Origin of the sequence: Photobacterium sp. 2_MG-2023 (genome assembly GCF_030547675.1) — a bacterium.
GTDB lineage: Bacteria > Pseudomonadota > Gammaproteobacteria > Enterobacterales > Vibrionaceae > Photobacterium > Photobacterium arenosum.
In genome coordinates this window covers 1-55314 of sequence record NZ_JAUOQQ010000026.1, presented here as the reverse complement: position 1 = coordinate 55314, position 55314 = coordinate 1, and the positions used below count along the sequence as shown (strand labels likewise).

The 55314-nt window shown below is 51.9% G+C and carries 64 protein-coding genes and 2 tRNA genes (1 of these 66 only partly in view); 14 read left to right on the top strand and 52 right to left on the bottom strand.

Features of this window, described 5'->3' with window-relative positions:
* The 5 genes from Q4491_RS17960 to dusA form a co-directional block, all read right to left on the bottom strand.
* Positions 1-844 carry the 5' end (the start) of an assimilatory sulfite reductase (NADPH) flavoprotein subunit gene (locus Q4491_RS17960; RefSeq protein ID WP_237796213.1) on the bottom strand. It extends 977 nt beyond the left edge of the window, so 844 of the gene's 1821 nt are visible here — the first part of the coding sequence; its start codon is at positions 842-844; the stop codon falls past the left edge of the window.
* A gap of 166 nt (positions 845-1010) precedes the next feature.
* The gene (locus Q4491_RS17955; RefSeq protein ID WP_192017785.1) at positions 1011-1244 is read right to left on the bottom strand and encodes a thymidylate kinase; all 234 of its coding nucleotides are present in this window, start codon (positions 1242-1244) and stop codon (positions 1011-1013) included.
* A 111-nt stretch (positions 1245-1355) separates the two neighbouring features.
* Complete coding sequence (locus tag Q4491_RS17950; protein ID WP_192017784.1) at positions 1356-2012, bottom strand: TIGR04219 family outer membrane beta-barrel protein; 657 nt, start codon at positions 2010-2012, stop codon at positions 1356-1358.
* Between the two features lie 129 nt (positions 2013-2141).
* On the bottom strand, positions 2142-2393 hold the full coding sequence (gene pspG / locus Q4491_RS17945) for an envelope stress response protein PspG (protein ID WP_192017783.1): 252 nt from the start codon (positions 2391-2393) through the stop codon (positions 2142-2144).
* A 221-nt stretch (positions 2394-2614) separates the two neighbouring features.
* On the bottom strand, positions 2615-3619 hold the full coding sequence (dusA, locus tag Q4491_RS17940) for a tRNA dihydrouridine(20/20a) synthase DusA (protein WP_303459570.1): 1005 nt from the start codon (positions 3617-3619) through the stop codon (positions 2615-2617).
* A 106-nt stretch (positions 3620-3725) separates the two neighbouring features.
* On the opposite strand from dusA, the gene Q4491_RS17935 reads away from it, so the two are divergent.
* The gene (locus Q4491_RS17935; protein WP_303459567.1) at positions 3726-4790 is read left to right on the top strand and encodes a site-specific integrase; all 1065 of its coding nucleotides are present in this window, start codon (positions 3726-3728) and stop codon (positions 4788-4790) included.
* Between the two features lie 96 nt (positions 4791-4886).
* Here the strand turns inward: Q4491_RS17935 and Q4491_RS17930 are convergent, their stop codons facing one another.
* Positions 4887-5165, bottom strand: coding sequence for a damage-inducible protein J (locus tag Q4491_RS17930; RefSeq protein ID WP_303459564.1), 279 nt, complete (start codon positions 5163-5165; stop codon positions 4887-4889).
* Positions 5166-5447: 282 nt separating this feature from the next.
* Here Q4491_RS17930 and Q4491_RS17925 point away from each other — a divergent pair, with 282 nt between their 5' ends.
* Both Q4491_RS17925 and Q4491_RS17920 read left to right on the top strand, forming a co-directional pair.
* Positions 5448-5861, top strand: coding sequence for a hypothetical protein (locus Q4491_RS17925; protein WP_303459561.1), 414 nt, complete (start codon positions 5448-5450; stop codon positions 5859-5861).
* Positions 5862-5864: 3 nt separating this feature from the next.
* Positions 5865-6161 carry a type II toxin-antitoxin system RelE/ParE family toxin gene (locus Q4491_RS17920; RefSeq protein ID WP_303459559.1) on the top strand — a complete coding sequence of 99 codons (297 nt, stop codon included), beginning with the start codon at positions 5865-5867 and terminating at the stop codon, positions 6159-6161.
* Between the two features lie 317 nt (positions 6162-6478).
* Here the strand turns inward: Q4491_RS17920 and Q4491_RS17915 are convergent, their stop codons facing one another.
* From Q4491_RS17915 to Q4491_RS17830, 18 genes are all read right to left on the bottom strand, one after another.
* Positions 6479-6895 (bottom strand): hypothetical protein, encoded by a 417-nt coding sequence (locus Q4491_RS17915; protein ID WP_303459556.1) that lies wholly within the window; start codon positions 6893-6895, stop codon positions 6479-6481.
* A 9-nt stretch (positions 6896-6904) separates the two neighbouring features.
* Positions 6905-7300 carry a structural protein gene (locus tag Q4491_RS17910; protein WP_303459554.1) on the bottom strand — a complete coding sequence of 132 codons (396 nt, stop codon included), beginning with the start codon at positions 7298-7300 and terminating at the stop codon, positions 6905-6907.
* A complete protein-coding gene (locus tag Q4491_RS17905) occupies positions 7287-7634 on the bottom strand; it encodes a hypothetical protein (RefSeq protein ID WP_303459551.1) in 348 nt (115 codons plus the stop codon). Before Q4491_RS17905 ends, Q4491_RS17910 begins: the two co-directional genes overlap by 14 nt.
* Positions 7631-8128: a hypothetical protein gene (locus Q4491_RS17900; RefSeq protein WP_303459549.1), complete on the bottom strand. Its 498-nt coding sequence runs from the start codon at positions 8126-8128 to the stop codon at positions 7631-7633. Before Q4491_RS17900 ends, Q4491_RS17905 begins: the two co-directional genes overlap by 4 nt.
* On the bottom strand, positions 8121-8942 hold the full coding sequence (locus Q4491_RS17895) for a hypothetical protein (RefSeq protein WP_303459546.1): 822 nt from the start codon (positions 8940-8942) through the stop codon (positions 8121-8123). Before Q4491_RS17895 ends, Q4491_RS17900 begins: the two co-directional genes overlap by 8 nt.
* A 4-nt stretch (positions 8943-8946) precedes the next feature.
* The gene (locus tag Q4491_RS17890) at positions 8947-9405 is read right to left on the bottom strand and encodes a hypothetical protein (protein ID WP_161442356.1); all 459 of its coding nucleotides are present in this window, start codon (positions 9403-9405) and stop codon (positions 8947-8949) included.
* A gap of 1 nt (position 9406) precedes the next feature.
* A complete protein-coding gene (locus tag Q4491_RS17885) occupies positions 9407-9676 on the bottom strand; it encodes a hypothetical protein (RefSeq protein ID WP_120513245.1) in 270 nt (89 codons plus the stop codon).
* Entirely contained in the window at positions 9673-9855 is a 183-nt protein-coding gene (locus Q4491_RS17880; protein WP_027253759.1) for a hypothetical protein, read from the bottom strand. Before Q4491_RS17880 ends, Q4491_RS17885 begins: the two co-directional genes overlap by 4 nt.
* 3 nt (positions 9856-9858) lie before the next feature.
* The gene (locus Q4491_RS17875) at positions 9859-10125 is read right to left on the bottom strand and encodes a hypothetical protein (RefSeq protein ID WP_161442358.1); all 267 of its coding nucleotides are present in this window, start codon (positions 10123-10125) and stop codon (positions 9859-9861) included.
* A 9-nt stretch (positions 10126-10134) separates the two neighbouring features.
* Entirely contained in the window at positions 10135-11034 is a 900-nt protein-coding gene (locus Q4491_RS17870) for a major capsid protein P2 (RefSeq protein WP_303459539.1), read from the bottom strand.
* A 2-nt stretch (positions 11035-11036) separates the two neighbouring features.
* Positions 11037-11162 (bottom strand): hypothetical protein, encoded by a 126-nt coding sequence (locus tag Q4491_RS17865; protein ID WP_255558100.1) that lies wholly within the window; start codon positions 11160-11162, stop codon positions 11037-11039.
* Positions 11163-11288: 126 nt separating this feature from the next.
* A complete protein-coding gene (locus Q4491_RS17860) occupies positions 11289-12071 on the bottom strand; it encodes a hypothetical protein (RefSeq protein ID WP_303459536.1) in 783 nt (260 codons plus the stop codon).
* Positions 12034-12546 carry a hypothetical protein gene (locus Q4491_RS17855; RefSeq protein WP_192015891.1) on the bottom strand — a complete coding sequence of 171 codons (513 nt, stop codon included), beginning with the start codon at positions 12544-12546 and terminating at the stop codon, positions 12034-12036. Before Q4491_RS17855 ends, Q4491_RS17860 begins: the two co-directional genes overlap by 38 nt.
* Positions 12512-13030 carry a hypothetical protein gene (locus tag Q4491_RS17850; protein ID WP_303459531.1) on the bottom strand — a complete coding sequence of 173 codons (519 nt, stop codon included), beginning with the start codon at positions 13028-13030 and terminating at the stop codon, positions 12512-12514. The genes Q4491_RS17855 and Q4491_RS17850 overlap by 35 nt, the downstream gene beginning before the upstream one ends.
* Positions 13023-13331, bottom strand: a complete 309-nt coding sequence (locus tag Q4491_RS17845) for a hypothetical protein (protein ID WP_303459529.1) — start codon at positions 13329-13331, stop codon at positions 13023-13025. The genes Q4491_RS17850 and Q4491_RS17845 overlap by 8 nt, the downstream gene beginning before the upstream one ends.
* 4 nt (positions 13332-13335) lie before the next feature.
* A complete protein-coding gene (locus Q4491_RS17840) occupies positions 13336-15111 on the bottom strand; it encodes a replication endonuclease (RefSeq protein ID WP_303459526.1) in 1776 nt (591 codons plus the stop codon).
* The gene (locus Q4491_RS17835) at positions 15111-15299 is read right to left on the bottom strand and encodes a hypothetical protein (protein WP_303459524.1); all 189 of its coding nucleotides are present in this window, start codon (positions 15297-15299) and stop codon (positions 15111-15113) included. The genes Q4491_RS17840 and Q4491_RS17835 overlap by 1 nt, the downstream gene beginning before the upstream one ends.
* A 206-nt stretch (positions 15300-15505) precedes the next feature.
* The gene (locus tag Q4491_RS17830; protein ID WP_218386882.1) at positions 15506-15760 is read right to left on the bottom strand and encodes a pyocin activator PrtN family protein; all 255 of its coding nucleotides are present in this window, start codon (positions 15758-15760) and stop codon (positions 15506-15508) included.
* 134 nt (positions 15761-15894) lie between these two features.
* Between Q4491_RS17830 and Q4491_RS17825 the strand changes: the two genes are divergently transcribed.
* The 3 genes from Q4491_RS17825 (at position 15895) to Q4491_RS17815 (ending at position 17937) form a co-directional block, all read left to right on the top strand.
* A complete protein-coding gene (locus Q4491_RS17825) occupies positions 15895-16503 on the top strand; it encodes a S24 family peptidase (protein ID WP_303459517.1) in 609 nt (202 codons plus the stop codon).
* A gap of 2 nt (positions 16504-16505) precedes the next feature.
* A complete protein-coding gene (locus tag Q4491_RS17820; RefSeq protein ID WP_303459514.1) occupies positions 16506-16886 on the top strand; it encodes a hypothetical protein in 381 nt (126 codons plus the stop codon).
* Between the two features lie 673 nt (positions 16887-17559).
* Positions 17560-17937 carry a hypothetical protein gene (locus Q4491_RS17815; RefSeq protein ID WP_237796217.1) on the top strand — a complete coding sequence of 126 codons (378 nt, stop codon included), beginning with the start codon at positions 17560-17562 and terminating at the stop codon, positions 17935-17937.
* An 88-nt stretch (positions 17938-18025) separates the two neighbouring features.
* Here Q4491_RS17815 and Q4491_RS17810 read toward each other — a convergent pair whose 3' ends face one another.
* A complete protein-coding gene (locus tag Q4491_RS17810; RefSeq protein ID WP_237796218.1) occupies positions 18026-18430 on the bottom strand; it encodes a DUF3597 domain-containing protein in 405 nt (134 codons plus the stop codon).
* Between the two features lie 204 nt (positions 18431-18634).
* Positions 18635-20206: a S8 family peptidase gene (locus Q4491_RS17805; protein WP_192017369.1), complete on the bottom strand. Its 1572-nt coding sequence runs from the start codon at positions 20204-20206 to the stop codon at positions 18635-18637.
* A 522-nt stretch (positions 20207-20728) separates the two neighbouring features.
* Here Q4491_RS17805 and Q4491_RS17800 point away from each other — a divergent pair.
* From Q4491_RS17800 to Q4491_RS17785, 4 genes are all read left to right on the top strand, one after another.
* Positions 20729-21622, top strand: a complete 894-nt coding sequence (locus Q4491_RS17800; RefSeq protein ID WP_192017368.1) for a neutral zinc metallopeptidase — start codon at positions 20729-20731, stop codon at positions 21620-21622.
* A 348-nt stretch (positions 21623-21970) separates the two neighbouring features.
* On the top strand, positions 21971-22417 hold the full coding sequence (zur, locus tag Q4491_RS17795; RefSeq protein ID WP_192017367.1) for a zinc uptake transcriptional repressor Zur: 447 nt from the start codon (positions 21971-21973) through the stop codon (positions 22415-22417).
* A 36-nt stretch (positions 22418-22453) separates the two neighbouring features.
* Positions 22454-22918 (top strand): chemotaxis protein CheX, encoded by a 465-nt coding sequence (locus tag Q4491_RS17790; protein WP_027254037.1) that lies wholly within the window; start codon positions 22454-22456, stop codon positions 22916-22918.
* A gap of 249 nt (positions 22919-23167) precedes the next feature.
* Entirely contained in the window at positions 23168-23377 is a 210-nt protein-coding gene (locus Q4491_RS17785) for a cold-shock protein (protein ID WP_027254038.1), read from the top strand.
* A gap of 71 nt (positions 23378-23448) precedes the next feature.
* Here the strand turns inward: Q4491_RS17785 and pgi are convergent, their stop codons facing one another.
* Positions 23449-25101: a glucose-6-phosphate isomerase gene (gene pgi / locus Q4491_RS17780; RefSeq protein ID WP_303459507.1), complete on the bottom strand. Its 1653-nt coding sequence runs from the start codon at positions 25099-25101 to the stop codon at positions 23449-23451.
* A gap of 376 nt (positions 25102-25477) precedes the next feature.
* Complete coding sequence (locus Q4491_RS17775; protein WP_303459504.1) at positions 25478-25963, bottom strand: MarR family winged helix-turn-helix transcriptional regulator; 486 nt, start codon at positions 25961-25963, stop codon at positions 25478-25480.
* 159 nt (positions 25964-26122) lie between these two features.
* On the opposite strand from Q4491_RS17775, the gene Q4491_RS17770 reads away from it, so the two are divergent.
* A complete protein-coding gene (locus Q4491_RS17770) occupies positions 26123-26719 on the top strand; it encodes an NADPH-dependent FMN reductase (RefSeq protein WP_192017364.1) in 597 nt (198 codons plus the stop codon).
* Positions 26720-26767: 48 nt separating this feature from the next.
* Here the strand turns inward: Q4491_RS17770 and Q4491_RS17765 are convergent, their stop codons facing one another.
* Positions 26768-27853, bottom strand: a complete 1086-nt coding sequence (locus Q4491_RS17765) for a GNAT family N-acetyltransferase/peptidase C39 family protein (RefSeq protein WP_192017363.1) — start codon at positions 27851-27853, stop codon at positions 26768-26770.
* A gap of 75 nt (positions 27854-27928) precedes the next feature.
* Here Q4491_RS17765 and Q4491_RS17760 point away from each other — a divergent pair, with 75 nt between their 5' ends.
* The gene (locus Q4491_RS17760) at positions 27929-29395 is read left to right on the top strand and encodes a RimK family protein (protein WP_192017362.1); all 1467 of its coding nucleotides are present in this window, start codon (positions 27929-27931) and stop codon (positions 29393-29395) included.
* A gap of 123 nt (positions 29396-29518) precedes the next feature.
* Here the strand turns inward: Q4491_RS17760 and Q4491_RS17755 are convergent, their stop codons facing one another.
* The 3 genes from Q4491_RS17755 to Q4491_RS17745 are packed head-to-tail and all read right to left on the bottom strand — an operon-like array spanning position 29519 to position 33390.
* A complete protein-coding gene (locus tag Q4491_RS17755; RefSeq protein WP_303459499.1) occupies positions 29519-30868 on the bottom strand; it encodes a BamA/TamA family outer membrane protein in 1350 nt (449 codons plus the stop codon).
* Between the two features lie 16 nt (positions 30869-30884).
* The gene (gene alr / locus Q4491_RS17750; protein ID WP_237796226.1) at positions 30885-31964 is read right to left on the bottom strand and encodes an alanine racemase; all 1080 of its coding nucleotides are present in this window, start codon (positions 31962-31964) and stop codon (positions 30885-30887) included.
* 25 nt (positions 31965-31989) lie between these two features.
* Positions 31990-33390 (bottom strand): replicative DNA helicase, encoded by a 1401-nt coding sequence (locus Q4491_RS17745; RefSeq protein WP_120513586.1) that lies wholly within the window; start codon positions 33388-33390, stop codon positions 31990-31992.
* Between the two features lie 255 nt (positions 33391-33645).
* On the opposite strand from Q4491_RS17745, the gene Q4491_RS17740 reads away from it, so the two are divergent.
* Positions 33646-34413, top strand: coding sequence for a YdiY family protein (locus tag Q4491_RS17740; RefSeq protein WP_303459495.1), 768 nt, complete (start codon positions 33646-33648; stop codon positions 34411-34413).
* Positions 34414-34531: 118 nt separating this feature from the next.
* Here Q4491_RS17740 and rplI read toward each other — a convergent pair whose 3' ends face one another.
* The 18 genes from rplI to Q4491_RS17650 form a co-directional block, all read right to left on the bottom strand.
* Positions 34532-34984 (bottom strand): 50S ribosomal protein L9, encoded by a 453-nt coding sequence (gene rplI / locus Q4491_RS17735; RefSeq protein WP_192017359.1) that lies wholly within the window; start codon positions 34982-34984, stop codon positions 34532-34534.
* A 36-nt stretch (positions 34985-35020) separates the two neighbouring features.
* Positions 35021-35248, bottom strand: coding sequence for a 30S ribosomal protein S18 (gene rpsR, locus Q4491_RS17730; protein ID WP_002539422.1), 228 nt, complete (start codon positions 35246-35248; stop codon positions 35021-35023).
* Positions 35249-35264: 16 nt separating this feature from the next.
* Positions 35265-35567 (bottom strand): primosomal replication protein N, encoded by a 303-nt coding sequence (gene priB / locus Q4491_RS17725; RefSeq protein WP_027254047.1) that lies wholly within the window; start codon positions 35565-35567, stop codon positions 35265-35267.
* Between the two features lie 7 nt (positions 35568-35574).
* On the bottom strand, positions 35575-35964 hold the full coding sequence (rpsF, locus tag Q4491_RS17720; protein WP_192017358.1) for a 30S ribosomal protein S6: 390 nt from the start codon (positions 35962-35964) through the stop codon (positions 35575-35577).
* 230 nt (positions 35965-36194) lie between these two features.
* Positions 36195-36932: a 23S rRNA (guanosine(2251)-2'-O)-methyltransferase RlmB gene (gene rlmB, locus Q4491_RS17715; RefSeq protein WP_192017357.1), complete on the bottom strand. Its 738-nt coding sequence runs from the start codon at positions 36930-36932 to the stop codon at positions 36195-36197.
* Positions 36932-39475 carry a ribonuclease R gene (gene rnr / locus Q4491_RS17710; protein ID WP_192017356.1) on the bottom strand — a complete coding sequence of 848 codons (2544 nt, stop codon included), beginning with the start codon at positions 39473-39475 and terminating at the stop codon, positions 36932-36934. Before rnr ends, rlmB begins: the two co-directional genes overlap by 1 nt.
* A gap of 259 nt (positions 39476-39734) precedes the next feature.
* Complete coding sequence (locus tag Q4491_RS17705; protein WP_303459487.1) at positions 39735-40361, bottom strand: tetratricopeptide repeat protein; 627 nt, start codon at positions 40359-40361, stop codon at positions 39735-39737.
* A gap of 192 nt (positions 40362-40553) precedes the next feature.
* The gene (locus Q4491_RS17700) at positions 40554-41852 is read right to left on the bottom strand and encodes an adenylosuccinate synthase (protein ID WP_192017354.1); all 1299 of its coding nucleotides are present in this window, start codon (positions 41850-41852) and stop codon (positions 40554-40556) included.
* Between the two features lie 122 nt (positions 41853-41974).
* Positions 41975-42169 carry a DUF2065 domain-containing protein gene (locus Q4491_RS17695; protein ID WP_192017353.1) on the bottom strand — a complete coding sequence of 65 codons (195 nt, stop codon included), beginning with the start codon at positions 42167-42169 and terminating at the stop codon, positions 41975-41977.
* Positions 42170-42261: 92 nt separating this feature from the next.
* Positions 42262-43260, bottom strand: coding sequence for a protease modulator HflC (gene hflC, locus Q4491_RS17690; protein ID WP_192017352.1), 999 nt, complete (start codon positions 43258-43260; stop codon positions 42262-42264).
* 2 nt (positions 43261-43262) lie between these two features.
* A complete protein-coding gene (gene hflK, locus Q4491_RS17685; protein WP_192017351.1) occupies positions 43263-44417 on the bottom strand; it encodes an FtsH protease activity modulator HflK in 1155 nt (384 codons plus the stop codon).
* 54 nt (positions 44418-44471) lie between these two features.
* Positions 44472-45761, bottom strand: a complete 1290-nt coding sequence (gene hflX / locus Q4491_RS17680; RefSeq protein WP_192017350.1) for a ribosome rescue GTPase HflX — start codon at positions 45759-45761, stop codon at positions 44472-44474.
* A gap of 25 nt (positions 45762-45786) precedes the next feature.
* Entirely contained in the window at positions 45787-46053 is a 267-nt protein-coding gene (gene hfq, locus Q4491_RS17675) for an RNA chaperone Hfq (protein ID WP_027254057.1), read from the bottom strand.
* A gap of 85 nt (positions 46054-46138) precedes the next feature.
* The gene (gene miaA / locus Q4491_RS17670; protein ID WP_303459477.1) at positions 46139-47074 is read right to left on the bottom strand and encodes a tRNA (adenosine(37)-N6)-dimethylallyltransferase MiaA; all 936 of its coding nucleotides are present in this window, start codon (positions 47072-47074) and stop codon (positions 46139-46141) included.
* Entirely contained in the window at positions 47067-49166 is a 2100-nt protein-coding gene (mutL, locus tag Q4491_RS17665; protein ID WP_303459474.1) for a DNA mismatch repair endonuclease MutL, read from the bottom strand. The genes miaA and mutL overlap by 8 nt, the downstream gene beginning before the upstream one ends.
* A gap of 14 nt (positions 49167-49180) precedes the next feature.
* Positions 49181-50869 (bottom strand): N-acetylmuramoyl-L-alanine amidase, encoded by a 1689-nt coding sequence (locus Q4491_RS17660; RefSeq protein WP_303459471.1) that lies wholly within the window; start codon positions 50867-50869, stop codon positions 49181-49183.
* 28 nt (positions 50870-50897) lie between these two features.
* Positions 50898-51362, bottom strand: coding sequence for a tRNA (adenosine(37)-N6)-threonylcarbamoyltransferase complex ATPase subunit type 1 TsaE (gene tsaE / locus Q4491_RS17655; RefSeq protein WP_192017346.1), 465 nt, complete (start codon positions 51360-51362; stop codon positions 50898-50900).
* Positions 51363-51376: 14 nt separating this feature from the next.
* Positions 51377-52882, bottom strand: coding sequence for an NAD(P)H-hydrate dehydratase (locus Q4491_RS17650; protein ID WP_192017345.1), 1506 nt, complete (start codon positions 52880-52882; stop codon positions 51377-51379).
* 195 nt (positions 52883-53077) lie between these two features.
* Between Q4491_RS17650 and queG the strand changes: the two genes are divergently transcribed.
* Complete coding sequence (queG, locus tag Q4491_RS17645) at positions 53078-54208, top strand: tRNA epoxyqueuosine(34) reductase QueG (RefSeq protein WP_192017344.1); 1131 nt, start codon at positions 53078-53080, stop codon at positions 54206-54208.
* 786 nt (positions 54209-54994) lie between these two features.
* Here queG and Q4491_RS17640 read toward each other — a convergent pair.
* Together Q4491_RS17640 and Q4491_RS17635 are read right to left on the bottom strand one after the other, a co-directional pair.
* Positions 54995-55085, bottom strand: a tRNA-Cys gene (locus Q4491_RS17640).
* Positions 55086-55137: 52 nt separating this feature from the next.
* A tRNA-Gly gene (locus Q4491_RS17635) sits at positions 55138-55228 on the bottom strand.
* Between the last annotated feature and the right edge of the window lie 86 nt (positions 55229-55314).

Here is a 55314-nt window from a genome sequence, read left to right as displayed (position 1 = left end):
CATCGCCCGGCTGATAAGTCAGGCCGGATTCACCGAGATCGATTTCCACATGGCGGACATCTTTACCGGAATCACGACCGGTAATTTTCTGGCTGACCAGCAGCTCTGCCGCATACGGATTTTGCTTATTGTACTGAGACACAGCCGCCGTCGCGTTTTGCGCCACGTGCAGCTGAACCACTTCGGCATCATTGCCGCCCAGCAGTTCTTCCTTGATGGTCTCTAGCGCTTTAGCGCGCCACTCGGCGGCCGGGGCATCATAATCAACATCACAGTCGATACGATCCACAAAAGGTTTGGCACCCAGCTTACTGAGGTAGCTGTCAAAATCTTTGGCAGTCTGGCAGAAGAATTCATAACTGGAATCCCCCAGGCCCAGCACGGCATAGCTCAGATTCGGCAGCTTAGGCGCACGCTTGGACTGCAGGAATTCATGCAGCTCCATGGCGTCATCCGGCGCTTCACCCTCACCGTGGGTTGAAGCCACTATGATCACATGGGTTTCCTTGGCCAGGTTCTTGCCTTTGTAATCGCCAGAGGCAAACACGTCAGCCTGGATACCAGCCGCAACCGCTTCTTCCTTCAGCGCCTGAGCAACGCCTTTGGCGTTACCCGTCTGCGAAGCATAAATAATGGTAAGTTTGCCAGCCGGTTTCGCTGCCACAGCGGCGATGGGCTGACCGGCAGGCTGATGGCCCGCCGTTTGGGTTTGACTTAATCCCCAGAAATAACCGCTAATCCACGCCAGTTGCTGTGGTGACAGCTCTGCGACTGTCTGTTGCAGCTGACCGATCTGCTGATCATTGAGAGGGCTGGCTAAAGCCGAGAGTTCCTTAAGTAACATGACACGACGATCCCTTTACATTGCGTAAGGGTAGATTAGCTACTCGACGAAATAACAAGAAAGAATAGATAAGAATGTTTTATAACTTTTTGGAAGAGAAAAGCAGGAGGTAAGAAAATTAAGCGGCACAAAGACGCCCAATCCGGGGGATCAGGCGCCACGGCATTCAGAAATGATCGGCAATACGTACCTGATGAAAACCCACTTCAAAAGCACGCTCAGTGGCAGTGTCTATGTCCCGGTAGCACTTTTCACTGCCTGAGCCGTCAGTCAGGGTGACAAAGCCACCACGGCGATGACGAAATTCGACCACCCAGCCGTTGGCCTGTAGTGAAGGTTCAATCACAGCTTCCACTATTTCGCTTTCCGCATACAAACGCTGTAACTCGGTAATTGTCATCTGCCTGATTCCTGCATCAATGCCCACTTTAAAAATGGCCTATAACTCAGCAAACAGGCAACAAAAAAGCCATGCGTTTAGCATGGCTTTAGTTCAGCAGTGATAGGCCAATCAGAAATCGACTTCAACACCGGCAAAAAATCCGTCCAGCTTCACTTTGCTGCCGGCAGGATTATTGATCGCATCAAAATCGTAGTCCATCACACGGTATCCGCCACGCAGATTCAGGTTGGCCGCCACCAAAGGAATGGTGAACTTCATACCTGCTTTAGCATCAAGCGTGCTGGTATCATCGAAGCTGCCAACGTTACCTTCTACAAATACCGCCAGCGGTGTCATAGGAATACCGACTTCAACATTACCGTAAATCGCCGGCTGCCACTCATCATCAAACGTCTGCATGTGACCTTGCGCGTTATACTCGCCGTCGCCGAATTTAATCAGAGACACACCCACATCCACGGCTACCAGATCGTTATCCAGAATCTCGTAATACAGAGTAAAGTCTGTTTGTTTAAATGCCACCGCATCCGCTTCTACATTGGCATAAGCAATACGTGCGTTTGGAATCAGTGGAATAAAATGTTCAAACGAGGCATAAAAAGATGGAATGGTTTTATCGCCACCGTCTACTGCATCGTTAATTTCAGCGCTGCTCATCCAGGCATCCGCGCCTACTGTGCCGCCCAGCAACATATCAGCCTGAGCAGGTACCGCTGCTGCAATTGCCACTGCTACGGCCACTGCTGAAAGCATGTTTTTTTTCATTTCTGAGTCTCCGCTCTTTATCATTGTGCTTTGATTTTTCTGCGCCAGACTATACCAGATGCAATGTAAGAAAACTGCATTTCATCGCCGGGAATCAGGGATTTGGCTCAAGCTCACTTTTTGAACACGCTAATATTTGCGTCTATGCATATCACGTGGCCGCGACGAGCGAATCGACGACTCGCGACGGGCTCCGCGGTACAGCCAGACAGCAACCGCAATCAAAATAATCCATGGCAGCAGTTTAATCACCACACCTAATAAACCCGCCAGCGCCATTACTGCAAAACCGGCCGCTATCGCGATAACCATACCCATCAGGCTGATCCCTGTCATAACCAGCACACCGGCAAACACCAGTAAAAATAAAAACTCTACCATTCCAATCTCTCCCGTCACATCATAGGTAACAGAACCCGTTCTGCCCCTTCCTGCTTCACTGCAGCTTAACTGCAGGTTTCGGGCCAACATTCAGCTACCAAACAAATACTTATTTTTCAGAAAGATACAAAAACGCCGCGTTATCAGCTCGCGGCGTTACAGGCTAAGTTAGCAAATTTGACGATAACGAGTGGTTAAACTCACTATATCTTGCAGGCTAATCACACATCCAGATGGGCGGGAATCTTATCCAGCGCTTGCTGAACCACTTCTATGCCCGAACCCGGCTTGTGGGCATTTTCGCTGATGTGCCGGCGCCACTGGCGTGCGCCCGGCATATTCTGGAACAACCCCAGCATATGCCGGGTAATGTGACCCAGATACGAACCGTTCGCCAGCTGACGCTCAATATATGGATACATAGCTTCAACCACCTCGCGGCGTTTTTTGACAGGACGCGCACTGCCGAATAACTGCTGATCCAGCTCCGCCAGCATATACGGATTCTGATACGCTTCGCGCCCGACCATCACCCCATCAAGGTGGGTCAGGTGTGCTTCGATCTCGGCCAGCGTTTTCACCCCGCCGTTAATCGCCATGGTCAGGTGCGGAAAATCTTTCTTCAGCTGGTAGACACGCGGGTAATCCAGCGGCGGAATTTCACGGTTTTCTTTCGGGCTCAGGCCGCTCAGCCAGGCTTTACGGGCATGAATGGTGAAATTATCGCAGCCGCCTTTTTCAGACACAGTACCAACGAAATCTGCCAGGAACTGATAGGAATCCTGCTCATCGATACCAATCCGGGTTTTCACCGTTACGGGAATATCCACCACTTCACGCATGGCCGACACGCACAAAGCTACCAGATCCGCCTCGCCCATCAGGCACGCACCAAAACGGCCGTTCTGCACACGATCCGACGGACATCCGACATTCAGGTTCACTTCATCGTACCCGCGCTCCTGCGCCAGCTTGGCACAATGCGCCAGATCCGCCGGATTCGAACCGCCCAGCTGCAACGCCACCGGATGCTCTTCCTCGTTAAAGCTCAGAAAATCACCCTTACCATGAATGATTGCCCCGGTCGTCACCATCTCGGTGTACAGCAAGGCGTGCTGCGACAACAGACGATGGAAATAACGGCAGTGACGATCCGTCCAATCCAACATGGGTGCGACGGAGAAACGGCAAGTCGGGTACTGAGTAGGGTTTTCAGGTTTAATCATGGCTCACTTAGGATCTGAATACTGTATATATATACATGAGTTTGCTAACCTCTCGCCCCGAATCTTCAATTCGTACGTATATGGTACGTATAAAAAGAGTAGGACAATGGCATCATTCAGCATTAGAAAACGTACGCTGAAAAGCGGTGAAAGCCGCTATACAGTTGAACTCATCGTCAAAAAGGATTCGCAGATTATACACAGAGAGTCCAAAACATTCAGGAAAAAAGAACTCGCCCGAACCTACGCCCGCAAGCGTTTGAACGAACTGGAAAACCCCATGTTCTCCGGTTTGAAGACCGTTTTGTTGTCGGCTCTGCTGGATATGTACATAGGTGATAGGGACTTATGGGACAGAACGGGCCGGACGAAACAATACGTACTTCGGATGCTCCGGGACTGTGATATCTCATTAGTAGAGAGTAACAAACTAAAAACCAGTGATCTGATTCAACACTGCCGACACAGGAAAGCCGCCGGAGCACAGCCCGCAACGATTTATCACGATATAGCTTATCTGCGCTCAGTGATGAAGAAAGCAGGCCCGGTATTCAATGTTGAAGCCAACCATGCCATTTTTGAGGAAGCTGTACCCGTACTTATTGATATGGGTTTAGTGGGTAAAAGTCAGAAACGTACCCGACGGCCAACCGGAGAAGAACTGGAGCTTTTGAAAGAGGGGCTGCTTGCCCGCCAGTCCTACCGCAGCAACGGAAAAACCCGGATACCATTTGTCGATATTCTGGATTTCAGCATTCTGACCTGTATGCGCATCGGGGAAGTTTGCCGTCTGCGCTGGGAAGACCTCAACGAACCACACAAAACGATTCTTGTCCGGGATCGCAAAGACCCACGTAAGAAAGAAGGTAATCACATGATTGTGCCACTGCTGGGCGAGTCCTTTGAGATCGCCATGCGGCAAGAAAGAAGTAATGAGCTGATATTCCCTTACAACCCGCGAAGCGTCACAGCAGGTTTTCAGCGCGTCAGAAACAGCTTAGGGATTGAGGACTTGCGTTATCACGACTTACGCCGGGAAGGTGCAAGCCGCTTGTTTGAGCGGGGTTACAGCATTGAAGATGTGGCACAGGTGACGGGACACCGAAACCTGAACATTCTTTGGCAGGTGTATACGCAGTTGCATCCGCATAAATTGCATGAATCCTACTAGTTTCAGCTGCATCTGCTTAAAAGAATTAATAAAAGCTCCCATTAAGGGAGCCTTTATACTAAAAAAAACCTAAGATAACTTATATATTTCAACGCTTTAGCGACCTGATTTTATTTTTGCTTTCATTTCGGCCATAATTCGTTCAGCTTCTTTACTGGAAACAAATTCAGCCTCTCCGGACTCAAAACGCTTATAAGCTTTATCAATTTCAGAATTAAGCCAATCTTCATGGGCTTCTTTAGCTCTTTGTTCATTGGCCAGAGCTTCTGTCAACTTGCGGCATTCATCACTTAAAGTCGTTTTTCGGCTTTCTGCAGCCTCTTGAGCTAACTTTTTAGTTTGCTCATCAACTCTAAACTGAATTCGAGCTTCCATCACTTACTCCTATCCTCGTTGTTCACACCCTCATGTTAGCACAGCTGTGATAACAAAATAAAATAATACGTCACACAAGTGTGACAACAGACATCTTGTCACATTAAAATAACTTATATTTCATCAACTTATGTAATCACGCTTTGTTCATGGAAATCCAATCGTCATGACAAACAAGAAAAACAAGAAAAACGAATAAGAAACAAATCATAAAAAACAGTTTCCCGATCTTGAAGATCAGGTGTTAGACTAATATCTAACGTGAAAAAAGAGGACAAAGATATGGCATTTGAAAGCCAACTAAAAGAAAGCAAAGCCTCAACCAGACGAGGTTCTAAGGCGTCAGTCACCATGACACATTCATATAAGCAATCAACAAAAAGTGAAGAAATGTCCATAAGAGTCTCAACACCTCTGATGGACAAAGCGAATATCAAACATGGTGACAAAGTCGACATCCTGCATGATCCGAACAGCAGACGATGGATGATCAGAGTAAACGAAGGGGATGGATTCAATGTTGGAGGGAAACCCGAATCTCCTACTGGCCTTATTCGATACACTCTAAAAGGTGGCCATGCAAAACTCTCAACGGATATTGCAAAAATGCCAATAAAAAGGGAGTGCATTGAGGAATCTCTAGAGATCAGCGATAAACAAATCATCTTCTCTTTGGATAATAATAGTGAGGAATAAACTATGCAGGATTATGAAGTTGAATGGGAAATGGATGCGCTACAAGATCGAGCTAACCATTACAAATATTTGCACGAGAACGCTTCAGAAAATGTAGCTGACAGTGTTGACAACAAAATACAAGAAGCTGCGAATAATCTAGCGATTTTACCATATAGTGGTAAAGCTGTGAGTGATGGGATGGAAGGGCGCACTCTCTATGTCACTGGGACTAGATACCTTATCTATTATGTAGTAAGCCAAAGCAGCAAAGCAATCAAGATCTTACGTATTTTCCATTCGAGACAGCGTCACCCCTGATTTGCTACCTCAATCGCTTAACGCCCCAAGGGTTTTCAGTCAGAAATCATTGGGACGTTAAGTTTTTTTGCTACTTAGCGAGAACATTTCCTCTTCACCGTCGCATTCTTCGCTTTCACCACTCGCCCACCTTTCGCGAAGCGGTAGCCTTTCTTCAGTGTGCCGTTACGTTTCAGTCCTGTCTTAGCCATGCTTTTTCCCCAGTTGTACGTTCGTTTCCAATATTGTTAGGCGCTTATCCTGCTTATACAGCACGATGAGCAGCGCGATCATGGTGGGTGGTAAACCCATTGCGGTCAGTTGTTGCAGTATCTCTATCAAGTTGGTTTCCCTCTGAATTTGTGTGAGAAGAATTCCAGCAGGTAGCGCACCATAGAGCGCATCCCCAGCACATCCACGACAATGGCCCCGACCACGTACCAGTAAGGCTCAGGAATGCTGCTGAGCGCCTGAAAACCTGCATCCACATACACCGCATAGTCAGGCCAGAAGCACAGCATCAGGGGCGTGAAGACAACCAGTAAGATAAATTCATCTTTCCAGCCCCGGCCCTTGATGCTCAGTTCGTCCAGAGTGGCGGCTTTCTCGTCCCCGTATTCCAGCCGTTTTAACCTGGCTGTGTGTTTGGCCTGCTCCAGTTCGTCTTTGCGTTTCAGGGCTTCAGCCTTGTTGCGGCTATGCTGCTGCCATGCCGTCACCCCGCCCGTGATCAGATTCAATAATGCACCGAGCATCCTTCCCCCTTATGCCGCCTGAATGCCCGCATTGAGCATCTTGGCGCTGTAAGGCTGCATACCGTTCTCATGGCGGATAATCAGGGGCACGATGTCCATGGTTTCCGCTTCTGACAGCGAGGTGTCCGGCGACACGCCCAGCGCCCCGGCGACGTGGTTCACATAGGCGCTGGTGTCATTCTCTACGGGCGGTGCCCAGCGGTTGATGATGCCGCGCACTGTGGTCAGGCCGTGCAGGTTGCGATAGGTCTTCAGCGTCCGCGCCAGCGCACGGATGCCGTTTTCCGGTCTGTCGAAAATGACAAAGCGGCCATCGTTACCGACGCGGCCACGCCATGCGGTGCCGTTGTCTTCGATATTGCCCGGATTGTTGTTGCGGATGCCCCGCGGCTTATACATCGTCATTGCTGCTAACCCCATTACCATCAGACTCAGTATCAATAAGATTTTGTTGCTGCTCATTGCGTGCCGCTTCCTCTGCTGCGTGTTGTTCGGCCATGGCCGTGACATAGCGTGTGTGCTCGTCAATCAGCCACCCATAGGCGGCGTTAAACACTGTGCTGTCGATAACCTGATTCGGGCGGTTATCCGTGTATTCGATATGGCCCAGCCCGGTCAGGGTGTTGAAATCAACCGCCCATTCACCCTGTCGCATGGCATAGCCGCCGATGTGTCCCAAGAAGGCCGGCACACCATCAATGACGATGAGCTGATCTTGTGTGACTGCTGTAATTCTCATAACTTCATAATCCAAATAACGGCCACCGACTTTTGACGCACATCGACGTGACCATGGTTGTGTGATTGCCCGCTGCCCGGCGTGCTGACATAGGTGCTGGCGTTATGCAGCCGTAAGCCCAGTGTCCGCGGTGAAGAGCGCCCCGTCTCGGCGTACGCACTCCAGCCATTGTTAGGCACAGAGCGATTCGCCACCCCCGCGTTACTAATGCTGGAGATTTGAAAGTTACTGGTGCGCTGATAGGTCATGGACGAGCTGGGAAGCTGATTAGATGACAGGGTGTGATTCCCTGTCGCCCGGCTGTCTGTCCCGAATGCCTGATTCGGGCTGTACGCCCGGCCCGCACCGACCATCGCCCGGTCGCACAAGTCCGGTGTGCCGTTCTGGCCGTCACAGAGCACCCAACCCAGCGGGATAGATTCAAGGGTGCCGTTATGGATCTTGATATCACCGCTTTTCCAGCTTCCGCCGCCGCCACCGTGTAATCTAGCCATGGCGCACCTCTGCCAGTGTCCGAACCGTGGCCCCTTCCAGCGCATAGCCATACACCGCCGCCCCGGTATCCAGCGTCATGGATTCCCCAGCGGCAATGTAAATGCCCGTCAGGTTATCCACGCCCTCACCCCCGACGAACAGGGCTTTGTCTGTCTGTACCAGTACCGACTGGCGCTGACTGTCGGCGGCGAGAAGTTGCGTGGTGGTTGCCTGCTCTAATGGGATCACCGCACTGGCGAGCGCATCACTACGCGCCACCGCAACCAGACCACTGACCTCCTGCACCTGCGGTTGATTGGTGATCTCAACTTGACCTTGGATACTCTGCACCGCGGGCAGGTTGGTGATCGCCATTTCCCCGCTCACTGCCTGCACCTCGGGCAAATTGCCTACGGTGATCTTTCCGCTCACAGGCTGCACCGCGGGCCAGTTGGCAATCGACACAGGCGTATCAAACGCAACGGGCACTGTCTGCTGAATGGCATCAATGGTCACGGGTTCACGGATGCTGTGCACCTCCACCGCGCCACTGATAGCCACCGCGTCAGACTGGGTGTTGACCGGAATATCGGTGAGCTGATATTTCAGCGTGACCGCTGTGCTGTGATGGTTGTACAGCTCGATGGTCTCAAAGCCGCCCAGCGGCACCACGTCATTTTTCTTCAGCTCCGTGCCAAGCTCCCGGTTCTGGGTTTTTGCCAGCAAGGTGACGGTATGGGAGCAGTCACGGATTAACAGGTACTGACTGACAGCCGAGATAATTTTCTCTCCGGCCTGTAGCTGTACTTCGATGATTTTCTGTGTCTGATACATCCCGCTACCTCTTAAGAACCACAACCAGCAGCACCAAGCCGATGACCGCCGCAAAGGCCATCATGACCTGAGTGTTCTGTCGTCCTATGTCACTGGCCCCGCCTGTGTTGGCGCTGGCATTGATGCTGTTCGCCAACTGCATGGACTGCGAGGCCAGATTGCTCTGGTTGGAGGCCATGCCACCAAGGGAACTCAGCGCCCCGTTGAAGGTTTCCAGTCCAAAACTAAACGCATCCGTCAAGGCGCTGTTATTCGACGCTAACGCATTCGAGCCAAGGGTCATGGCATCACTGGCCATTTCCCCCGCGGCCTCCATGGCACCGTGGTCAGTCATGGTGACGCTGCCATCAATGCCACTGAACATCATGCCGTTGTTCGCACCGCTGACGCCCATGCTGTTGGAGGTGTTAACGCTGTTGTTGATGTTGCTGTTCGCACTCTTTTTCGTACTGAATAAGCCCATATCAGCGCCCCCTCAGGTAGAAAAACAGCAGCACCATGGCCGCGATTGCCACCACGATTAGGGTGTAATTCGGGGTTTTCGCCCCGAAGGTCACGCCCCCCGCCTCGAAGTTCATTTCGACCGGGCCGTTGGTGGTGGTCATTGGCCCGCTGTCACTCACTGACTCCAGCGCACCAAGTGCCCCGGACATATCCATGCCGGGAAAGCCCATACTGGCCCCGGCGGCGGTTCCGGCCAGACTGGCTAAACCGCCAGAAGATGATCCGCTCACAACGCCCCCTTCTTACGAAAATAGAGAAAGGCCAGCACCAGCACGATGACGCCTACGGCTATCACACCCGCACTCAGGTACTTAGTGCCATCTGCAGCGGTATAGCCGAGGGAGCCGCCCACAAGGGCGCCGCTGCCCCACAACACACCACCGCCGATTAATAGAGGTACTAAAGGCATTGATTACCTCCGCATTAACAAAACGATGACCAACAGCAGGACAACCGCCCCGCCGATGATCCAGCCATAATGGAAAGACTGGGGGTGCTGCTGGGTGACTGTCGCCGTGTTGCCCGTTTCGTTGGCGCTCGGGTCTTGGGTGCTGTTCGGTGTCGGCTTGCTGTCGAGGTAATCATTCCACCAACCGCCCGCAAACTCCGTCGTGTCTTCCCACGCCCCGCCCAGCATCTCACTACCTTTGTCCACCGCATCATTGAGCCAATCCAGCATGTTGCCCCCTTAGCCCTTGACCTGTGCCGCCGTGCGCTCAACGTCCAGGTATTCAGTAATCACGGTGACGCTGCCCGCGGGCTTTTTCGTCTTGAAGGTAAACAGCAGCTCTTTGGCACGGGCCGTCGGGAACATTTCATTGCGGATAAAGCCGCGCATCAGAAAATCCAGATGGAACATACCGTCCTGCCACATCAGATCGTTGCGGTTTGCCATGTAACGCTCACGCCAGGCGGTGGTCTCATAGGCCACGTTGTCATCGCGCTTGATTTCCAGCTCTTCAATCGCATCCGTCATGAAGTGCATGCGGCGAATGCTGCGCTTCATGTCGTTCGGCAGGGTGTTAAAGGTGTTGGTGCCCTGCGCGGGCATATCAATCTGCAAACGCTCCAGACGCGGCAGATACATACGCAATGCCTGCGGCTTGTTGGTCTCGGCAATGACTTCAAGAGTCGGGCTGTCCGGGTCGCCGTCCTGCTTGGCCGCAATATCAACCTGAATCTGTAGTGACTCACCCAGCATGGTAACCAGTGAGGTCAGTTGCTGGCCGTCTTTGAGCTTCAGAGACAGATCGGCAAAGGACACGATAAAGACCTGCTCACCCTGCGGGGCGAGCGACGCGGGCACATCCAGTTGTTTGTACTGCTCCAGCGTACGGAAGAAGGTTGCCGGAATACCGCTGATAAACGCGTTACTGTTCAGGCGGAACGTGATTTCCAGCCGTTCAAGCGGCAGGTTGGTGTTAAACATGAACGAGTCAAACGTCTGGCCTGTCGGGATCGTCAGCGTTGAACGACCGTTATAGGTCACACCGCTAAAGCTCGACAGTTTGAGCTGTTTCACCCCTTCGTATTTGTAATTCGCTAGGGCTTGCGCCTGCGCTTCTGGCGTTACTGCTACTACATTCATGATTAAAACCACCCATCGCCGTAAATTGTTTCTTTCAGCGTCTTCAGCGAAGACACGTTATTGATCACCGCAATGATCAGCAAAGTGACCACCACAGTGATCAGCATGACTTTGTGCTCTTTTTTCATAGCGTTCCTTTGTGTTGTTGGTTGAACCGTTTCGGTGCCGCTATGAAAACGACTTTTTGGCAGGTTGGAAATGAGGAGAAACCTATAGGTTAGGCGGGTAACCTATAGGTTTAAACGTGACGGGCATCACGCTGCTTTTTTGCTGTTTTTCCGGTAGCTCAGGGCCACTTTGCGGCCCGTCTGGCAGTTCAGTGCCCCTTTCTGATAGTTCCCCACGCCGTCCTCGACGTGGATGAAATCCGCGATCGGCTTGTTGATTTCCAGCTTGTTCACTTTGGCCGAGCGCAAGGCCGCAATGTCTGCCACCGGCACAGATTTCGCATCAGACAGGTACTTGGCATCGTTCATCGAATTGACCGCACACAGATACCATGTCGGTGACTGAGTGGTGATGGTTTTCGGCACTTCCTGCCCGCGCTGAAACACGGTCGTCACAATGCCGCCATACTGGCGGGCACCGCGCAGCAGCTCTCCGGTTTTCCCTTTCAGGGTGCCGGACGTGAGCGAGCAGGACGCCAGTTCTTCAATGCAGATTTCCAGCGGGGCTTTGCAGCCATCGAGCACCGACCACGCCGCGGCCGAGAAAAATTCCAGCTCCTCAAACACCAAGTCAGCCGGGATATAAGCAATTTTAAAGGCGCTGTTTCCCTGCCGGGCTTTGACCAGCGCTTTGAGGAAATCCACCTTCGAGTGGAAGCCTCTGACCTGCTGGCCCTGAAAGGGTTTCCCGGCGTAGTTTTCGTAAGGGTCAAAGAACACCGCCTGTGCCTTGGCGGTGATGAATTTTGCATGCTTGACCAGTGAGGTTTTACCGCTGCCGGTGCCGCCGATAATCACCCGGTGCAACGGGTCTAAGTGGGTATTGGAATTCTTAGGCCGCGGCAGGTTCAGGGTTGGCTTTTTCGCCATTGTCCACCTCCTGCTGTGCTTTCTCTTCTGCCAGTTGGGCGCGCTTCTCGGCCCGAAGCCCTTTCACCTGACGGGCCGTGACGCCACCCAGTCCAATGACCGCCACCAAGAACAGGATCTCTTCCTTGTATTGGCCGAGCCAGTTCAACCACGTCGCGCCGTGCTTTTGCATCAATGGCCCGGCCGCTTTTAATACCTTGGCCTTGGCTTTCTCGTCATATTCAAAGTCCAGACCGATAGCGAAGGTGATCGCCTGCTCTGACAGGACAAAACCCAAGTCCAGCAAATCAACCGCGGCTTCTGCCGCGTCTTCATCGTTGGCGGCGTCCTGCGCCACTTCATCCGGCTCTGGTACTTCCTGAGATTCAAGTTGCTGAATCGCTGCCCCCCAGTCCGCCCAGTCATCCGCCTGGGGCTGTTCTTCTACGAGGTCAAACGCCTCAATTTGCTGCAAGTTTTCCGCTGTTGCTGTCATCTTTTTTACCTTTACACAGACCAATTAAAATCATTACCAGTACAAATAACCCGACTAACCACGGATACAGGGTTTTCCACGCTATTTTCGGGACATCTTGCGCGGGGGCTTTCTCCGGTTCCGTTAACGCGGGTAACCCGTCCTCACTGGTTTGGGAAACGCTCAGGCTAACGCTTTGAACCGAATCCGGAACGGTTTCCTGAACGGGTTCACTAACAGGTTCCTGAACAGGTGTAACAGGCGCGTCACCCAGCGCCTGAACCGTATCTACCTTGTGCTTTTCAATGTGCTCATGCATTGACGTACTGTTTGTGCTGTTCCCGCAACGCGGGCAACGGTAATAGAGCTTGCCGATATTGCGCGGGTTCTTCGGTGGCTCGCCGGATTCCATCAGGCGGTGCTCCCCGGTCATGTGTACCGTGCAGACCTCGCCACACTCGGGCACCGTGCAGCGGATATAGCCGCGGGTCGGGTTCTTACTCATCCTCGCCCCCTTCCAGTTGTGCCAAGCGGGCTTGTACTTCAGCCCGATAACCGGCACGGGCTTTCGCGCTGATCCCGTCGAGCATTTCCAGCTTGTCAAAAAAGTCTGCAGGCAGGCCGATAGCCTCCAGACTCAGGGAGCCGCCGCTGAACATCACGGCAGAGACCTTTTTCACCAGCACTTTCATATCCAGCGCTTTGAGCTTTTCAATCTCGCCTTTCACCTCCACGGATAAGGCTTCTGCCGTATCAATGGCTTTCTCGGCATGGCGTAGCTGCTGGGCGGTCATGGTTTCAATCATCAAATTATCCTCGGGTCACAATTAAGCGGTTATTTGCCAGTTTGAGCTGACAATCTTTGTCTATTGGCACTTTGGCCCCGGCCAATATGGGTTTAATCAGGCACTGCACCCCGGCATGGCTCCATCCGGTCACCTGTTTTAAGTGCTCTCCGAGCATGGGGTTACAGTTATTTTCAGTGCTCCAAGGGGAGCCGCTCCGCGACTCTAACAGCGCCCCTAACTCCGACTTTTTCACTAATCGGTAGGTCTCGTTGCATGTCGAAATGAAAGTACTCACCCCTTCAGAAACCCAGTGAAAGCCGATAGCCTTTTTCACGCTCTCGCCGTACTGGTTCTGTTTTTCTTCATAAGCCAACTGCGCATCAGCGGCGAGCTGGCAAAACAGCGCCCACTTAGAGGAATCTGCCGCCTGTCGCAGCGCTTCGAGTTTGGGATCAATGCGGGTTTGTTCTTCGGTGGCCCGGCGCAGATGGCGCCACAGGGAAACAGGCTCACCGCCGAACTGCTGAAACTGGCGGATACGGTGAACCGAGGCCCACGCACGAACGCGAAAGGCGCTTTCTTCGGCTTCGGTGTCCGGCATGTGCTTGCCGTTGATGTTTTTCGAAACGTATTTCGCGATATAGGCCGTAGCGCCGCCCTTAGCCGGGTCGGCTTCCTTGACGTCAAAGCGCGGGGAAATGTCGTCTCCCAGCTCGGCTCTGTCTTCACTGGTCGCCACGCCGGAAATGATGTTAATCAGGGTGTCTTTATCTTTCGGATCGCAGAACAGAAAATAGTGGCCATGGCTGGTGCCGTCTTTGTGCGGCTCCGCCACGCGAAAACCGAAGTAGTGAATATCTTCTTTGGCAATCAGGGCACGGGCCTGCGCCCACTGCTGCATCAGATTGCTATGGCCTTCTTTCACCGTGGCACCGTTCCACTTGCTGGAATTGCGGTGGTACTTACTCGGCAATGTCCACGTCAGGAATAACGCGGTGTAACCTAAATCCTGCGCCAGCTCTTCAAAGCCGCGTGAACGTACCATCATTTCAATGCGGCGGTTTTCCGGGTTGGCCGTGGTGCGTTTGATCACTTCGGCAAGGTCGAAATGCTCCCCGGTGGCTTCGTTGTAAACCACTGTGCCCTGAATGAAGCGTTCCGCTTCACGCTGCTTGTTCTTCCAGTTCTGGAAAGACGGATAGGAAATATATTTGGACTGGTGCCCCTTGTCGCCGACGCGCTCAAGGGCAATCTGGGCGTACTCGATGTACTGCGCCCGAAGGTGTAACAGGCGGCGCTCAATCCACTCTTCAGACTGCATTTTCAGCACTGAAGCCGTGAGTTCTTGCTCGGCCCGTTCTTCTTCCATTTTGTCGCCCGGCATGACTGGCGGGTTAATGGAAATGGCGCGGATATTCTCAGCCAGCACAGAATAGATGTGCTTCATGGCTTCCAGAAAGCTGTCAAAAACCTGCGGGTCAATGTCTTTCATTGCCTGCATATTCTCATCAGCAACCAGACGGGCCAGCTTACGCACAGCCTCGTCTCGCATCAGAATGTTGTGGCTCAGACGCTCGGCGTTGACCTTGTTGCGACTGTCCACAAAAGAAAACTTGTTTTCAATGAAGGGGGCGACTTTCAAACCGAACTTCACCACCTCATCACTGAAGCGGTCAAGGTTGTCACGGGTAGCCCCGCCGCGCTGTTGGCGGCTGGCTATCTTGGTGCGGATATCCTGACGGACGACTTGCGGGAGACGTTTTAAGAAATGACGAGTAAAAACCGTACCGTGTTGCATTACTCATTGACCTCATAGCAGCCTGTTGGCGTGCATTTGTAGTTCATCGGGCGGGGTGTGTAGGTGCGCTTTCTTATCCCGTGCTTTTCCCGCAACTTACCCAGCAGGAACACAGCACGCTGGCGTTTCTCGGGATCAGGGCTGACCATGCCAGCCATGTCCGGGCAAGGGGCGTGAATCGGATGCATTCAAAGTTTTCCTCTACCAAGCTTCACAACCATTTCAGACTCGGCCCTCAGACACTCAATCACCAATTCATTAACTGGCATTCTGGTTACAAGGGCCAAAGGAAGAAACACAGATAATATTTGAACGTTGAAATCGTGCCGGTTTAGCCAAACAGTCAGCCAACGTTGCAAATTCACTTCAGATAGCTTTCTCATGCTCTGTCTTGTTAGCCGTGTACCGAACGCCATTCCGCTTGCGCTTCTGCGTATTTCTTGTCGATGTGGGCAGCCAAATCCTCAATTTTGATCATGGTCGGACAACGTTCTGAGTCACGCAACTTGAAGGTCGGTACAGGGAAGTCACAAGCCTTCGCTCTTTGTTCTGCTGTCTTCGGTGTGACACCAAAGAACTCTTGTGAGACCTGCTTCAGTTCGACAATTGGGCTTTCAAAACGGGCAAATAAAGCAAAACTAGTGTTCATAAATTCTCCATGTAGTAAACTTGGAGACATTTAGGGCAATCCAAACAACCTTAAACATCCCTCAATGACGACAAAGGGAATTATTGAGGATCAAAGAGAGCAAATCAACCCCATAAATACACCAGGAGACTGAAATGGGAACTTTTGAGGAACAACTTAAGGAACTGAAGAAGCTCACCAACACTGCCAAGAACGTAGATCTGGCAAGGGTTTTAGGTAAATCCCCAAAGACCATTTCTAACTGGAAGTACCGCGATCACATCCCTGAAGATATTTTCATAAAAGCGAGACAGGTATCACAAAATGGGGTAATTGCTCCGCCTAGAGGTTATGTACATTTGGATTTATATGAAGTTGAAGTTAGCGCCGGGCACGGTGCTTTGGTGGTGAGTGAAGAGAAGTCCAGTGACATCGTATTCAGTGAGTCATTCATCAACAACGAGATAGGCGTAAACGCGAACAACATTTTTTTGATGCCAGTCAAGGGCGACAGTATGTACCCTACGCTCAAAAATGGTTCTTTGGTGATGGTAAACCGTGTGGATCAGTATACAGGGGATGGGATCTACGTTTTCCGCTTTGATGGTCAGTTGATGGTTAAGCGTCTGCAATTTTCAAAGCACGGCCTGTCCGTCACTAGTGACAATGACAGTTACCAACCCTGGGAACTGAGCAAAGAAGAAGTCATGAGTAATGATTTTGAAGTGGTTGGTGAGGTAGTTTGGTCTGGACAAAGGATGTAACAATGGATAATGAAAAGAAAAACACTGATTTAGATTTAGTAGGTAACTCAAGTGATATATTTAAACTCGCAAATGAAATCGCTCAAGATCCAGAAAAGCTTGATGAATTAAAGCAATCATTAGAAAAGCAGAATCAACTTTTACCTGCTTTTGCTCTGGTACTTCATTTCATGCAAACCGATCACTTCCAAAAGTTTTCTAACAGATGGATGGAGGCACGGTTTAAAAAGCACTTACTTGATACTTGGCCCCGATACATTTTGGCTGGCGGTGCATTAGTCGCTGCAACTTGGCTGACTTACGAAGGTAAGATGGATTCAACTATGGGGGTTTTGTTTGGCTCTATTCTTGGCTATATGTTTGGCAAGAAAGACGGTCAGTAATTCAAGTACGCATTCGGTACGTATATTGCGCACGAGCCCAGAAATGACGCTAATTGTGCGCATTATCCAACATAGGCGCCACCGAAAAGCGGCATGAGGGGTGATCGCCAGCGAGGCCGCGATTTTCCTGAGTATTTTCAGTGTGTAGCGTCATTCTGAATTTCCTGTCACTTCAATTGAAATTGCCCGAATTCCGTTCACTGTACCCTCGCAGTCCCCTTCCAGAGCAGGACAATCTCGCCTCATTCATCGTCGAAAACGACATCGAAAGCGACAACAGGCGGTACAAAGCAACTATCTTCGTTAAAAAGCAGGGGCGTATTATACATGCAGAATACAAAATGATCAGGAAAAAGACTGTAGACATGCCCGCACTGACCATCGATAAGTACGTGGGTTACGCCATGCAGCAAAAAGAAGAAACGAGCTGAGATTTCAACATAACCCGCGTATCAGATCAGCTTAGGGATTGAAATCTTGCGTTACCGCGGCCAATGCTGGAGAGAGGCCAGCCGTCGGCTGTTGCAGCATTTCTATTTCGTCGGTTTCGTTTGTTTATAAACTTACGTGTGATTTCACACAATCGGTAGTGCCTTTTTCAAAATCCTTTCTATTGTTGTTATTGCATATGATGTGCACATAAACACAAACAACAACATCAAGGAAATTCAACATGGCTGGACAAATTACATTTTGGGAAGGAAATGGCGGCACTCAGGATCAAGTGGGTAATACGCTAAACGGCGGTCAAAACTATAATATCGACTGTAAAAGTGGTGATCATGGTTTTTCAAATGACGAAGCACGTTCCCTGAAACTTCAAAATATTCCAAGCGGCATTACCGTCATCAAGGTCTACGATAGCCCATCGGCGTCTGAAAGCGATGACTGGGCTCGTGTTACTGTAATGGGTCCGGTTGATGAGGCAATTGTTGGCACTTTCAACTCCGATGGAAGCTATGCTGACGGAAAGGTGAAATGCGACAGCACTTACATCAATGGCCTGGATGGTAAAATTTCGAAAATCATGATTGATTACATTGATATGTAATAACGGTTCAGCTTTTGTGCGTTTTATTTCGTTTCACCACAAGCCCCTACTCTCAGGGGCTTTTTGTCCACAGCAGTAACAGCAAATGTCACAGCAGTTCATCCGGCACTTTACCGCCGTTGTCGGCCAGTTTCTGCAGCACGGTTTTATGCAGCCACATATTCATTTGGGCGGAGTCGGCCATTTTGTCTGCGGGGCAGCCCAGTTCAGTCGCCAGTTCTTTGCGGGCCGACAGGCTGCTGTCGAGGCCCAGCAGTTTCAGCAAATCGACAATAGAGGTTTTCCAGTTCAGTGCTTCCGGATGGTCAGCCGCCATAGCTTCCAGTTTGGCAACCACATCCACAGTTTCCATGGCCGGAGCGGCTGGCTCAGCCGGAGACGCGGGTGCAGGCGTTTCATCGGGGGCAAATGTGACGTTGGAAGATGGCGTTGGTGTCTGGGGTGATTTTTTTCCAAAGCCAAGCTTGTTGAGAATATCGTTGAACAAACCCATTACGGCTCCTTAACCGGTGTTGGCCGGATTGCGAATGACAGGCAAAACAGAGCGGCAGAAGTGCTCGCTCAGCTTCATTAAAGCTAGTCGGGTTATCCGGTGCAGAGCGTCGCATTTCAACGACTGAATAAAGGTTAACAAAAAAACGCCCTGAACTGTCCTTGTCCGGGGCGCGGCAGTCATCAATTTATCGGCGATAACGATTCAGAAGCTAGCCTGCAGCGACAGGCTGCCATAGGCGTTATAGCCATTCAGCATGATGTGGTAGCGACCAGACTGAGTGGGGGTGATAGAGCAGGTTTCGCTGTTACCCGCACGGTAAGGCCGGCAATCCCAGCTGGATTTGGTGGCTTTCTGCCCGAGGCGAACATACAGATCGGCATCCCCCGTTCCGCCATAGGTACGGACAGTTAAGGTACGCCCTGCCGGCACATCAATGTAGTAATGCTGCTCACTACCGGACGTCCCGTTCAGGCCACTTTGCACTTTACCGTTTTCCAGTTTGCCGTCTGACGGTGTACCCGGATCGCCGCCGCCATTATCTGTACCGCTGTAAGCCAGCAGATTAAGGCTATTGCGTGAATCACTCACTTTACCTGTAGTGCCGCGCTGGGTCAGTAACTGACTGACCTGAGAAGGGGTCAGGTTCGGATACTCATCGAGATACAGCGCAGCGACCCCGGCAACGTGCGGTGTGGCCATCGAGGTTCCGCTGATGGTTTTGTAGCTGCCGTCATACCAGGCGGAGGTAATGGAGGATCCCGGCGCAAAAATGTCGACACAGCTGCCCCAGTTAGAAAAGCTGGAACGCTGATCAGAACTGGTTGTCGAGCCGACAGTGATACCATTTGCCACCCTGGCGGGTGAGACATTGCAAGCATCCTGATTCTCATTTCCCGCTGCCAGCATAAAGCTGACGCCTGAATTCACCGCGCTGTTGATGGCGCTGTCCAGTGCGGTCGAAATACCGCCGCCCAGGCTCATATTCGCCACAGAAGGACCAGTGGCATTCTGCTTCACCCAGTCAACACCGGCAATCACCCCTGATGTGGTGCCCGAGCCATTACAGCTCAGTACCCGCACCCCGACCAGGCTGACGTTCTTCGCCACACCGTAGCGCGTACCGCCAATGGTGCCGGCAACATGCGTACCGTGACCATTACAGTCGGTGGCATTGCTGTCGTTATCGACGAAATCGTAGCCGGAACGGGCACGACCGCCGAACTCGGCATGGGTGGTGGTGACACCGGTATCAATGACGTACGCCGTCACGCCTGCGCCGTTATATTGAGTGACAAAATTACCGTCCAGCGGCAGGTTGCGCTGATCCACACGATCCAAGCCCCAGGTGGCATTGGTCTGCTGGGCATCAAAAGCTTCAGGGAAAACCGGATCAAGTGAAATCCGCTGATCCTGCTCTATGTAGTCAACCTGATTGTCCTGACGAAGTGTATTGAGTTGCTCTGCCGTCAGCTCAGCGACAAAGCCGCTCAGGGCAGAATCAAACACCCTTTCAGCAGTCACAGCATGAAGTGTACTGATAGACTCGACAGTACGGGCCACAAACTCGACACGCGCGGCGATATCATTGGCGATATACGCCGGTTCTTTTAACACCACAATATACTGATTGGCGACGGCCTTCTCAGGTGCCGCGGTGATCAGCCTGGCCTGTGACTCCGAACTTACTGCAAACTGCGAGTCTTCAGCCTGAATGGCAGCACTGGCTAATACCAGCGCAGACGTGATACAGCAACCTAGCATTGTCTTAAACATTGTTAGTCCTTTTTTATGTTTGTCCGTTACTTGGAATTGCCTACCCCTCACATCAGGCACAGTTAAAACCTATACGCAACTACGCCCTTATACATAAGATGAAAACACCAAATTTTATTAATGAAACAGAGAGATGCGTGGTTACATACAAGTTGAGACTCATAGCAAGGCATAAGTAACCTGCTGTTTTTATATCGCTATCTGGCCACTATGATGGACTTAACCTGATAACTGAAGGATGTAAACAAATCCGAACAGGTAAAAAACCTGCTGATCACTTCTTATATTTCATCAAGTTAAAATCATCACAATAAAAATCAGTCATAAGATTGCAGAGACCAGGCTTTACAGCAGACCAAAATGCTGATTTTTCACGGATTTGCAAAGCAGAAGATCTCGGCTAACTGAAAAGCGTGTTGTGCTGCTGAATGAAAATGCCTCCCGTCTCAGGGTGTAACAGGAAAAAAGGGCACTTTTCGTTCAGACTTGTTGAGAACCTCTTCACGACTCAGGGGAAAACCTATGCGCTGGCGCAAGACCAAACAAAGTACCAACATTGATGACAGACGCGGTCAGGGGCCAGCTCACTCCGGGATGGCGGTCGCTGGATTACTGCGTTTTCTCCCTTTCCTGCTCAAAACCAAAGTAGGTAAACTTATTCTGGTTGTCGGCGGGATATACTTGGCTTATCAGTATTTTACCGGTGGATCCGGAATGATGGACGTTCAGCCCGGTTCCGGGGCGATGCAGCAACAGGAAGGCGCACAAACCGGTGGCTTACCGGCCAGTGACGAAGAGGCTCAGTTTGTCGCGGCGATTCTGGGCACCACAGAAACCGTGTGGAGCAAGCTGTTCGACGGCCAGTATCCCGAACCGCAGCTGGTGTTGTACAACAATATCACCCAGACAGGCTGTGGCATGGGTCAGGCACAGTCCGGGCCATTTTATTGTCCTGCCGACAGCAAGGTGTATCTGGATCTCAGCTTTATGGATGAGCTGAAAAAACTGGGGGCGCCCGGTGATTTTGCTTTTGCCTATGTGATAGCACACGAGGTGGGTCATCATGTGCAAAACGTGCTGGGCACCAACAAGCAGGTCGCTCAAATGCAGCAGCAGGCCAGCGAAACCGATGCCAATCGCTTAAGCGTGATGCTTGAGCTACAGGCCGACTGCTATGCCGGTGTCTGGGGCTACTATGTTCACAATGACATGCAGTTGCTGGAGCCCGGCGACATTGAAGAAGGGCTGAAAGCCGCCAGTTCCGTGGGTGACGACAGGCTGCAGGAAATGGCAGGTCAGGCCGTACAGCCAGATGCCTTTACTCACGGTACCTCTGAGCAGCGGGCAAGTTGGTTTCGCAAAGGGTTCGAATCCGGCAATCCCAAAGATTGTGACACTTTCCAGAATCTGCAATAGCTCTTATCCGGGGCCAGAGCGACGTTGGCCCTGAAAAGATCACCCGGCCCTTTAAGTCCTGCTTGCCATTTAGTGGTTTCTGCATACACTTTGCCTCGCATTGTTCAGGACAACAGCAATGGCAGATGACTGCCGGCGCTGAAAGCACCATGTCCTGAATAGGCGGCATTTTTTGACTTACAAACCAGTCAATGAATCAATCGTTCATACCGTCAGCGACTTAACCGCTGATGCGAATGTGATCAGTTACACGAAAATTTTGTCCATCCGTAATGGATTATGTCTCTCAGAGCTAGGTTTTTGAAATGCTATGATAGACTATGACGCTAGTCGCTTTTTTGAGGAAGTATGGCAAATCATATGCAACTGCTGAATCAGGCCCAAACACTCTGTGATCAACGTGGAGTCCGGCTGACCCCGCAACGCCAGAAAGTACTGGAGCTGATTGTTGAACGCCAAAGTTCAATCAGCGCCTACGAGCTGCTTGATTTGCTTCGGGAAACTGAACCTCAGGCCAAGCCTCCCACTGTGTACCGCGCACTCGACTTTCTGCTGGCCCAGGGCTTTGTCCATAAAGTCGAGTCGACAAACAGTTATATCGCCTGCAATCTGTTGGACCATGCCTCTCATTGTTCACAGCTATTAATTTGCGATGAATGCAGTCATGTGGAGGAATGTCACGACGATGAATTGGCTAAAATGCTAAAACTAAAGGCACAACAACAGGGCTTTCAGATTTCTCACCATGTGGTTGAAAGCCACGGTGTGTGCCAAGCATGCCAACATAAGAAGTAGTCCGTTTCTGAACAACAACAAGGCAATCCAGATCCTATGCGAGCAGAATTTGTAAACCCGTTTCTGGCCTCTCTGCTGAATGTGCTCAAGACCATGGCGTCAATGGAGCTGGCCCCGCAAAAACCTCTGCTGAAAAAAGATGAAGTCGCCCGAGGTGATGTATCTGGCCTGATTGGTATGATTGGTCCGCAGACCAGAGGCTCGATGTCCATTACCTTTGATGAAGGCCTCGCGCTGGAAATTATGCAGCGCATGCTGGGCGAGCGGCCAAATGGCATCAATGATGAAGTCACCGATATGGTTGGCGAGATCACCAATATGGTCACAGGTGGTGCTAAACGTATTCTGTCTGAAAAAGGCTATGACTTTGAAATGGCCACCCCCGCAGTTGTGTCAGGCCGCGGCCACACCATCACGCACAAGAGTGAAGGGGCGATCATCATCATGCCGTTTGAATCTGAATACGGCAAAGCCTTCATCGAAATCAGCTTCGACCGCTAACGCTTTCAAACACCACTTCTTTTTCTGCAGGCCAGTGCAAACTGGCCTGACCTATTGCCGTGACTATGCTTAACCCTTTCACTCTTTTTGCATAAATAACGCATAAATCATTGCCCCGCATTCCGGTTACGATCTAGACTGGAAATGCTATTTAGGTATCTACTCACCTATAAAGATACCTGTTAATAGCATTCGTGTTGCCTGCCTTCGGGTAACGCAAGGAATAGATTACAAAGGAAAGATCGTCAAATGAGCAAACTGACAGGAACCGTTAAATGGTTCAACGATGATAAAGGTTTTGGTTTTATCTCTGCTGCTGATGGCAAAGATGTATTTGTTCACTTCAGCGCCATTCAGGCTCAGGGACGTCGTACCCTGAGAGAAGGCCAAAACGTTGAGTTTATCGTTACTGACGGCCAGAAAGGCCCACAAGCCAGCGAAGTGGTCGCCCTGTCTTAACCGTAAGGCATACCGCAACTAAGAAAAACGCCGCAAAAGCGGCGTTTTATCATTTCAGGCTTTCGTCAAGATTACTGACGCCATTGCTTAAAGGTATTGATCAGGCCATTGGTCGAGCTGTCATGGCTGCTCACCGCTGCGTTGTCCGCCAGCTCCGGCAGGATCTGATTGGCCAGCTGTTTACCCAGCTCAACGCCCCACTGATCGAAGCTGTAGATATTCCAAATCACGCCCTGGGTGAAGATCTTATGCTCATACATCGCGATCAGCGCACCCAAGGTATACGGGGTCACTTGCTTAACCAGAATGGAGTTGGTCGGACGGTTACCTTCGAACACTTTAAAAGGCGCCAGCTCTGCGGCTTCCTCCGGCGTTTTACCTGCCGCGGTGAATTCCGCTTCCACCTGCTCGCGGGTTTTACCAAATGCCAGCGCTTCGGTCTGTGCAAAGAAATTTGCCATCAGTTTAGGGTGGTGATCACCCAACTGATTGTGGCTGATTGCCGGGGCAATAAAATCACACGGGATCAGCTTAGTGCCCTGATGGATCAACTGATAAAACGCATGCTGACCATTAGTGCCCGGTTCGCCCCAGATAATTGGTCCGGTCTGATAATCCACAGGATTACCGCCGCGGTCGACATACTTACCGTTCGATTCCATGTTGCCTTGCTGGAAGTAAGCCGCAAAACGGTGCATATACTGATCGTACGGTAAAATGGCTTCGGATTCGGCACCGAAGAAGTTGTTATACCACAGGCCAATCAGCGCCAGAATGACCGGCACATTCTCGGTCAGCGGCGCTTGTGCAAAATGCTTATCCATCGCATGCGCACCGGCCAGCAGTTCTTCGAAACGCTCGTAACCCACAGCCAGGCAGATCGACAAACCAATCGCTGACCACAGTGAATAACGGCCGCCGACCCAGTCCCAGAATTCGAACATATTGTCGGTATCAATACCAAAGGCAGACACCGCACCGGCATTGGTCGACAGGGCGGCAAAGTGCTTCGCTACATGCGCTGGATCTTTGGCCTCAGCCAGGAACCAGTCACGCGCCGAGTGGGCGTTGGTCATGGTTTCCTGAGTGGTGAAGGTTTTTGACGCCACCAGGAACAGAGTCGTTTCCGGGTTCAGCCCCTTCAGGGTTTCAGCAATATGGGTGCCGTCTACATTAGAGACAAAATGCAGGTTGAGACGGGTTTTGTACGGCGCCAGTGCTTCTGACACCATGTAAGGACCCAGATCAGAGCCACCGATGCCGATATTGACCACATCTGTGATGGCTTTGCCTGTATACCCTTTCCAGTCACCGCCAATAATACGGTCGGAGAACTGCTGCATTTTCGCCAGCACGGCATTCACATGCGGCATTACATCTTCGCCGTCCACCAGCACTGGCGTATTGCTGCGGTTACGCAGCGCGACATGCAGTACGGCGCGGTCTTCGGTGCGGTTAATTTTTTCACCGTTGAACATAGACGCAATGGCGGTTTTCAGCTCGGTCTGTTCAGCCAGATCAAACAGCTTGGCCAGCGTTTCTTCAGTGATAAGGTTCTTTGAATAATCCAGCAGGATATCGTTGCCGAACGCCGCGGAAAACGTCTCGAAACGTGATGAGTCTTTAGCAAACAGCTCGCTGAGCTGAAGATCCTGTGCCTGTTCAAAATGGGCAGTCAGTGCCTGCCAGGCAGTTGTTTGCGTGGGGTTAATGTTTTTCAACATAATGACGTTCCTGATGTGTTATTTTTTCACTACAGCACAACCGGTGGTGCGGCAGTGAATGTCCAATTCAACGGCGTTTGCACAGCCAAACTGGCCATAAGCATGGCGATATTTTGGTAATTTTACAACTTATTGTTAATTATGCCGTCGCTACCGCCCTACCTGCCTTGCTCCAGGTCACGCTTTCGGTGAATCATGCATAGCCGCTAAACTATAGGAAATTATCCTGCAGTTCGAAAGAAACCAAGAGATAAAATCGACAGAAAGCATGTAACTCAGTAGTACCAATCTGAACTTTGGTCTGATTCCTCTCACATTACTGATGAAATTGAACAACAGATTGTTGAATAAATCATAGCCCTATCTGGCTGAAGGATCAGGACTCATTGCTCAGTAGCCAGGCTCTCAGCAGCGCAGCCAGTTGCTGTCGCTGTTCTTGTGTCAGCGGATCAAGAATGGCTTTCTCATTAACGACATGCGCTTCAACAGCCTGGTCAATTAAAACCCGGCCTTTCTCTGTCAGCGCCACACTGCAGCTTCGTCTGTCTTCGGGGCTGGCTATGCGTTCAATCAACCCGCGCTTGGCCAACTGCTCAATGCGGGTACTCATGGCACCGGATGACAGCATCAGGGTCTGGTAAAGTTCGGTCGGGGTCAGAGGGGTATTACAACGCCTCAATGTTGCCAGGATATCAAACTCAATCGCACTTAAATCATAGTTTTTAAACGTCTTATTTATTTTCTTGTCGATCAGTCTGCTCATGCGGCTTATGCGGCCAATCACGGCCATTGGCGAACAATCCAGATCAGGGCGTTGCTGTTGCCATTGTGTCAGTAACCTGTCTACATGATCGTGATGCATATAATTCTCTCAAACTATTTTTTCAAAAAGATACTTGAAAAAAAGATTTCTCAGGCGTACCTTTCATTACATATCTTTCATAAAAGATACTTACATAAAAGTTTTAATTATTATAGCACTGAATCAGTCGGCAACCTCTCAGCGATAAGGAAAAGCATTATGAAACTCAGCATTATTTCAGGCAGTCATCGTGAACAATCACACAGCGTGAAGGCGGCAGCCTATTTACAGGCACTGGCTCATGGCCAAGGGTTCGAGGAAGCAGAGATCATGGATTTAAGTACCCTTAATCTGCCGCTCTGGAACGAAGGGGTCTGGAGTGGCAGTGAGGAATGGAGTGGCTGGCGAGCACTCGCAGAAGAACTGAAAACATCGGACGCTGTGGTACTGATCACACCGGAATGGCATGGCATGGCAACCCCGGCCCTCAAAAACTTCCTGTTGCTGTGCACGTCGGCAGAACTGGGTCACAAACCCGTACTGCTGGCCAGTGTTTCCGCAAGCGTGAACGGTGTCTACCCTATCAGTGAGCTGCGCATGACAGGCAGTAAGAACAACCATGCGTGCTTCATTCCGGATCATTTGATCTTCCGCGACTGTGAGACTCTGCTGACAGCGGACAAGGCCGTCAGCGATGAGCGATTCGACGGCCGGGCGAGATATACCATCAAATCTCTGGCAGCCTACGCCAGAGCCTTAGCCCCGGTGCGAGAAGAACTGCAACAAGGGATGAAAGATTTCCCGTTCGGCATGTAGCAATCAGCATCATGCCCCTGGCTGTGATGCCCCAGAGGACACGGCCCGCTAGGACTTGATCACCACACAGGCCGTCTGTTTCTGGCGGCCAAAGCCGAGGATCTGGCTCAGCCCGGCTTTATTGAGCGGAATATGGGCGCGATGGCTGCTGTCCGCCTTGTCTTCGGCGAAAGGGTCATGAAAGAAAAAGAACTGTTCGCTGACGCCGCTCAGCACAATCCAGTGTGGCTCTTTGCAGCCGTTGAAACGATAGGTGCTGATCAGCATCAGCAAACAGTACCCTTGCTTCAGCCAGTCTTCAATCTGACTAACCGCCGGCATGGCATCCACCACAGGCACACCGGCCTCATCCATCTGCTGACAAAAATCCTGATGGACCAGCTCGATAATGTCCTTTTTCCTGGGATCGCGAACACTGTCTATAAAAGGCGTTGACAGCGACTGAGCCCACAATTCCACTTTGCACCCGCGCCGGTTTGCCGCCAGTGCCAACCCGTGTCCGCTGCACCCACCGTGCCCCGAGGCCATGAAGATAGTGGTAGCCTCCCGCCACAGCTGCATCTCGGTCTGCCGGCTGGGCTGAAAAGCTGGGTCCAGATAAGACAGACTCATCATTAAGCAGGCCGGACCACAAGTGAACGGCGTGGTCTGCACATACAAAGGGAGTGGCAGCAGATGCTTAGCTTCCATAGGGCTCAGGCGTTTTTGCATCCTGACGCCATCGGCCAGATCATCGTAATAATGGATTAAAATTTTTAATGGTTTATAACCGCATTTTTCATAAAGATTTCGCGCCGCGAGATTGTCATTGCGCACTTCCAGCCTTAATGTATTGAAACCGTTTTCCAGTGCCGCCGCTTCACAGGCAGACAGTAACTGCTGAGCAATGTGCCTGCCTCGATAAACGGGATCGACGGCAAGGGAATACAACCGCGCCAGCTGGGTACCCCGGTGAAATAACACCAGCCCATAGCCAGCTATCCGGCCTTCATCTTCCGCGACAAACAGCACGCTCTGGGGTGATTTAATAAACCGCCGCATCTGACGGGGTGAAATTCGATCCCCATCAAAAAGCTGAGCCTCCAGAGCATTTAAACTATCTAGATCATAAAGCTGTGCAATACGGACTATCATGGACTTATTCACGCTTGAGTGGACTAGTTCGATTTAATCCCAAAATTAGCCGTAAGGCTATAGGTGAAGAAAAAGATGACAAAAGTCCTCATTATTACCGACAACGACAGTGACTGGCGGCAGTATTTTCCCTCTGACAGGGTTGTCACTGTCGACACATATTTGCAGCAGGGCGCGTTTTGTGAAAACAAAGCCACTCAGGTCATAAACCTGTGTCGCGACTACGGTTACATGAGCAGCGGTTATTACTGCTCGCTGATGGCTGAAGCCCGCGGGCACAGGGTCATTCCCCGTGTGATGACGATTAATGACTTATCTCAGCCCTTCCTGTTGTCGGTACCGTCAGACCAGCTGGAAAAAGCCTTTGCGCACCAGTTGCAGTCGTCTGGGGATCAGCTCGAAGAAAAAATTTATTTTGGTCAGTCCAAAGTGCCCGGCTTTGAAAAAATGGCGCGCCGCCTGTTCGAGCACTTTATGGTGCCTGTGATTAAGGTCATTATCCGCCGCTCCGATTCGCACTGGCAGGTAGAGCAGATCACGCCGTTCCCGTTTCAGGATTTGACGGATCCTGAACAGGATTTGTTTGCCGATGCACTGGAACGTTTTTCTAACAAGGTATGGCGCTCACCCAAGCCCAGCAAGAATGCACGCTACGATCTGGCGCTGCTGGTCGATCCATACGAAAAGATGCCGCCGTCAGACAGTGCGGCACTGCACAATTTCAAGAAAGCCGCCAAGCGTCTGGGCATGCGGCTGCAGGCCATTACGCCGGATGACCTGTCGCGGCTGGGCGAATTTGATGGCCTGTTCATTCGTGCCACCACCAATATCGGTAACTTCACTTACCGTTTTGCCAAAACGGCGGAGAAGCTGGGCCTGATCGTGATGGACGATCCGGAGTCGATCATGAAATGCACCAACAAGGTGTTTCTCACCGAATTGTTGCGGTTGCATAAAGTCCCGACCCCGAAAAGTGTGGTGCTGAAAAGCTTCGATCCTAACTGGCTCGAACAGGCCGAAAACGACATAGGTTTTCCTATGGTGCTCAAAGTGCCGGACGGTGCTTTTTCCGTCGGCGTGGTGAAAGTCAAAAGCCGGGAAGAGCTGCTGACCCAAATGGATACCCTGTTTGCGCGCAGTACGCTGATTCTGGCTCAAGAGTTCCTGCCGACAGATTTTGACTGGCGGATTGGTATCCTCAACCGTCAGCCGCTGTTTGCTTGTAAATACTATATGAGCCGCGGCCACTGGCAGATTTACCAGCACCATAACAGCGGCCGGGTGACCTCGGGCGGCTTTGAAACGCTGGATTTGAAGCAGGTGCCGAAGAACGTTATCGAGGTTGCGCTCAAAGCGGCCAACCAGATTGGCTCTGGTCTGTACGGCGTTGATCTGAAGGAAGTGAATGGCCAGGTGGTGGTGATAGAAGTGAACGACAACCCGAGTATCGATCATAAAGTCGAGGATGCTTTCCTTGGCGATCTGCTCTACGACCGGGTGATGACAGAGTTTCTGCGCCGTATTCAGCTGCGCGGCTTTTGAGTCTGCGCCCCAGTCACCTTCTCCTAGCCTCCCCCTTGAAAAGGGGGGGACTGATTGAGTTTGCTGCGAGTCTTGCGTTTTCCCTCCCCTTGGCAAGGAGGACGAACAGCTAAAGCACCGCTCTCAGAATGGCTGATTCACCATGACGTTGAAACTACTTTCCTCTTCACCCCATGCCATTTCAGCCCGTACCACCACCCCTTCTACCTGAAAGCGCACTGCGCCTCCGGCACTCCAGCGCATGTCCTGGTTCAGTTCAGCAAGATCAAACTCGTCAGCCACCCGCCCCAAATCGGTAAACAGCACCCATTGCCACCAGGGAACATCATACCAGTCAAACACCGGCCAGCCGCTCAGCGGTTGCCACTCGGGCATGACCCGGTATTCCATGCTGTAACTGAGCGCACTGCGATCAGAAAAACGCCCGCCGGGATAACTGCGCAGGCGAAACAGACCACCAAGGCTGGCACGGGCAAACTCTGGCGGCCTGTGATAACGGGTTTGCCCCTGCACCTGCTCACTCTGATCCCAGCTCGGCACATCCGACAAATAGGCATTAAAGGCAATCACCTGCTGCTCAAACCAATCACCGGCCGGCCCTATGTCCCAAAACCAGCTCTGACTGAGCTCCCACTGCCACCAGCTTTCACGATCGCTGCTGCCGGGATCTGTGGTCACCGTCAGCAGGCTGTGCGATCCCTGGCTGGGGTTATGTTCGCTGTTGAGATTATCCCACTCCAGACGGGTTTCCAGCGCCCAGACCTCGTCAGTATCGGCAAATTCCGTGTCCGGCAAAGGCGGGGAGTCGTGAAAGCGGCGGTTCTGGTAATAAGGGCGAAATTCAATGGACGTGATCCCGCTTTGCCACGGCGTACTGCCGGTCAGCGGGCGTTCCAGCGCCAGAGCAGCCAGAGGGTTGGCCGTTGCAGAGCCCAATGGAAAGATATAACGGGCAAACATCCGGTATCTGGCATCATAGGCATTGGCATTGAAGGCATCCAGGGCGCTTGAATCATTGCTGGCCGCCTCTCCGAGATAAAAATCGGTATGCTGAAAATCGGCGTTGTAGATCTCGGCACCTAACAGCCAGCGGCTGTCGTTGCTGAAGCGGAAGTTATCGCCGCGTATATAGGTCAGCCAGGTTCCCTTGTTCCCTTTCAGGCCGGCCCCGAACAGTGAGGCCTGTGGCTGAAAAGCGCCTTTGACCACTCCGGCCATGCCTAAAGCAAAACCGATGTTGTCGGTATAAAAAGCAAAGGGCACCACGGCATAATCTTTTGCCCAATTCAGTTCGCCCTCGTCATCATAACCGCCGGTATTGATCTTAATACCGTCATCAGAGGCACAGGCAACCGCAGGATAGCCCGCCCAGAGCAAGGCTGAAAACAACCAAGCCGTGGCATTGACCACGGCTTGTCTGGGATGGCAGATACTTGTACGGGATAATGCCCGGCGATATAAGGGTGTCAGCATAACAGTTTCTTCATTGTCAGCGGTACGCCATAGCCACACGCGATGTCAGCTTGGTGACCAGTTCGTACGCTATGGTACCAACATGATCGGCCACCACCTCGGCAGGTAATCCCTGTCCCCATAATACTGCTTCATCGCCCACCCGATCAGTGGCATCCGGCCCCAGATCGACCGTCAGCATATCCATAGAGACCCGGCCTGCAATCGGCACCCAGCGGCCGTTAATCAGTACAGGCGTACCGTTCGGCGCGGTGCGCGGATAGCCGTCGCCATAACCTATGGCCACCACGCCGACTTTGGTATCCCGCTCGCTGACCCAGGTGCCGCCATAACCGACCGCTTCCCCTTGCCTGAGTGTCCGCACCGCAATCACACTGGAGGTCAGTGTCATCACAGGTTGCATACCAAAGGCCTCGGCAGAGTGCGTCTTATCAGCGAACGGCGAAATGCCGTACATAATAATGCCGGGACGAATCCACTCCAGGTGGCTGTCCGGCCAGGCCAGAATACCCGCAGAATTGGCCAGAGAGCGCTCGCCACGGCAACCTTGCGTCAGGGACATAAAAGTTTGGATCTGACTGTCTGTCACCGGGCTGTTCAGCTCATCGGCACAGGCAAAGTGGCTCATATACCGCAGCGGCTGTGCCACATTCTGGCTGGCATGCAGGCGCTCGACAAAAGCCTGGAACTCTTCCGGACGCACGCCGAGACGATGCATGCCGCTGTCAATTTTGAGCCAGACTTTCACCGGCGTCTCCAGCACTGCCTGCTCCAGGGCTTCCAACTGCTCTATGGTGTGGACCACGGTCTGAATATTATTGGTCACCAGCACAGGTAAATCTGATGGCGAATAAAAGCCTTCCATCAGAAGAATAGGCTTTACCACGCCACAGGCGCGCAACGAGAGGGCTTCCTCTATCCTCGCGACGCCAAAACCGTCTGCATCCGGCAGCCCGGTAGCAACCTGCTCCAGACCGTGCCCGTAACCATTGGCCTTGACCATGGCGAGCAACTTGCAGCCGGGCGCCTGTTGTCTGATCAGACTCATGTTCTGGCGCAAAGCCCGGGTATCAATATAGGCGGTAGCTGCTTTCATTTATTGTCCTGCTGCTGGGTTAACGCTAATACTCATCATCAAAAGCCGGGCCGGCATAGTTATCAAAGCGGGAAAACTGACCCTGGAAAGTCAGGCGCACGCTACCGATGGGACCATTACGCTGCTTACCTATGATGATTTCTGCAATGCCTTTCAGTGCACTGTCTTCGTGATATACCTCATCACGGTAGATGAACATGATCAAGTCCGCATCCTGCTCGATGGCACCGGATTCACGCAAGTCTGAGTTTACCGGACGCTTGTCGGCACGCTGTTCCAGCGAGCGGTTAAGCTGAGACAGCGCCACCACAGGCACATTCAGCTCTTTCGCCAGGGCTTTCAGCGAGCGGGAGATCTCGGCAATTTCCAGCGTACGGTTATCCTGCAAGCCAGGCACCCGCATCAGCTGAAGGTAATCGACCATGATCATGCTAAGACCGCCATGTTCACGGGCAATACGGCGGGCACGAGAGCGGACATCTGTCGGGGTCAGGCCAGAACTGTCATCAATGTACATGTTCTTCTTTTCCATCAGTATACCCATGGTCGACGAAATACGCGCCCAGTCTTCATCATCCAGCTGTCCGGTACGGATCTTGGTCTGGTCTACCCGCGACAGCGACGCCAGCATACGCATCATGATTTGTTCGGCGGGCATCTCCAGCGAGAAAATCAGCACAGGTTTTTCCTGCTCCATGGCTGCGTTTTCACACAGGTTCATCGCAAACGTCGTTTTACCCATAGACGGACGGGCTGCCACTATGATCAGATCCGATCCCTGCAGGCCAGCAGTTTTCTTATTCAGATCAGTAAAGCCGGTCGAGACCCCGGTGACACCATCCTGAGGCGACTGATACAGCAGTTCGATACGTTCCAGGGTTTTTTCCAGTATGGTATCGACATTTTGCGGGCCTTCATTTTCATTGGTACGCTGCTCGGCAATGGCAAACACTTTGCTCTCGGCCATATCGAGCAGATCGACGCTGGTTCTGCCCTGAGGATCATAACCGGCGTCGGCAATCTCGTTAGCGACCCCTATCATGTCACGGATCAGCGCACGCTCCCTGACAATCTCAGCATAGGCGGTAATATTGGCCGCAGACGGCGTGTTCTTGGCTAACTCGGCCAGGTAGGCAAAGCCACCGACATCATCAAGCTGATCATGCAGCTCAAGACGTTCTGACAGGGTGATCAGATCCAACGGCTGGCCGGATTCCAGCAACCCGGCGGCAGACTCAAAAATCATCCGGTGCGGACGGCTGTAAAAATCACGCGCGACCACTTTTTCTGCAACGCTGTCCCAGCGCTCATTATCCAGCAACAGGCCGCCAAGCACTGACTGTTCTGCCTCCAGCGAATGAGGCGGCATTTTGAGCGCATCCATCTGACTGTCTTTGGGACGATTGGGTTTACTTTTCTCTGCCATAACCACTTGCACGTTTGACCTGAATCCGGCCTGTTAGTATACCTGAACATTCCTGCGAGCTGGCAGCCATCCAGACAAAAAAGACCCGGTAAAAGCTGCGCTGCCCAATCTTACGGCACTTCAGCAAAATTTATGTCTAATAGCGCAACATCCTGACGATCATCTGACATTATTCAGCTACACTGCGCCGCCTACACCTTTTCTGCACTTTTTTGTGCAAGCCGTCGTTTCTTGTGTCTGTAGTTGGGAGGGCACGTGGCAAATAAATGCATACTGCTTCCTGTGCTGACATCCGGCCTGCTCATGATGGCTGAGGCCAGTGCAGACGAAGTGCCAGAGCTCCCGCCGATCACCTCGCCCTGGTCCAGTGAACTGGAGCTGGGATACCAGTCGCTTTCCGGCAACTCGAATACCAAATCGCTCAATACCCGGCTGGGGCTGACCTATGTCAAAGATCAGTTTCGTCAGCAGGTTGAAGCCAAATACCTGCTGGCAGAAGAAGACGGTGAGGAAGAAAAACGCAAAGGCCAGCTCGAATTACAGAGCGACTTCATCATTAATGAGCGGGCATATGTGCTGGGCAATACCAGCTATATCGACGATAAATACGGCCCCTATTTCAGGGATTTCACCCTGGCAACCGGTATCGGCTACCGGGTCATCCGGCTGGAAAACATGATGATGGAAATAGAAGCCGGACCGGGGTACCGCCATCAGGAACCCAACATAGACGAAATTGACGATGACGACATCATAGTGCCTGAAACCGTCGATGAGCTGATCCTGCGTGGCAGTACCCGCTGGATCTGGAAACCGTCCAAAGATGTCGAGCTGAATATCCGGCTGACAGGCATAGCCGGTAACAGTAACAGCACGCTGGAAACCCAGGTGTCTCTCACCAGTGCTATCTCAGAACATATCGCTATCAAGCTCAGCAACACTCAGAAGTTCAACAGCTGGGTACCGGACGGCCTGCAAAAGCGCGACGGCACCATGACAATCAACCTGCTATTTCATTACTGAGCAGCGTCATTACTGATCTTTGTCATTACTAAGCTGCGCCATCCTGCCGACAGCCCTTTCTCCAGACATAAAAAAACCAGCCCTGAGGCTGGTTTTTCCGCAGAAGTGCAGGTGCTGATTACTCAGCAGCAACAACTTCCAGCTTAACTGTTGCAAATACGTCAGAGTGCAGCTGCAGGCTGATCTCATATTCGCCAGTTGTGCGCAGAGCACCTTCTGGCAGACGTACTTCGCTTTTCGCTACTTCAACGCCAGCAGCAGTTACTGCATCAGCGATATCACGAGTACCGATTGAACCGAACAGTTTGCCTTCGTCACCCGCTTTAGAAGCAATAACTACAGCTTCCAGAGCGTTAACTTTCTCAGCGCGAGCTTGAGCAGCAGTCAGTTGCTCTGCAACTTTTGCTTCCAGCTCAGCACGACGAGTTTCAAACATTTCAACGTTAGATTTGGTAGCCATAACTGCTTTACCCTGAGGGATCAGGAAGTTACGAGCATAACCAGCTTTAACGCTTACCTGATCACCAAGGCTGCCCAGGTTACCGATTTTATCAAGTAGAATAACTTGCATTATCTTGTCCTCTTAAACTTAATTAAACCGGGCCTATTACTGATGCTTGTCAGTATATGGCAGCAGAGCCAGGTAACGTGAACGCTTGATAGCGCGAGCCAGCTGACGCTGGTACTTAGCGCGAGTACCTGTGATACGGCTTGGTACGATTTTACCAGCTTCAGTGATGTAGTTTTTCAGAGTTGCTACATCTTTGTAGTCAATCTCTTGTACGCCTTCTGCAGTAAAACGGCAGAACTTACGACGACGGAAGAAACGTGCCATGGGCTTATCTCCTGAACTAAATTTTTTCAATATGATCGGCATGCAACACTAACTTACCTATGCCATTCCGGCCGGTTTGCCACGAGATAAATCCCCCGGCTTTAATGTTGCTTCCGACAGCTAAATCATGAGTGAGTAATTGCTGACCTTTACCGCTGACCACCACGTTGATGTAACAATACACCTGCCGTGTTAAGTCCGCTTCCACCTGGTTGGAACGATGCTCAAGCACAAAATGGCAATGAGGAACGCCCGCCGGGGACTGGCTTCGTTTGGGATGCTTGGCAACAGTGCCAGACAACTCCAGACGATTGGTCATTCAATGATTACTCAGCGTCGGCCATTAGACCTTCAGATTGTGCATCTGCACGATCTTCACGACGTGGGGCACGCTCTTCTTTAGCCTTCATCATTGGAGATGGCTCAGTGATAGCGCCTTTAGTGCGCATGATCATGTTACGGATCACAGCATCGTTAAAGCGGAAGCTTGACTCCAGCTCGTCGACCACAGACTGCTCAGCTTCAACGTTCATCAGAACGTAGTGTGCTTTGTGCAGTTTGTTGATTGGGTAAGCCAGTTGACGACGACCCCAATCTTCCAGACGGTGGATTTGACCGCCAGAATCTTTGATAGCACCGGTGTAACGCTCGACCATGCCAGCAACTTGCTCGCTTTGATCAGGGTGCACCATAAATACGATTTCGTAATGACGCATGGGTTGCTCCTTACGGATTATTCAGCTTCCCTGTTCAGCTCGGTTATCCTGGGGAAGCAAGGAACGAAAAAATAAAACCGAGAATTTAGGCGCGAGATAGTACAGAATTACACCGCTCAGCGCAACTAAAAGAACAGCGATATCGCCCTGTTCTGGCGTTTATTTTCACCACAGACAGAAAGGCCACCCGAGCGGATGGCATTTCATTTGATTTAGCAGGTATTTTTGTTTTAGTCCTGACGCTGGCGAACCGCTTCAAACAGGCAGATACCCGTTGCAACCGACACATTCAGGCTGGAGACAGTGCCCGCCATCGGGATCTTAATCAGATCATCACAGGTTTCGCGGGTCAGACGGCGCATCCCTTCCCCTTCCGCGCCCATCACTATGGCCAGTGGCCCGGTCAGTTTGCTTTGATAGAGGTCATGAGTCGCTTCACCGGCGGTCCCCACAATCCAAATCCCTTTGTCCTGCAAGGCACGCATAGTGCGGGCCAGATTGGTCACCCGAATCAGCGGCACCACTTCAGCAGCGCCACAGGCCACTTTAGACGCGGTTGCGTTCAACTGGGCGGCCCTGTCTTTCGGCACGATAATCGCCACCACACCGGCGGCATCGGCATTTCGCAGACACGCGCCCAGGTTATGCGGATCGGTCACGCCATCCAGTATCAGCAACAGTGGATTGTCTTTACCTTCAAGCAGGTCATCCAGATCCTGTTCATTGTACTGTTTACCCGGTTTTACCCGCGCCACAATACCCTGATGGCTGCCGCCGTCGGCTTTATCGTCCAGTGCCTTACGGCCGGTCTGCTGGATAGTCACCCCTAATCGCTGCAATTCGTTCAGCAGCGGCAATACCCGCTCGTCCTGACGCCCTTTCAGCACAAAGACTTCAATGAAGCGTGCCGGGTCGGAACCCAGCACAGCGCTGACGGCATGAATGCCGAAAATCATATCATTACGCATTACTTAGTCTTCTTCGCCGCTCGTTCTTTCTTACCGGCCCGCGGCTTACGCGCCTTGACCGATTTCTTTTTCGCCTTGTCTTTTTTCTTGGCTTTTTTGCCTTTCTTGTCGTCTTCGCTGCCAGGCTTGGCTATCACACCGGCTTTCAGCTGCTGACGGACAGAAGTGCGCTCTTTCTTCGCTTCCGCTTTGTGCTCCTGCTGCGCTTCACCGTTTTCAACGCGGTACGCTTTCAGGTTCTGACGCTGCAAGCCTTCTGCTTTGCGCATCCGTTGCTGCTTCTCACGGGTTTGCGCGGTTTTACCTGGTCGGCGGGACTTTCTGCCACCGCCCACCAGTTCGAAATCAATCTGGCGGTCGTTGAGGTTAATCGCCGCGACTTTCACCTGGACAGTGTCACCCAGACGGTAAATTTTGCCGGAGGCATCCCCCACCAGGCGCTGACCGATAGGATCGAACTGGTAGTAATCGTTATCAAGATTTGAGATGTGCACCAGGCCGTCAATATTAAGCTCATTGAGGCGGACAAAGAAGCCAAAGCCCGTCACATTGGCAATCACGCCTTCGAACTCATCACCGACATGGTCCTGCATGTATTCACATTTCAGCCAGTCAGCCACATCACGCGTGGCATCATCGGCACGACGCTCTGTCATTGAGCATTGCTCGCCCAGCACATCCATGTCGTCGAAGGAATAGTGGTAGCCGCCGGTCGGTGTCCAGCGATCTTTGTGAGTGCCGTTCTCTTTGGCAACCAGATATTTGATGGCACGATGCAGAGCCAAATCAGGATAACGGCGGATCGGCGAGGTAAAGTGCGCATACGAGTTGAGGGCCAGACCGAAGTGACCCAGGTTTTCCGCCTGATACACTGCCTGCTTCATGGAACGCAACAGCATGGTCTGGATCAGTTCTTTGTCCGGGCGATTCTGGATCGCCGCTGCCAGGTGAGCATAATCACTCGGGGCAGGCTCCAGGCCACCGGTCAGATTCAGGCCCAGCTCGCCGAGGAAATCCCGAAAACCTGTCAGGCGTTCTTCGCCCGGGGTATCATGCACCCGGTACAGCGCAGGCTCTTTGGCTTTTTCTACCAGCTTGGCAGAAGCCACATTGGCCATGATCATACATTCTTCGATGATCTTGTGGGCATCGTTACGCTCTGACGGCACAATGCGGTCAATCTTACGATCCGCATTGAAAATGAACTGGGTTTCCAGCGTTTCAAACTCAATAGCACCGCGCTGTTCACGCGCAAGTTTGAGCACTTTGTACATGCTGTACAGCTCTTCCAGGTGCGGAACCAGAGGCGCATAACGCTGGCGCAGATCCTCGTCCCCTTCCAGCATCTTGCTGACTTTAGTGTACGTCAGACGGGCATGAGAGTTCATCACAGCTTCGTAATGCCGGTAGCCGGACAGTTTGCCGGCCGCCGAAATAGTCATCTCACAGACCATGCACAGGCGATCAACCTGAGGGTTGAGCGAGCACAGGCCGTTCGACAGCACTTCAGGCAACATAGGGATCACCTGAGCCGGGAAGTAAACCGAGTTACCGCGGTTTATCGCTTCTTTATCCAGTGCGCTGTCAGGGCGCACATAGTAGCTGACATCGGCGATAGCCACCCATAAACGCCAGCCACCTGATTTTTTCTTTTCACAGAACACAGCGTCATCGAAGTCGCGGGCGTCCTCGCCGTCGATAGTCACCAGCGGCAAATCCCGCAGATCAACACGGCCTTTCTTGGCGTCTTCCGGCACGTCTTCTTTCAGTGTCGCGACCTGCTTCTCAACCTCTGCCGGCCAGACATGGGGAATATCGTAGGTACGCAGGGCAATTTCAATTTCCATGCCCGGTGCCATGTTCTCGCCCAACACTTCCACAATTTTACCGACAGCATTGTACTGACGGGTGGCGCGCTGGGTGATTTCCACCACCACTACGTTACCCATGCGGGCACCCTGACGCACTTCCTGAGGGATCACGATATCTTGCGAGATCCGTGAATCATCCGGTACGACAAAGCCCATACCGTCTTCAATAAAATAGCGACCGACAATCTGGCCGCTGTATTCCTGCAGCACACGGACAATCCGCCCTTCACGGCGGCCGCGTTTATCGACGCCTGCCACCTGAACCAGAACGTAATCACCATGGATAACACCGCGCATCTGATGAGACGGCAACAGCAGGTCATCTTGACGGGCCATGCCGCTGCCTTCAGGGCGCACAAAGCCAAAGCCGTCTTTATGGCCAATGACATGGCCTTTAATCAAATCCAGCCTTTCCGGCAATGCGTAACACTGGCGGCGGGTGTACACCAGCTGGCCGTCGCGCTCCATGGCGCGTAATCGGCGGCGAAGGCCTTCATACTGGTCTTCGCCCTGCAATTTCAGCTCGGTAAACAGCTGATCGCGATTAACAGGTGTACTAAAGCCGCGAACCACTTCCAGAATGAATTCACGGCTTGGGATTGGGTTTTCGTAGTTTTGAGCTTCCCGCTCGCGGAAAGGATCGACGGGTAAATCAGTTGTACCTTTGGACATAAAATAATCCGTATTGGCAGCCAGATACCCTAAGTATATCCCTGCCATCAATAATTAGTTGGGAGCAGGTCAAATTCCGCTCCAATAAATGAAGATAATATCTGCGTGTGAATCAGTCGCTTACACGCTTTTTTTGTGAGCCTGCCTGTCACTGGCAGCTCAAGCAACGCGACAAGATAAATGCCGCTCAGATCACATTCTAAGCGCTAACTGCCTGAAAAGATACCGCAGGCCAAAAATCACCACGGCAAGAGGGAGGTTACCAGAAGCTCTCTCGTCGCTTCGCGCGAGCAATCACATTGGAAGGCATACGCAGCTCTAAATTGCGACGTAACTGAGCAATCTTTTTGTGGGTCCGGCCGTCAGCCGTCACTGACTGATACAGCCAGCGGTAAGCATCTTCGTAATCCAGCGGGCTGCCATAATCATTGAGCAGCAATTCGGCAAGCTGAATGCGTGCAGCCAGATGGCCCATCGCCGCCGCTTCGCGCAAATAAGGAATCGCACGTTCCCGATCCTGTTGCACCAGTGTGCCCCTGGCATAATAACGGCCCAGCTGTTCCAGCGCTGAAGGCAGGCCCTGACGAGCCGCTGTTTCCATGTAATAGAGGCCCAGTTCAACGTCACGCTGCACACACACGCCCCAAGCCAGCATGTCACCGTACAGAAACTGATACGCTGGCAGTTCAACACGCTCTGCCCGCACTTCAATATCCTGTACCAACTGGCACTCATCGGCTTTCACGCGCTGTAACTGCTGGTTGCCCTCAAACAGATGGATCAGTTCCGCCTCTGAATACAAAGGCACAGCATCCCCAACATCTGTAATCGCTTTAACCGGCATCGCCGCCACTAAAGCTGAAAGCACTATTACACGCAGAACCATTCCGCTCTCTCTTTACATTGAAACATTACGACTGGACTCAGCCACATTTCTTCGCTGAAAACGATAAAAAACCTGGCGGTATGAACCTTATCGACCAGAGGCAAACAGACTTTAGTCAAAATTTCAGAAAGCGAACAACAAAAAGCCAACCCTAAGGTTGGCTTTTGAGCATCAGGTCAAATCGCTCAGCAATCAGCTTGCGTACGGATGCACCTTGATGATGGTTTCGTTACGATCAGGGCCGGTTGAGATTAAATCGACAGGTACACCTGTCAGCTCTTCCAGACGCGCGATGTAATTCAGTGCCGCCTGCGGCAACTCTTCCAGTGTTTTCACACCGAAGGTAGTCTCAGTCCAGCCTGGCATAGTTTCGTAGATAGGCTCTACGTCTTCGAATGCATCAGCCGCCATTGGAGACACAGTCAGGATCTTGCCATCCGGCAGTTTGTAACCGGTACAGATCTTGATTTCTTCCAGACCATCCAGAACATCCAGCTTAGTCAGACAGAAACCGGACACTGAGTTGATTTGCACAGCACGGCGCATTGCAACGGCATCAAACCAGCCACAACGACGCTTACGGCCTGTGGTTGCACCAAACTCATTACCTTTCACACCCAGGTGCTCACCGACTGCATCATCAAGCTCAGTCGGGAACGGGCCAGCACCAACACGTGTGCAGTACGCTTTGGCGATGCCCAGAATGTAACCCAGGTAACGAGGACCGAAGCCAGAACCGGCAGCAACACCGCCCGCCGTCGTGTTAGAAGAAGTCACATACGGGTAAGTACCGTGATCGATGTCCAGCAGTGTGCCTTGTGCACCTTCGAACATGATCTTGTCGCCACGCTTGCGTGCGTCATCCAGCTCCTGGGTTACATCAATAACCATAGATGTCAGGATGTCCGCCTGAGCCAGCACAGTTTCCAGTACTTCTTCGTAGCTTACAGGCTCAACATTGTAATAATGCTCCAGCTGGAAGTTATGGTAAGCCATCACTTCCTTAAGCTTCTCGGCAAATGCCTCTTTATCGAACAAATCGCCAACACGCAGACCGCGACGAGCAACTTTATCTTCATAGGCAGGACCGATACCACGGCCAGTCGTACCGATTGCTTTCTTACCACGAGCCAGCTCACGAGCCTGGTCCAGCGCAATGTGATACGGAAGAATTAGCGGACAAGCTTCTGACAGGTATAAACGCTCACGAACTGGAATACCACGCGCTTCCAGTGGCTCCATTTCTTTCAGCAGAGCATCAGGAGAAAGGACGACACCGTTACCGATAATGCATTTCACGTTGTTACGCAGGATGCCTGAAGGGATTAAGTGCAGGACAGTTTTTTCACCATCTATGACAAGGGTGTGACCTGCGTTGTGACCGCCCTGGTAGCGAACCACATATTGTGCATCTTCAGTCAGCAGATCAACGATCTTGCCCTTACCTTCGTCACCCCACTGGGTGCCGAGAACGACTACATTGTTTGCCATCTTTCTTCGTCTATCAGTAGTTAAAAATGGATTCTAGCACCTTACAAATTTGCTTGCAGTCATTTTTTGACCATGACCCAGAAAATCGAAAGGCAGGCTTCACGAATACCCTACGTCAGGATTTACAGCTGGGTGAACATGATATAAGCAATAACGCTGCCAGCGACGACTAAACAACCACCTATACGGCGTAATGTCTGATCATCCTGGCTGCTCAACTGACTGATCAGTTCGCGCCAGCCCCTGGGTGCCAGTAATGGCCCCAAACCTTCCAGAATCAGTACCAGCCCGACGGCCAGCCAGAATGTTTGACTCATCGTTTTACCCCGCTATCGGCTCATAATCTCCAGGTCTCAGACAAAAAAAAGACAAGGCCAACGCCTTGTCTTTTTGTCAGCACTGAACCCTTTTAGTTCAGGCCATCCGACCCTTTCATGTATTTGAAGAAGTCACTGTTTGGATCAACCACCAGAATATCCTGCTTGGAGCTGAAGCTGTTTTCGTACGCTTTCAAAGAACGCAGGAAGTTATAAAACTCCGGATCTTTGTTAAACGCAGTCGCATAGATATCTGCAGCTTTCGCTTCAGCATCACCGCGCTGGATGCGGGCAATACGTTCTGCTTCAGAAATAATCTTGGCGACTTCCAGCTCAGACTGAGCACGGATAACCTCGGCTTTTTCACGGCCCTGAGAACGGTGCTTACGAGCAACCGATTCACGTTCGGCACGCATACGGCGATAGATAGACTCGCTGATCTCATCCGGCAGGTTGATTTTCTTCATCCGGAAATCAACCACTTCGATACCAAGGTCACGGGCACTGATCTGAGTTTCTGCCAGTACATCTGCCATGATCTTGTCACGCTCGCCTTCCAGCTCTCGCTTGGGGGCCACTTCCTGCACAATTTCAGATGCAATGGCCACGCTTTCATCAACGGGTGCAGCAGCGCCGGCATCCACGTTGTTGCCACGATCCGGACCAGACACTATCTGTTTGATCTCTTTGGCACCGATCTGAGCACGCAGACTGTCGACAACCTTACGTTTCAGCAGCCCTTCCGCCGTTGCGGTATTACCGCCACCGGTGGTCAGGTAATACTGACCAAAGTCCTGAATACGCCACTTTACATAAGTGTCGATGATCACGTCTTTTTTCTCAGAAGTGACAAAACGGTCAGCCTGATCATCCATGGTCTGAATACGGGCATCCAGCTTACGAACACGGTCAAATACCGGTACTTTAAAGTGCAGGCCCGGCTCATACACACGTGTCATGTTGCTAACGTCATCTTTAATGATTCGACCGAAACGAACCACAATTCCACGCTCGCCCTCTTTGACGACGAAGACGGACATCAACACCAGAGCGATGAGAATGACTACGAGCGGGATAATTAACTTACGCATAATTAATATCTCCCCTGACGACCAGAGTCAGCACGCGGTGCCGCTGGAGTAGGATTCGCATTTTCCGTCTTCTCCAGCTCAATACCGTACGAGCTGGATGGGCTCATTTGCTGCTTACTGCCTTCAGACTGATTCATCAGCTTGTCCAAAGGCAGATATAACAGATTGCCACCAGATTTCGAGTCCACCATCACCTTGCTGGTGTTGGAGTAAACACGTTCCATAGTGTCCAGATACAAGCGATTACGGGTTACTTCTTTCGCTACATTGTACTCAGGTAACAATTTCTCAAATTGAGCCACTTCACCCAGTGCGCCGTTAACCACTTTCTCGGTATAACCTTCCGCTTCTTTCTTCAGACGTTCAGCACGACCTGTCGCTTTCGGCAAAATATCGTTGCTGTATGCTTCCGCTTCGCGCACAAAGCGCTCCTCATCCTCACGGGCCGCAATCGCATCATCAAATGCATCTTTCACAGCTTCCGGCGGACGGGCTGACTGGAAGTTCACGTCCACAACCAGAATACCCATGTCATATTTATCGGTAATCTTATCGATATCAGTCTGAGTATTGGCACGAATCGTCTGACGGCCACGGGTCAGGGCTTCATCCATAGTGGAGTCACCGATCACCGCACGCAGTGCAGAATCCGTCGCCTGGCGCAGACTGTCGTCCGCATTGGTCACACTGAACAGATACTTCTGTGCGTCAGACACCCTGTACTGCACTTCCATTTCAACTCTCAGTACGTTTTCATCCTTCGTCAGCATCAGACCTGAGCTGCGCAGAGAACGAATCGCCTGTACGTTGACCAGCTCAACATCATCGATGAAGGTAGGTTTCCAGTTCAGACCAGGATCGACCATTTCATAGAATTTACCAAACCGAAGTACGACGCCACGCTCAGCTTCGCCAACAGTGTAAAACCCAGAAAATCCCCAAATCGCAGCCGCGATAACAGCAATGACACCTAAGCCGACAGCACCGCCGCCGCTCGAAGGTCCACGCTTATTCCCAAAAATACCACCAAACTTACGACTCAGTTTTGCAAACACTTCATCGAGATCAGGCGGCCCTTGTTCACGACCACCACGATTATTGTTCCCCCAAGGGTCCTTATCGCGGCCACCGTTGTTTCCAGGCTCATTCCACGCCATTATAGAACTCCATCAATATGATATGACGACAGTTTTTATTACTCTAGCAGTCCATCAGGCAAGGATAAAGTCATCCAGCCCCTGGTGCTCTCTTTTTTGCAGTCGAGCCCATTCTGCGATGGGTAAACGTACATCCAGTATCAGGTTACCATTTTCTTCATACTCTTCCCTGACAATCGCCCCAAGCTGATAAAACTTGCTCCGGAAGCGACCGATCACTGCCGGCGGCAGACGCAGAGTATGGGTGACCATAGTCCCGGACAGCCGTTCCGTCAGTGCCGTGAAAAGCACATCAATACCTGTCCCTTCACGGGCAGAAACCCAGATCCGCCGTGGAATACCGTCTTCGTCGCGCTCAATACGCGGCTCAGCCTCTTCCAGGTTGTCGATCTTATTCATGACCACCAATACCGGGACATCACCGGCGTCGATCTCTTCCAGTACCGTGTTGACCGCATCGATATTTTCCCGATAACGCTCATCACTGGCATCCACCACATGTAACAACAACGCGGCTTCCTGGGTTTCTTTCAGCGTGGCTTTAAACGCAGCCACCAGATCATGAGGAAGATGGCGGATAAATCCGACCGTATCGGCCAGGATACTGGTCCCCACATCGTCCACATCGATTTTCCGCAACGTCGGATCCAAGGTGGCGAACAGCTGATCCGCAGCATATACCCCGGCATCAGTTACCCGGTTAAACAGGGTAGACTTACCGGCGTTGGTATAACCGACTAACGAAATTGTCGGAATATCTGCCCGACTTCTGGCTCGGCGGCCCTGATCCCGCTGTTTGGATACCTTATCCAAGCGACGCAGAATCGCCTTGATCCTTTCGCGCAGTAAACGACGGTCAGTTTCAAGCTGAGTTTCACCCGGTCCGCGCAGACCTATCCCGCCCTTCTGTCGTTCAAGGTGGGTCCAGCCTCGGATCAAACGGGTAGAAATATGACGTAACTGCGCCAGCTCGACTTGCAACTTACCCTCATGGGTACGCGCACGCTGAGCGAAGATATCCAAGATCAATCCGGTTCTGTCCAGAACCCGGCATTTGCACAGCCGCTCCAGGTTTCGCTCCTGGGCAGGCGAGAGTGAATGGTTAAAAATGACGATCTCGGCGTTTTCCGCCCTGACCGCATCGGCAATTTCCTGTGCTTTACCTTCTCCCACGTAATACTTAGGGTGGGGAGACTGTCTGCTGCCTGTAATCACACGCAGCTTATTGACTCCCGCCGAGGAGACCAGCATTTCAAACTCGCTGAGATCTTCCCATTCCCCTTCTTGCGTGAAGTTGATATGAACAAGAATTGCCTGTTCACCGGCTTCATAACGGTCAAACAAGCAATCAACTCCTTATCGAAGAATATTATTCTTCTGTTTTTTCCTGACCACGTTCTGTTGTCGGACGATCACCTGAATGGTGATGATTTACCGGGCGAGCCGGTACGACAGTAGAAATAGCGTGCTTGTACACCATTTGGTTGACAGTGTTTTTCAGCAGGATAACGAACTGGTCAAATGACTCAATCTGTCCCTGGAGCTTAATACCATTGACCAAGTAAATAGAAACCGGGATTCTTTCACGACGCAGCGCATTCAAAAACGGGTCTTGTAGAGATTGCCCCTTAGCCATTCTTTCTTTTCCTTATTTGTTTGTAGTTGTATGTTTCAATGAACAAAAAAACAATACGCAAAGCAGAGATGAGTATACACGTTAATCAAACCTCACGGCTAACGGAGTTTGTGACTGTTTGTAACGCTTTCTCTACATCACTGCTATCCAACCAAGTCAGCGCTTTCCAGCTGCGAAGCCAGGTAATTTGCCGCTTGGCTAACTGACGGGTTGCACAGATTCCGCGAAAAACCGCTTCATCCAAGGTGCAATTTCCGTCAAAGTAATCCCACATCTGTCGGTATCCAACACAGCGCACTGACGGGAGATCCGGATGCAGATCCCCCCGCTCATACAAGGCTCGAACTTCCTGTTCAAAGCCTGCTTTGATCATCTTGTCAAAACGCTGTTCGATCCTCTGATGCAGAATAGCCCTATCCATGGGTGTTATCGCAAATTGGTGTACCTGGTAAGGTAATGTTTCCCCCTGCGTTTGGGTCAACTCAGTTAAAGTTTTACCTGAAATTCGGAAAACTTCCAATGCCCGCGACAATCGTTGTGGATCATTTGGATGGATCCGTGTCGCAGAGACGGGATCAATTTGTTGTAATTCTTCATGTAAAGCCAGCCAACCCTGTTCCTGGGCTTGTTGCTCAATCTCAGCACGAATAGCCGGATCAGCCTGCGGGAGTGGCGAAAGCCCCTCCAGCAATGCCTTAAAGTAGAGCATAGTGCCGCCAACCAATAATGGAATGCGACCAGCCGCCACGATATCTGCCATTTCTTTAAGGGCATCTTCGCGAAAATCGGCGGCTGAATAACTTTGTGACGGATCACGAATATCGATCAGCCGATGCGGTGCCTGAGCCAGCTCAGCAGCATCCGGCTTCGCGGTACCAATGTCCATATCACGATAAATCAGTGCAGAGTCCACACTGATTAATTCAACAGGCAACTGCTGATGCAAACGGATAGCCAGGTCGGTTTTTCCCGACGCGGTAGGCCCCATCAGAAAAATGGCCTGTGGAAGAGATTTAGTCATGTTTAAACGCTTCTAATGCCGGCTGCAAATCGACCGGACGCAGCAGCCGGGAATAATAAGATTCCAGGGTACTCCCCCAGAGTTGTTCGAGCTCACCCAGCAAAGTAATGGCCTGTGACAGGCTGAAGCGTTCACTGTGAGCCGACAGTTCGGCCGACAGCCAATCCAGCAAAGCTTCCCAGTAATCAGTATGACTCAGTTGTTCCCCGGCCTCTGACAGCGTGCAGAGTTGATCCAGTAACGCAGGGATCAGCAATTGCAGGTTCTGCTGGCGAAGCGGCAGGCTCACCGCCAGGATCACCAGTTTATCCTGCCCTTTTGCCCGGATCTGGATACCCAGTTTCTGCAGGACCGCGCTGTGCTGTCCGGCACTTTGGCTTAACCGCCGTGTAGTTGGGATCACCAGCGGGATCAGCAATGGCTGAGGTTTAAGGCCGTCATGACGGGCAAATTCCAGTTGCCCTTTGATGCGCAGCTGATCTGCCTCTGTGAGCGATAACAAAGCCACATCAGTGCCATGGCTGACCAGCAGATAGCGCTCTGCAATTACGGTCAGCGCTTTACCCAGTCCATGCTCCGGCTGGCTGTTGAGTACCGGATCGCGTTTGACCGGTTCCGGCGTTTCACGCCAGACGTTGGCAAGTTGTACACTCTGCGGCTGGCGTGGCATCTGCTCAGGTTCTGCCGATGCGACAGGTGTCTGCATCAATGCCTGATAGGCCGCAACTTCCGTTTTGGAAGGTGATTCTCCGCCATGCTGACGAGGCGAGTGGCTCCGGGTACTGGCAGCAGGACGGGACGACGCCGGGGCAACAGCGGCCCTCTCCTGCTCTGGACGACCGTCCGGGCGGGCTGAGGTAACAGACTCATCGCTCTGTCGCCATTCTTTTGCCGGCGCTTGTCGCGGATAGGCCGGGGTATTGGCAATAGCATCCAGTGCGTTGGAAGGAGAGACGCGCGAGCTATCGGCGTCTTGTGCCGGATTCTGCTGCCTGCTGAGCGGTGCCGGTTCCTTGATCTGGTAAGCATCCGGCTGGGCGGCATCACCGCGGGCCGATGCTCGCTCTGGTGCCGAGTACAGGCTGCTTTCAGCTCCACTCTGCTGCAATGCACTTTGCACGCCCTGATAGATAAAATCATGCACCAGACGGGCATGGTGAAAGCGTACCTCGTGTTTGGCCGGGTGAACGTTAACATCCACCTGGTGCGGGTCGACCTCAATGAACAGCACGTAAGCCGCGTACTGCTCTGCGGCCAGGGCGCCTTCAAAGGCCTGACGGATAGCATGATTGATCAGCTTATCCTTCATCATCCGGCCATTGACGTAACAGTACTGAATATCGTTCTGTGCCCGCGCCCCTTGCGGGGTGCAGATCCAGCCTGACAGACGCAGGTCGCCGTGACCCAGCTCCAGTGACAGCGCATGTTGCAGAAAACCCTGCCCGCACACGGCGGCCAGCCGGCGCTCTTTTTGCGCCTGCGTCTCTGCAGCGCGGTACTGACGAATCAGTTTACCGTTGTGGCGCAGCAGTATACTGGCATCGAACCGGCTCAGTGCAATACGCTTGAGCAGTTCATCAATATGAGCAAATTCGGTTTTTTCGGTACGGAGAAATTTACGGCGAGCCGGGGTATTGAAAAACAGATCCAGTACTTCCACTGTCGTCCCGACCGGGTGAGCGGCCGGTTTAAGCTGCACCGTCATTTCACGCCCTTCAGCATAGGCCGACCAGGCTTCCGGCTGCGCATCGGTACGGGATGTCAGCGTCAGACGGGATACCGAGCTGATACTCGCCAGTGCCTCCCCCCTGAAGCCAAGGCTGGCGATAGCTTCCAGATCATCCAGAGTCGTGATTTTTGACGTAGCGTGACGGCTGAGCGCGAGTTGCAGCTCTTCTTTCACTATTCCGACTCCGTTATCACGGATGCGAATGGTGCGGCTGCCGCCTTTATCAATGTCGATTTCAATACGGGTTGCGCCAGCATCCAGACTGTTTTCCACCAGCTCTTTCACCACAGAAGCAGGGCGTTCCACTACTTCACCAGCGGCGATCTGGTTAGCCAGCCTGGCAGGTAATATCTGAATGGGCATAATCAGGTCTGCAATTAAGTGCTTGGAATTTTAAGTTTCTGGCCCACCGCCAGTGTATCTGAGCTTAGCTGATTCGCTTGCCGGATACTACTGACGCTGACCCCATAATGGGTTGCAATTTTACCGAGGAATTCACCGCGGCGTACAGTATGCTCAACCAGCTTGCGCTGAACCGGAATGTTCAGCTTCTGGCCGACGGCCAGTTCATCTGATCGCAAAGCGTTAGCCTGCCGAATACTGTCGACTGTCACTTTATACCGGCTGGCGATCTTACCCAAAAATTCGCCCCGCTGCACGGTATGCACCACGGTGCTGTGCGTGATGCTGGCCACGGCAGCACTGCTGTTAGTGGTGCCGCTGTTGTGGCTGGCCGTTTTACCGGCAGGAATTCGCAATATCTGGCCCACTTTCACCACATTGGATGACAACTGGTTCATCTGACGGATTGCCTGGACAGACGAGTTGTATTTATCGGCGATCACGCTCAATGACTCGCCGCTGGCGACTTTGTGCTTAATACCGTGCTTGCGGGCGGCAAATAAGGTCCCTTCCGGTGGTTTATCATTGAAATAAGCCAACACTCCCTTATACACCGCCTCTGAGAGCTTGTTCTGGTGGCTGGTGCTGTTGAGCAAACGTTCTTCGCGCGGATTGGTGATAAATCCGGTTTCAACCAGCAGTGAAGGGATATCCGGTGATTTCAGTACCGCCAGACTGGCATGCTCGGGTTTCGACTTATGCAGCTTAGTCACTTTAGCCATTTCGTTCAGTACCCGGCTGGCAACGTCATACCCTTCTTTTTGTGAATGACTGAACTGCAAATCCAGCACCGCCATACTCAGGTACTGATCGTCCTGACCGCCGGACAGCACATCGCCGCCGCCCAGCAATTCAGACTGCTTCTCTTGCTGTTCGAGCCAGCGGCCGATTTCTGTATTGGCGCGGCGGGTATTCAATACCCAGACAGACGCCCCTTGCGGCTGCGGTTTATGAAAACCGTCCGCATGGATAGAAACCAGTAAATGCGCTTTGTTCTTGCGGGCAATTTCAGAGCGTTTGTTCAGATTGACGAAGTAATCCCCCCGGCGGGTCATGACCGCTTTCATGCCTGGTGTAGCGTTAATGCGGTCAGCCACCTTACGCGCAATGGTCAAAGTGACATTTTTTTCATATTTCCGGCTCGGGCCGATAGAACCGGGGTCTTCCCCGCCATGGCCGGCATCGATGGCCACGATAATATCGTCATTACCGTAAGGCAGGTGAATGCTGTCGACCGCTTTTGCCTTGCTGCCCGTGTCCGCCGATTTGACGGTTTCGGTTTTGGCGGCATGCGGCAGATCCAGCACCAGACGGTGACTGTAATGGCCATCCGGAGTCGGTGGCAGTTTGAAAATCTTGGGGGATGTGGTGGAGCGGGTCTCAAACACCAGACGGGATGTCCCGGTTTCCGGCGGGCTGCTGCTGCGAATTTTCGTCAATACATCACTGTCTTTGACCACAACCGGTAACGACGATTTCAACGAAGTATCCTTCAGATCAATCACCAGACGATCAGGTTTAGTCAGCGTAAAATAGGTAAAAGTCGGCTCTTCCTCCATGTCCAGCACGACCCGGGTTTCATCCGGGGCTGGCCATACACGAATCCCTTCTACTTCATTCGCCAGAGCTGAGCCGCTCACTATCCCGGCAAGAAAAACCGTCAAAGAAAAACTTCTGCGCCACCCCATTGAATCAACTCTGCTCCAGTTTCTTTAACAATGCCATCCCGTAGCCGTTGTTCGCCGTCACTTCAACCTGACGGTGCTGATCTACGTAGCGAAGTTCAATATCCAGATCCGGCGCCGGCAATAATCCTGTGCCTTTTTCCGGCCATTCAACCAGACAGATGGCATCCGAAGTGAAATAGTCACGGATCCCCATAAATTCCAGCTCTTCCGGATCTGCCAGACGGTAAAGATCAAAATGGTAAACCTGCCAGGGCGGCAGTTCATAAGGTTCCACCAGGGTATAGGTCGGGCTTTTTACATTGCCCTGATGACCCAGCGCGCGGATAAAGCCCCGGCAAAAGGTTGTTTTACCTGCACCTAAATCACCGTGAAGGTAAATCGTCGTCTGCCGCTCACAGGCCTGAGCCAATTGTTGACCAAAAGCCACCGTTGCCGCTTCATCGGCCAACACAATATTCAATGTCTGCATTGTTGTCGTTATCTTTATCTTAGATTTATCAATTGTCGAATATACGCAAAGAGATCACCAGCCAGCAAGCCACGTTCCCCTGACTCTGCAGCCAGATCTGCTGCCCGGCTATGAATCCACACACCAGCCCGGCCCGCTTGCGATAGCGTCAGCCCCTGCGCCAGCAGTCCACCAATCAGTCCTGCCAGCACATCCCCCATTCCACCCGTCGCCATGCCGGGGTTTCCGGCCAGACAGACATAATGCTGTCGGCCATCATACACCACAGTACCGGCTCCTTTCAGCACTACGACCCCGCCATAGCGCTGCTGGATCTGTTCAGCAGCAGCAAAACGATCGGCTTCGACCTCTGCAACGGTCAGATTGAGTAATCGGGCTGCCTCACCAGGATGAGGCGTCAAAATGCGGTTCTCTTTATAGTCTGGTGCCTGAGCCAATAAGTTCAATCCATCTGCATCCAGCACCAGTGACTGATCCTGTCGCACCACACTGTGGCTGGCATAGAGCGCTTTTCCCCATGCGCGCTGACCAAGGCCCGGGCCTAATACTACAACATCGGCCCAGTCAATCCGGCTGCTGAGCTGTTGATTAGCCCGGTCAAGACCCAGTTGCCAGCTCTGAGCCATTATCTCAGGACGCGCGGCCACAATTGCCAGCACATTGTCAGTATGTGTGACGGCTGCTGTCAGGCCTGCGCCAGCTCTGGCGCAGGCTTCAGATGCCAGACGAATCGCACCGCCCATGCCCTGATCGCCTCCCAGGCATAGCACCCGGCCGTAACTGCCCTTATGGGCTGTCCGCGAGCGCGGAGGCAGCATGGCGGCAATATCATCTTGCTGAATCACTCTGGTACTGGCCGGTTGCAGCTGCTCCAGCACCTCGGCAACGCCCAGCCCGGCAAAGATTAACTCTCCCCGGTACAAGGCGGCCTGCCCGGTCAGCAATCCTCTTTTCATACAAATAAAGGTGACTGTCTGCCAGGCTTTTACCGTCTCACCCAGTATCTGGCCGGTATCAGCGCACAAGCCCGACGGAATATCCACGGAAATGACAGGTTTAGCGGTGGCGTTGAGCGCTTTTATCAGTGCGGCAGCATTATCACGCACGGCACCGGATAACCCGGTCCCCAGGATAGCATCAACAATCACATCAACCGCTGCATCAATATGTGCCTTCGGGGTGTCTATCTTGCCACCGCAGGCCAGCCAGGCATCCCGGGCCAGCGCCGCCTCGCCCTGTAAACGGGAAGCCTCCCCCAACTGCCACAGCGTGACTGTTAGCCCGCGTTCACGTGCCAGACGGGCAACCACATAGCCGTCGCCGCCATTGTTACCACCGCCACAACACACCAGCACATGTTTTGCCGTGGAATGGCAATACTGAAGGCACTCAAATACCGCCAACCCTGCATTTTCCATTAACTGATACATAGGCCAGCCCAGCTTTTGTGCCGCCTGTTTCTCACCCTCCCGAACCTGCCTGGCCCGAAAAGCGGAGCTGGGTAACGACGTCTCTGTCATGTCGGCACGACTTCCTTCGCTCTGCATCTGCTTATCAAAGCACCCTGTACTGGGCATATACTTTAAAATAGTGCCGAAAAGCGTTTCCTGGCACAACAATCCGTGCCGTATTTTTCGCCATCGCTGATTATTTTTCACTGAGCGAACTGTGCTACACTCCGGCCCCCAATTCATCCATCAGACGGCAGCCACATCATGCTCGACTATCAACAGCTCGCTAACGACATAAAACAATGGGGTAAAGACCTGGGTTTTCAGCATGTTGGTATCTGCGATGTTGACCTGTCAAAGCACGAGGCGCAGCTACAACGCTGGCTGGATGCCGGCTATCACGGAGAGATGGACTGGATGGCTCGTCATGGCATGATGCGGGCTCGTCCGGCTGAGTTATTGCCCGGAACGATCAGAGTCATCAGTGTCAGGATGAATTACCTGCCACCGGAAGCCGGCTTTGCCCAGACCCTGAAACAACCCGAAAAAGCCTATATCAGCCGTTATGCCCTCGGCCGCGATTACCATAAGCTGGTCCGTAACCGCCTCAAACAGCTGGGCCAGAAAATCGAGCAGGTTACCGGTGCTTTTGGCTACCGGCCTTTTGTCGATTCAGCGCCTATCCTGGAGCGCCCGCTCGCGGAAAAAGCCGGATTAGGCTGGACGGGCAAGCATTCCCTCATATTAAGTGAGGACGCAGGTTCCTGGTTCTTCCTCGGTGAGCTCTTGATTGATTTGCCATTGCCCACAGATGAGCCCGTAGACAATCAATGCGGTAAGTGTGTGGCCTGTATCACCAGTTGCCCGACTCAGGCCATTGTCGCTGACGGCGTGGTCGATGCGCGCCGCTGTATCTCCTACCTGACCATAGAGCTGGATGGTCCTATTCCGGAAGAATTCCGCGAAGCCATGGGTAACCGGATTTACGGCTGCGATGACTGCCAACTGGTGTGCCCCTACAACCGGGAGTCGGCGATCACGGATGAACAAGATTACCACTGCCGACCTCAGCTCTATCAGCAAGATCTGCTGACATTATTCAACTGGGACGAAGCCACGTTCTTGAAAAACACCGAAGGCTCGCCCATTCGGCGCATCGGCCATCTCAAGTGGCTACGCAATCTCAGTGTCGCTATTGGTAATGCTCCCTACACTCCGGCACTGCTTAACGCCTTGATTGAACGTAAAGGGTTGGACAGTATGCTGGATGAACACCTTGACTGGTCAATCCATCGTCAAATAACCAGGCGGGATGAAGCCCGTGTGGATGTCGTAGCCAATAAAACCAAGCGGCTGATCCGAATCGTCGAAAAAGGACTTCCCCGAGACGCCTGAAACCAGTAACCACGCGTCACCTTCGTTTGCGGGTGATTCACGGGCTACAAAACGCGATCCCGATCAGCCTTTTTTGTATGTGGAAAACAATTTCATTTGCACCATTTTGGTTATGAACACTGGTTATTAAGCACAAGCTGAAGCTGTTTGATTTAAGAATGTTATTCACCATGATCATTATATGATCACCCTGTTCACAACTTTGAAATCATCAAAATTAAATACATAAAAAACAACAAGTTAAACAAACACTGAAAGATTAATTCTCTGTTGATAATGGGGATAAATATTTAAATGCACAGAGTTATACACAGATAGACAGCACAACTAATCAACCGACTTATCCACAAAGGAAATAATGTGGATAACTCTGTGCATTAGATGATGCAAATGCAGAATTTAATTTGGATAACAGCAAACCCAAGCGAATAAACACTCATGTGCTTTAGGGCTGATTTGACGTGCAGACAAGATTGTAGTGTAGCCTATATTGGCTAAACAACATTGACTGTCATCATTGATGGTCGCCAATACTTCTCAGTATGGGAATACAGAGCATCTTAATTTCAGACAAAAAAACAACCTTTCGGCTGTCTTGACTGATTTGGGATGATGTTGATTTCAGCTTACTGATACTTATGTAAGCTTGAGGTGGCCTGGACTTTGTCCGATAGAACCTCGCGAGGCAAAGCTCTGACCTCAAAGACTATTACTTCACAGTAATGGTTGTGCGATTCTACAGCTTTTAATGTATTAAGCTGTGATCTTCCTATCAAGTAGGAAATCTGGTGCGACACACGAGGTTCCTGATCTTCAAGGTACCGGGCGTGACCTCAACCTTTGCAAGGTTGCGCTCTACCCGCTGAGCTAGTGTCGCATCACGTTTCATCGTCAGGTACGGTGACAACCGCTTTTGCAAGCTAAGAATTTGGAGCGACACACGAGGTTCCTGATCTTCAAGGAGCCGGGCGTGACCTCAACCTTGGCAAGGTTGCGCTCTACCCGCTGAGCTAGTGTCGCATCACGTTTCATCGTCAGGTACGGTGACAACCGCTTTTGCAAGCTAAGAATTTGGAGCGACACACGAGGTTCCTGATCTTCAAGGA

Coding starts and splice junctions, on each gene's coding strand:
- Q4491_RS17875 (WP_161442358.1), bottom strand. CDS start 10,125: ATGCTGGATTGGCTCAATGATGCGGTGGACAAAGGTAGTGAGATGCTG.
- Q4491_RS17915 (WP_303459556.1), bottom strand. CDS start 6,895: ATGCTCGGTGCATTATTGAATCTGATCACGGGCGGGGTGACGGCATGG.
- mutL (WP_303459474.1), bottom strand. CDS start 49,166: ATGCCCATTCAGATATTACCTGCCAGGCTGGCTAACCAGATCGCCGCT.
- Q4491_RS17785 (WP_027254038.1), top strand. CDS start 23,168: ATGAGCAAACTGACAGGAACCGTTAAATGGTTCAACGATGATAAAGGT.
- Q4491_RS17900 (WP_303459549.1), bottom strand. CDS start 8,128: ATGGCTAGATTACACGGTGGCGGCGGCGGAAGCTGGAAAAGCGGTGAT.
- Q4491_RS17890 (WP_161442356.1), bottom strand. CDS start 9,405: ATGGGCTTATTCAGTACGAAAAAGAGTGCGAACAGCAACATCAACAAC.
- Q4491_RS17925 (WP_303459561.1), top strand. CDS start 5,448: ATGGCATTTGAAAGCCAACTAAAAGAAAGCAAAGCCTCAACCAGACGA.
- Q4491_RS17835 (WP_303459524.1), bottom strand. CDS start 15,299: ATGCATCCGATTCACGCCCCTTGCCCGGACATGGCTGGCATGGTCAGC.
- Q4491_RS17910 (WP_303459554.1), bottom strand. CDS start 7,300: ATGACGATGTATAAGCCGCGGGGCATCCGCAACAACAATCCGGGCAAT.
- Q4491_RS17825 (WP_303459517.1), top strand. CDS start 15,895: ATGGGAACTTTTGAGGAACAACTTAAGGAACTGAAGAAGCTCACCAAC.
- Q4491_RS17770 (WP_192017364.1), top strand. CDS start 26,123: ATGAAACTCAGCATTATTTCAGGCAGTCATCGTGAACAATCACACAGC.
- zur (WP_192017367.1), top strand. CDS start 21,971: ATGGCAAATCATATGCAACTGCTGAATCAGGCCCAAACACTCTGTGAT.
- pspG (WP_192017783.1), bottom strand. CDS start 2,393: ATGGTAGAGTTTTTATTTTTACTGGTGTTTGCCGGTGTGCTGGTTATG.
- rpsR (WP_002539422.1), bottom strand. CDS start 35,248: ATGGCACGTTTCTTCCGTCGTCGTAAGTTCTGCCGTTTTACTGCAGAA.
- Q4491_RS17810 (WP_237796218.1), bottom strand. CDS start 18,430: ATGGGTTTGTTCAACGATATTCTCAACAAGCTTGGCTTTGGAAAAAAA.
- Q4491_RS17760 (WP_192017362.1), top strand. CDS start 27,929: ATGACAAAAGTCCTCATTATTACCGACAACGACAGTGACTGGCGGCAG.
- queG (WP_192017344.1), top strand. CDS start 53,078: ATGCTCGACTATCAACAGCTCGCTAACGACATAAAACAATGGGGTAAA.
- Q4491_RS17820 (WP_303459514.1), top strand. CDS start 16,506: ATGGATAATGAAAAGAAAAACACTGATTTAGATTTAGTAGGTAACTCA.
- Q4491_RS17765 (WP_192017363.1), bottom strand. CDS start 27,853: ATGATAGTCCGTATTGCACAGCTTTATGATCTAGATAGTTTAAATGCT.
- Q4491_RS17860 (WP_303459536.1), bottom strand. CDS start 12,071: ATGGCGAAAAAGCCAACCCTGAACCTGCCGCGGCCTAAGAATTCCAAT.
- Q4491_RS17815 (WP_237796217.1), top strand. CDS start 17,560: ATGGCTGGACAAATTACATTTTGGGAAGGAAATGGCGGCACTCAGGAT.
- rlmB (WP_192017357.1), bottom strand. CDS start 36,932: ATGCGTAATGATATGATTTTCGGCATTCATGCCGTCAGCGCTGTGCTG.
- Q4491_RS17845 (WP_303459529.1), bottom strand. CDS start 13,331: ATGATTGAAACCATGACCGCCCAGCAGCTACGCCATGCCGAGAAAGCC.
- Q4491_RS17745 (WP_120513586.1), bottom strand. CDS start 33,390: ATGGCAGAGAAAAGTAAACCCAATCGTCCCAAAGACAGTCAGATGGAT.
- hflC (WP_192017352.1), bottom strand. CDS start 43,260: ATGCGTAAGTTAATTATCCCGCTCGTAGTCATTCTCATCGCTCTGGTG.
- Q4491_RS17920 (WP_303459559.1), top strand. CDS start 5,865: ATGCAGGATTATGAAGTTGAATGGGAAATGGATGCGCTACAAGATCGA.
- Q4491_RS17705 (WP_303459487.1), bottom strand. CDS start 40,361: ATGGTTCTGCGTGTAATAGTGCTTTCAGCTTTAGTGGCGGCGATGCCG.
- Q4491_RS17700 (WP_192017354.1), bottom strand. CDS start 41,852: ATGGCAAACAATGTAGTCGTTCTCGGCACCCAGTGGGGTGACGAAGGT.
- Q4491_RS17935 (WP_303459567.1), top strand. CDS start 3,726: ATGGCATCATTCAGCATTAGAAAACGTACGCTGAAAAGCGGTGAAAGC.
- Q4491_RS17695 (WP_192017353.1), bottom strand. CDS start 42,169: ATGAGTCAAACATTCTGGCTGGCCGTCGGGCTGGTACTGATTCTGGAA.
- Q4491_RS17840 (WP_303459526.1), bottom strand. CDS start 15,111: ATGCAACACGGTACGGTTTTTACTCGTCATTTCTTAAAACGTCTCCCG.
- Q4491_RS17755 (WP_303459499.1), bottom strand. CDS start 30,868: ATGCTGACACCCTTATATCGCCGGGCATTATCCCGTACAAGTATCTGC.
- Q4491_RS17930 (WP_303459564.1), bottom strand. CDS start 5,165: ATGGAAGCTCGAATTCAGTTTAGAGTTGATGAGCAAACTAAAAAGTTA.
- Q4491_RS17895 (WP_303459546.1), bottom strand. CDS start 8,942: ATGTATCAGACACAGAAAATCATCGAAGTACAGCTACAGGCCGGAGAG.
- rplI (WP_192017359.1), bottom strand. CDS start 34,984: ATGCAAGTTATTCTACTTGATAAAATCGGTAACCTGGGCAGCCTTGGT.
- Q4491_RS17880 (WP_027253759.1), bottom strand. CDS start 9,855: ATGCCTTTAGTACCTCTATTAATCGGCGGTGGTGTGTTGTGGGGCAGC.
- Q4491_RS17855 (WP_192015891.1), bottom strand. CDS start 12,546: ATGACAGCAACAGCGGAAAACTTGCAGCAAATTGAGGCGTTTGACCTC.
- Q4491_RS17775 (WP_303459504.1), bottom strand. CDS start 25,963: ATGCATCACGATCATGTAGACAGGTTACTGACACAATGGCAACAGCAA.
- Q4491_RS17830 (WP_218386882.1), bottom strand. CDS start 15,760: ATGAACACTAGTTTTGCTTTATTTGCCCGTTTTGAAAGCCCAATTGTC.
- Q4491_RS17865 (WP_255558100.1), bottom strand. CDS start 11,162: ATGAAAAAAGAGCACAAAGTCATGCTGATCACTGTGGTGGTCACTTTG.
- Q4491_RS17850 (WP_303459531.1), bottom strand. CDS start 13,030: ATGAGTAAGAACCCGACCCGCGGCTATATCCGCTGCACGGTGCCCGAG.
- Q4491_RS17800 (WP_192017368.1), top strand. CDS start 20,729: ATGCGCTGGCGCAAGACCAAACAAAGTACCAACATTGATGACAGACGC.
- Q4491_RS17805 (WP_192017369.1), bottom strand. CDS start 20,206: ATGTTTAAGACAATGCTAGGTTGCTGTATCACGTCTGCGCTGGTATTA.
- hflK (WP_192017351.1), bottom strand. CDS start 44,417: ATGGCGTGGAATGAGCCTGGAAACAACGGTGGCCGCGATAAGGACCCT.
- Q4491_RS17870 (WP_303459539.1), bottom strand. CDS start 11,034: ATGAATGTAGTAGCAGTAACGCCAGAAGCGCAGGCGCAAGCCCTAGCG.
- dusA (WP_303459570.1), bottom strand. CDS start 3,619: ATGATTAAACCTGAAAACCCTACTCAGTACCCGACTTGCCGTTTCTCC.
- alr (WP_237796226.1), bottom strand. CDS start 31,964: ATGAAAGCAGCTACCGCCTATATTGATACCCGGGCTTTGCGCCAGAAC.
- priB (WP_027254047.1), bottom strand. CDS start 35,567: ATGACCAATCGTCTGGAGTTGTCTGGCACTGTTGCCAAGCATCCCAAA.
- hfq (WP_027254057.1), bottom strand. CDS start 46,053: ATGGCTAAGGGGCAATCTCTACAAGACCCGTTTTTGAATGCGCTGCGT.
- pgi (WP_303459507.1), bottom strand. CDS start 25,101: ATGTTGAAAAACATTAACCCCACGCAAACAACTGCCTGGCAGGCACTG.
- rpsF (WP_192017358.1), bottom strand. CDS start 35,964: ATGCGTCATTACGAAATCGTATTTATGGTGCACCCTGATCAAAGCGAG.
- miaA (WP_303459477.1), bottom strand. CDS start 47,074: ATGACTAAATCTCTTCCACAGGCCATTTTTCTGATGGGGCCTACCGCG.
- Q4491_RS17955 (WP_192017785.1), bottom strand. CDS start 1,244: ATGACAATTACCGAGTTACAGCGTTTGTATGCGGAAAGCGAAATAGTG.
- Q4491_RS17950 (WP_192017784.1), bottom strand. CDS start 2,012: ATGAAAAAAAACATGCTTTCAGCAGTGGCCGTAGCAGTGGCAATTGCA.
- Q4491_RS17905 (WP_303459551.1), bottom strand. CDS start 7,634: ATGAGAATTACAGCAGTCACACAAGATCAGCTCATCGTCATTGATGGT.
- Q4491_RS17650 (WP_192017345.1), bottom strand. CDS start 52,882: ATGACAGAGACGTCGTTACCCAGCTCCGCTTTTCGGGCCAGGCAGGTT.
- Q4491_RS17790 (WP_027254037.1), top strand. CDS start 22,454: ATGCGAGCAGAATTTGTAAACCCGTTTCTGGCCTCTCTGCTGAATGTG.
- rnr (WP_192017356.1), bottom strand. CDS start 39,475: ATGTCCAAAGGTACAACTGATTTACCCGTCGATCCTTTCCGCGAGCGG.
- tsaE (WP_192017346.1), bottom strand. CDS start 51,362: ATGCAGACATTGAATATTGTGTTGGCCGATGAAGCGGCAACGGTGGCT.